At 73.7% G+C, this 57671-nt stretch carries 49 protein-coding genes (1 of these 49 running past the window's edge); 26 read left to right on the top strand and 23 right to left on the bottom strand.

Annotated elements, in window-relative coordinates:
- The 5 genes from ABT299_RS19195 to ABT299_RS19175 form a co-directional block, all read right to left on the bottom strand.
- Window positions 1–574: the start of a bifunctional FO biosynthesis protein CofGH gene (locus tag ABT299_RS19195; RefSeq protein WP_500251565.1), read on the bottom strand. The gene continues 1979 nt to the left of window position 1, outside the view; the window shows 574 of its 2553 coding nt (coding positions 1–574); its start codon is at window positions 572–574; its stop codon lies off the left edge, out of view.
- Window positions 575–964: 390 nt separating this feature from the next.
- Window positions 965–1912 (bottom strand): DNA-3-methyladenine glycosylase family protein, encoded by a 948-nt coding sequence (locus ABT299_RS19190; protein WP_433240423.1) that lies wholly within the window; start codon window positions 1910–1912, stop codon window positions 965–967.
- On the bottom strand, window positions 1905–2972 hold the full coding sequence (gene manB / locus ABT299_RS19185) for a mannose-1-phosphate guanylyltransferase (protein WP_190860176.1): 1068 nt from the start codon (window positions 2970–2972) through the stop codon (window positions 1905–1907). The genes ABT299_RS19190 and manB overlap by 8 nt, the downstream gene beginning before the upstream one ends.
- Window positions 2973–3009: 37 nt before the next feature.
- Entirely contained in the window at window positions 3010–4179 is a 1170-nt protein-coding gene (locus ABT299_RS19180; protein ID WP_190860178.1) for a glycosyltransferase, read from the bottom strand.
- 180 nt (window positions 4180–4359) lie between these two features.
- Entirely contained in the window at window positions 4360–5064 is a 705-nt protein-coding gene (locus tag ABT299_RS19175; protein ID WP_190860180.1) for a class I SAM-dependent methyltransferase, read from the bottom strand.
- A gap of 97 nt (window positions 5065–5161) precedes the next feature.
- On the opposite strand from ABT299_RS19175, the gene ABT299_RS19170 reads away from it, so the two are divergent.
- Window positions 5162–6163 (top strand): lysylphosphatidylglycerol synthase transmembrane domain-containing protein, encoded by a 1002-nt coding sequence (locus ABT299_RS19170; protein WP_347256837.1) that lies wholly within the window; start codon window positions 5162–5164, stop codon window positions 6161–6163.
- A gap of 2 nt (window positions 6164–6165) precedes the next feature.
- Window positions 6166–6489, top strand: coding sequence for a thioredoxin (gene trxA / locus ABT299_RS19165; protein ID WP_190860182.1), 324 nt, complete (start codon window positions 6166–6168; stop codon window positions 6487–6489).
- Here the strand turns inward: trxA and ABT299_RS19160 are convergent.
- The 3 genes from ABT299_RS19160 to ABT299_RS19150 form a co-directional block, all read right to left on the bottom strand.
- Window positions 6470–7561, bottom strand: coding sequence for a glycosyltransferase family 4 protein (locus ABT299_RS19160; RefSeq protein WP_500251564.1), 1092 nt, complete (start codon window positions 7559–7561; stop codon window positions 6470–6472). The genes trxA and ABT299_RS19160 overlap by 20 nt on opposite strands.
- Window positions 7561–8502 (bottom strand): glycosyltransferase family 2 protein, encoded by a 942-nt coding sequence (locus ABT299_RS19155; protein WP_500251593.1) that lies wholly within the window; start codon window positions 8500–8502, stop codon window positions 7561–7563. The genes ABT299_RS19160 and ABT299_RS19155 overlap by 1 nt, the downstream gene beginning before the upstream one ends.
- 224 nt (window positions 8503–8726) lie before the next feature.
- Window positions 8727–10775, bottom strand: a complete 2049-nt coding sequence (locus ABT299_RS19150) for a hypothetical protein (RefSeq protein WP_500251563.1) — start codon at window positions 10773–10775, stop codon at window positions 8727–8729.
- A 107-nt stretch (window positions 10776–10882) separates the two neighbouring features.
- Between ABT299_RS19150 and ABT299_RS19145 the strand changes: the two genes are divergently transcribed.
- From ABT299_RS19145 to ABT299_RS19110, 8 genes are all read left to right on the top strand, one after another.
- Window positions 10883–11743, top strand: coding sequence for a TIGR03089 family protein (locus tag ABT299_RS19145; RefSeq protein WP_190860190.1), 861 nt, complete (start codon window positions 10883–10885; stop codon window positions 11741–11743).
- A 136-nt stretch (window positions 11744–11879) separates the two neighbouring features.
- Window positions 11880–13301, top strand: a complete 1422-nt coding sequence (locus tag ABT299_RS19140; protein WP_387021418.1) for an LCP family protein — start codon at window positions 11880–11882, stop codon at window positions 13299–13301.
- 11 nt (window positions 13302–13312) lie between these two features.
- Window positions 13313–14518: an acyltransferase family protein gene (locus ABT299_RS19135; RefSeq protein WP_190860194.1), complete on the top strand. Its 1206-nt coding sequence runs from the start codon at window positions 13313–13315 to the stop codon at window positions 14516–14518.
- A 117-nt stretch (window positions 14519–14635) separates the two neighbouring features.
- Window positions 14636–15817, top strand: a complete 1182-nt coding sequence (locus ABT299_RS19130; RefSeq protein WP_500251562.1) for an acyltransferase family protein — start codon at window positions 14636–14638, stop codon at window positions 15815–15817.
- Window positions 15818–15876: 59 nt separating this feature from the next.
- Window positions 15877–18147: a bifunctional glycosyltransferase/CDP-glycerol:glycerophosphate glycerophosphotransferase gene (locus ABT299_RS19125; protein ID WP_500251561.1), complete on the top strand. Its 2271-nt coding sequence runs from the start codon at window positions 15877–15879 to the stop codon at window positions 18145–18147.
- A gap of 89 nt (window positions 18148–18236) precedes the next feature.
- The gene (locus tag ABT299_RS19120) at window positions 18237–21644 is read left to right on the top strand and encodes a bifunctional glycosyltransferase/CDP-glycerol:glycerophosphate glycerophosphotransferase (RefSeq protein WP_387021425.1); all 3408 of its coding nucleotides are present in this window, start codon (window positions 18237–18239) and stop codon (window positions 21642–21644) included.
- Between the two features lie 115 nt (window positions 21645–21759).
- Window positions 21760–22542, top strand: coding sequence for a hypothetical protein (locus tag ABT299_RS19115; RefSeq protein WP_500251560.1), 783 nt, complete (start codon window positions 21760–21762; stop codon window positions 22540–22542).
- Window positions 22539–23717, top strand: coding sequence for a glycosyltransferase family 4 protein (locus ABT299_RS19110; RefSeq protein ID WP_500251559.1), 1179 nt, complete (start codon window positions 22539–22541; stop codon window positions 23715–23717). The genes ABT299_RS19115 and ABT299_RS19110 overlap by 4 nt, the downstream gene beginning before the upstream one ends.
- Window positions 23718–23757: 40 nt before the next feature.
- On the opposite strand, the gene ABT299_RS19105 is transcribed toward ABT299_RS19110, so the two are convergent.
- Window positions 23758–25272 (bottom strand): O-antigen ligase family protein, encoded by a 1515-nt coding sequence (locus tag ABT299_RS19105; RefSeq protein WP_500251558.1) that lies wholly within the window; start codon window positions 25270–25272, stop codon window positions 23758–23760.
- A 185-nt stretch (window positions 25273–25457) separates the two neighbouring features.
- On the opposite strand from ABT299_RS19105, the gene ABT299_RS19100 reads away from it, so the two are divergent.
- Window positions 25458–26492: a CDP-alcohol phosphatidyltransferase family protein gene (locus ABT299_RS19100; protein ID WP_190860206.1), complete on the top strand. Its 1035-nt coding sequence runs from the start codon at window positions 25458–25460 to the stop codon at window positions 26490–26492.
- Between the two features lie 139 nt (window positions 26493–26631).
- On the opposite strand, the gene ABT299_RS19095 is transcribed toward ABT299_RS19100, so the two are convergent.
- The 3 genes from ABT299_RS19095 to wecB form a co-directional block, all read right to left on the bottom strand.
- Window positions 26632–28794 (bottom strand): glycosyltransferase, encoded by a 2163-nt coding sequence (locus tag ABT299_RS19095; protein ID WP_500251592.1) that lies wholly within the window; start codon window positions 28792–28794, stop codon window positions 26632–26634.
- 86 nt (window positions 28795–28880) lie between these two features.
- Window positions 28881–29615, bottom strand: a complete 735-nt coding sequence (locus tag ABT299_RS19090; RefSeq protein WP_190860211.1) for a hypothetical protein — start codon at window positions 29613–29615, stop codon at window positions 28881–28883.
- The gene (gene wecB / locus ABT299_RS19085) at window positions 29612–30727 is read right to left on the bottom strand and encodes a non-hydrolyzing UDP-N-acetylglucosamine 2-epimerase (RefSeq protein WP_500251557.1); all 1116 of its coding nucleotides are present in this window, start codon (window positions 30725–30727) and stop codon (window positions 29612–29614) included. Before wecB ends, ABT299_RS19090 begins: the two co-directional genes overlap by 4 nt.
- Before the next feature lie 24 nt (window positions 30728–30751).
- Here wecB and ABT299_RS19080 point away from each other — a divergent pair, with 24 nt between their 5' ends.
- From ABT299_RS19080 to ABT299_RS19070, 3 genes are all read left to right on the top strand, one after another.
- Window positions 30752–32230, top strand: coding sequence for a glycosyltransferase family 4 protein (locus ABT299_RS19080; RefSeq protein ID WP_500251556.1), 1479 nt, complete (start codon window positions 30752–30754; stop codon window positions 32228–32230).
- An 89-nt stretch (window positions 32231–32319) separates the two neighbouring features.
- Entirely contained in the window at window positions 32320–33582 is a 1263-nt protein-coding gene (locus ABT299_RS19075; RefSeq protein ID WP_190860220.1) for a nucleotide sugar dehydrogenase, read from the top strand.
- Window positions 33583–33722: 140 nt separating this feature from the next.
- On the top strand, window positions 33723–34922 hold the full coding sequence (locus ABT299_RS19070; RefSeq protein WP_500251555.1) for a glycosyltransferase family 4 protein: 1200 nt from the start codon (window positions 33723–33725) through the stop codon (window positions 34920–34922).
- Between the two features lie 31 nt (window positions 34923–34953).
- Here the strand turns inward: ABT299_RS19070 and ABT299_RS19065 are convergent, their stop codons facing one another.
- Complete coding sequence (locus ABT299_RS19065) at window positions 34954–36996, bottom strand: outer membrane protein assembly factor BamB family protein (protein WP_500251554.1); 2043 nt, start codon at window positions 36994–36996, stop codon at window positions 34954–34956.
- A gap of 170 nt (window positions 36997–37166) precedes the next feature.
- Between ABT299_RS19065 and ABT299_RS19060 the strand changes: the two genes are divergently transcribed.
- From ABT299_RS19060 to ABT299_RS19040, 5 genes are all read left to right on the top strand, one after another.
- Window positions 37167–37769 (top strand): HD domain-containing protein, encoded by a 603-nt coding sequence (locus ABT299_RS19060; protein ID WP_387021445.1) that lies wholly within the window; start codon window positions 37167–37169, stop codon window positions 37767–37769.
- Window positions 37770–37812: 43 nt separating this feature from the next.
- On the top strand, window positions 37813–38307 hold the full coding sequence (locus ABT299_RS19055) for an SRPBCC family protein (RefSeq protein WP_190860228.1): 495 nt from the start codon (window positions 37813–37815) through the stop codon (window positions 38305–38307).
- A 91-nt stretch (window positions 38308–38398) separates the two neighbouring features.
- Window positions 38399–39181, top strand: coding sequence for an acetoacetate decarboxylase family protein (locus tag ABT299_RS19050; RefSeq protein ID WP_500251553.1), 783 nt, complete (start codon window positions 38399–38401; stop codon window positions 39179–39181).
- Window positions 39178–39846: an SDR family NAD(P)-dependent oxidoreductase gene (locus ABT299_RS19045; protein WP_500251552.1), complete on the top strand. Its 669-nt coding sequence runs from the start codon at window positions 39178–39180 to the stop codon at window positions 39844–39846. Before ABT299_RS19050 ends, ABT299_RS19045 begins: the two co-directional genes overlap by 4 nt.
- Window positions 39847–39935: 89 nt before the next feature.
- A complete protein-coding gene (locus ABT299_RS19040; RefSeq protein ID WP_500251551.1) occupies window positions 39936–42404 on the top strand; it encodes a HelD family protein in 2469 nt (822 codons plus the stop codon).
- 55 nt (window positions 42405–42459) lie between these two features.
- Here ABT299_RS19040 and ABT299_RS19035 read toward each other — a convergent pair whose 3' ends face one another.
- Entirely contained in the window at window positions 42460–42945 is a 486-nt protein-coding gene (locus ABT299_RS19035) for a carboxymuconolactone decarboxylase family protein (RefSeq protein WP_190860234.1), read from the bottom strand.
- Window positions 42946–43167: 222 nt separating this feature from the next.
- Here ABT299_RS19035 and ABT299_RS19030 point away from each other — a divergent pair, with 222 nt between their 5' ends.
- The gene (locus ABT299_RS19030; RefSeq protein WP_500251550.1) at window positions 43168–44157 is read left to right on the top strand and encodes an RNA polymerase sigma-70 factor; all 990 of its coding nucleotides are present in this window, start codon (window positions 43168–43170) and stop codon (window positions 44155–44157) included.
- Between the two features lie 160 nt (window positions 44158–44317).
- On the top strand, window positions 44318–44950 hold the full coding sequence (locus ABT299_RS19025; RefSeq protein WP_387021460.1) for a TetR/AcrR family transcriptional regulator: 633 nt from the start codon (window positions 44318–44320) through the stop codon (window positions 44948–44950).
- On the opposite strand, the gene ABT299_RS19020 is transcribed toward ABT299_RS19025, so the two are convergent.
- The 6 genes from ABT299_RS19020 to ABT299_RS18995 all read right to left on the bottom strand — a co-directional run bounded on the left by ABT299_RS19020 (window position 44943) and on the right by ABT299_RS18995 (window position 49976).
- A complete protein-coding gene (locus tag ABT299_RS19020; RefSeq protein ID WP_500251591.1) occupies window positions 44943–45797 on the bottom strand; it encodes a glycosyltransferase family 2 protein in 855 nt (284 codons plus the stop codon). The genes ABT299_RS19025 and ABT299_RS19020 overlap by 8 nt on opposite strands.
- 23 nt (window positions 45798–45820) lie before the next feature.
- Complete coding sequence (locus tag ABT299_RS19015; protein ID WP_387021463.1) at window positions 45821–46690, bottom strand: CDP-alcohol phosphatidyltransferase family protein; 870 nt, start codon at window positions 46688–46690, stop codon at window positions 45821–45823.
- On the bottom strand, window positions 46680–47753 hold the full coding sequence (locus tag ABT299_RS19010) for an iron-containing alcohol dehydrogenase family protein (RefSeq protein ID WP_190860276.1): 1074 nt from the start codon (window positions 47751–47753) through the stop codon (window positions 46680–46682). Before ABT299_RS19010 ends, ABT299_RS19015 begins: the two co-directional genes overlap by 11 nt.
- Window positions 47754–47815: 62 nt before the next feature.
- The gene (locus ABT299_RS19005) at window positions 47816–48547 is read right to left on the bottom strand and encodes a phosphocholine cytidylyltransferase family protein (protein WP_190860242.1); all 732 of its coding nucleotides are present in this window, start codon (window positions 48545–48547) and stop codon (window positions 47816–47818) included.
- A complete protein-coding gene (locus ABT299_RS19000) occupies window positions 48544–49149 on the bottom strand; it encodes a DUF5941 domain-containing protein (protein ID WP_387021466.1) in 606 nt (201 codons plus the stop codon). The genes ABT299_RS19005 and ABT299_RS19000 overlap by 4 nt, the downstream gene beginning before the upstream one ends.
- Complete coding sequence (locus ABT299_RS18995) at window positions 49146–49976, bottom strand: hypothetical protein (protein WP_500251549.1); 831 nt, start codon at window positions 49974–49976, stop codon at window positions 49146–49148. The genes ABT299_RS19000 and ABT299_RS18995 overlap by 4 nt, the downstream gene beginning before the upstream one ends.
- Window positions 49977–50101: 125 nt before the next feature.
- On the opposite strand from ABT299_RS18995, the gene ispD reads away from it, so the two are divergent.
- Both ispD and ABT299_RS18985 read left to right on the top strand, forming a co-directional pair.
- Complete coding sequence (gene ispD, locus ABT299_RS18990) at window positions 50102–50803, top strand: 2-C-methyl-D-erythritol 4-phosphate cytidylyltransferase (RefSeq protein ID WP_500251548.1); 702 nt, start codon at window positions 50102–50104, stop codon at window positions 50801–50803.
- Window positions 50800–51552: a glycerophosphodiester phosphodiesterase gene (locus tag ABT299_RS18985; RefSeq protein ID WP_387021475.1), complete on the top strand. Its 753-nt coding sequence runs from the start codon at window positions 50800–50802 to the stop codon at window positions 51550–51552. The genes ispD and ABT299_RS18985 overlap by 4 nt, the downstream gene beginning before the upstream one ends.
- A gap of 30 nt (window positions 51553–51582) precedes the next feature.
- Here ABT299_RS18985 and ABT299_RS18980 read toward each other — a convergent pair whose 3' ends face one another.
- The 3 genes from ABT299_RS18980 to ABT299_RS18970 form a co-directional block, all read right to left on the bottom strand.
- Window positions 51583–52149, bottom strand: a complete 567-nt coding sequence (locus ABT299_RS18980) for a Uma2 family endonuclease (RefSeq protein ID WP_500251547.1) — start codon at window positions 52147–52149, stop codon at window positions 51583–51585.
- Between the two features lie 66 nt (window positions 52150–52215).
- The gene (locus ABT299_RS18975) at window positions 52216–53031 is read right to left on the bottom strand and encodes a hypothetical protein (protein ID WP_500251546.1); all 816 of its coding nucleotides are present in this window, start codon (window positions 53029–53031) and stop codon (window positions 52216–52218) included.
- Between the two features lie 100 nt (window positions 53032–53131).
- Entirely contained in the window at window positions 53132–54199 is a 1068-nt protein-coding gene (locus tag ABT299_RS18970; protein WP_190867023.1) for a glycosyltransferase family 2 protein, read from the bottom strand.
- 255 nt (window positions 54200–54454) lie between these two features.
- Here ABT299_RS18970 and ABT299_RS18965 point away from each other — a divergent pair, with 255 nt between their 5' ends.
- The 3 genes from ABT299_RS18965 to ABT299_RS18955 all read left to right on the top strand — a co-directional run bounded on the left by ABT299_RS18965 (window position 54455) and on the right by ABT299_RS18955 (window position 57541).
- Window positions 54455–56119 (top strand): LCP family protein, encoded by a 1665-nt coding sequence (locus ABT299_RS18965; protein WP_500251545.1) that lies wholly within the window; start codon window positions 54455–54457, stop codon window positions 56117–56119.
- 42 nt (window positions 56120–56161) lie between these two features.
- On the top strand, window positions 56162–56965 hold the full coding sequence (locus tag ABT299_RS18960) for a thioesterase family protein (protein WP_500251544.1): 804 nt from the start codon (window positions 56162–56164) through the stop codon (window positions 56963–56965).
- A 102-nt stretch (window positions 56966–57067) separates the two neighbouring features.
- Window positions 57068–57541, top strand: coding sequence for a hypothetical protein (locus tag ABT299_RS18955; RefSeq protein ID WP_190867029.1), 474 nt, complete (start codon window positions 57068–57070; stop codon window positions 57539–57541).
- Window positions 57542–57671: the final 130 nt, after the last annotated feature.

The following is a 57671-nucleotide window of genomic DNA, read 5'->3' as shown; positions in this document are numbered from 1 at the left end:
CGGTGGTCTCCAGCATCATCCCCATGGACGGCGCGACCGGCTTGAGCCGCTGGAAGTCGCGCCACGTCAGCACGCCGGGGTTCAGGTGCGGCAGCAGCCCGGTCTCCTCCAGCACCCGGATCGCCATCGCCCGCACGTAGGACAGCGTGTCGTCGTAGCCGTGGGCGTCGAGCCACTCGCGGGCCTGCTTCCACCGGTCCTCGGGACGGTCCCCGAGCGTGAACAGCGCCTCCTTGCAGCCCATCGCCGCGCCCTGGCGGGCGATCTCCAGCACCTCGTCCGGGCTGAGGTACGGCGCGTCCAGCTTGTGCGGGACGGTCGCGAACGTGCAGTAGCCGCAGCGGTCCCGGCACAGCCGGGTCAGCGGGATGAAGACCTTGCGGCTGTAGGTGATGATCCCGGGACGTCCCGCCGCCGCGAGGCCGGCGTCCCTGGTCCTCGCCGCGTAGGCGAGGAGATCGTCGAGCTGCGGCCCCCGGGCCTGCAGCAGCGTCGTGGCCTCGGACTGGTCGAGCGTCTTCCCGTCACGCGCACGGGCCAAGGCCCGCCTCACCGCGTTCTCAGTGGCCTCCATGCGGGCACTCTATGCCAATCGTCATATTTTGCGACGCGGCGGGGCCCCGGAAACCGGCGATCACCCCGGTACAGCCCGCCCCGCCCTCCGACTATTCCCGCGAGGACACCCCAACTCGGGATGTAGCGGAACTTAATGATTGCGTCTAGAAAGAGTCGCTGGTCCTCAATGTTGGACTGAGTCAAGCTATGGGTGCGAGAGGGTCGTCCCCCCGGGCGGAACCACCGCCGCACGGCCCTCGCCGGAGGAACAGTCCCATGCTGGTCATGCTCGCGATCATCATCGCCCTCGCCGTTCTCGCGCCGGTCTTCGGCGCCGACACCCGCGACGGCCTCAACTGGACCCCGGACAACTTCTGGCTCCGCCGCAGGTCCGGCGAGCGCCGCGGGGTCAGAAGCTCCGGTAGTCGCGGACGGGAAGGCGCGGGCCGCGCCGCGGAGGCCGCGCGCCGGACGATTCCAGCAGCCGGGTGACCCGGTGCCGATGCCCCGCGTACGGCGCCAGCAGCTCCAGCATCCCGTCGTCGTCGACCTTGCGGCCCGCCAGCGCCCAGCCGACCAGGCCGGGCAGGTTGTAGTCGCCGACGGAGACGGCGTCGGGATCGCCCGCCGCCCGCTGCCGGACCTCCGCCGCCGTCCAGACCCCGACGCCCGGCAGCGTCCGCAGCCGGGCCTCGGCCGGGTCGTCCTCCAGCCGGGCGGCGACCCGCGCCGCGCCGATGATGGTCCGGGCCCGGACCGCCTCCAGCCCGGACCGGTGCCACTCCCACGACGGGATCCGGACCCAGACCGCGGGCGGCGGCGGCACCCGCAGCCGCAGCGCGGCGGGCGCGCCCGGCGCCGGCTCGCCGAATCGGCGCAGCAGGTACCCCCAGGCCCGCCACGCCTCCTGCGCGAGGACCTTCTGCTCCATCACCGCCGGGACGAGCGCCTCGAACACCCGGTTCGTCCGGCCGATCCGCAGGCCCGGCCGCAGTAGCGCCTGCCGCCGCACGATCTCGTGGTGCGCCTCGAACCCGTCCGGTTCATCGGACGCCCCGAGCAGGTCGGGCAGGCCGTCCAGCAGCCACCCGGCGCCCGGCCCCCACGCGCGCCCCTCGACGGCCGCACCGCTGCGCCTGACCCGCAGCGTGCCAGGACCCTCCGGGGTGTAGGACGCGCGCCAGACCGTCCCGTCCCGCTCCACCCGGAACGCCGGATCGTGATGGCCGCGCCGGTGCGGCCCCAGCGTCGCCCCCACATCGACGTCGAACCCCGGCGTCCACACCCGCCGCAGGCCCTCCGCGGCACGGCCCGGCAGCGGCCCGGACGCGACGCCCGCGGCGCCGCCGTCAGGCATCGGTGGAGAAGCGGACCGCCGTGGCCGGGAGCTCGATCCCCGGCCAGACGCGCAGCCCGCAGCACAGCTCGTTGCCCGGGCCGACCACCGCGCCGTCACCGAGGATCACCCCGTCCAGCACCGCCCCGGGGCCGACGCGCGCGCCGCGGCTCAGCACCGAGTCGCGGACGGTCGCGCCCTCCGCGACGAACGAGTCGTCCAGCAGCACGCTGCCGATGACGGTGGCGCCCGCCTCGACCACCGCGCCCCGCCCGACCGTCGTGCCGCCGCGCACCACCGCGCCCGGCGACACCGTCGAACCGGCGAGGGCGAGCCGCTCGCCCGCCTCGCCCGGCATCGCCGGCGAGTCGATCCGGCCGAGGACGAGGTCGCAGGAGCCGCGCACGAACGCCTCCGGCGTGCCGACGTCCAGCCAGTAGCCCGACTCGACATGGCCCATGACCACGGCGCCGGACGCGATCAGCGACGGGAACGTCTCCCGCTCCACCGAGACGACCTCGTCCTCGGCGATCGTGTCGATCGCCGACCGGCGGAACACGTAGCAGCCCGCGTTGATCTGGTTCGTCACCGGATGGGACGTCTTCTCCAGGAACGCGGTGACGCGCCCCGCGCCGTCGGTCGGGACGCAGCCGAACCGGGTCGGGTCGTCCACCTCGGTGAGGTGCAGCGTCACCGCCGCGCCGGCGCTCTCGTGCACCTTCACCTGGGCGCGCACGTCATGGCCGGACAGGATGTCGCCGTTGAGGATCAGCACCGGATCGTCCGGGCCGCAGGTCAGCGCGCGCGCCGCGTTGCGGATCGCGCCGCCGGTGCCGAGCGGCTGCGCCTCACTGACGTACACCAGGTCCACGCCGTGCGCGCGCGGGCCGAACGCCGCCTCGAACATCTCCGCGCGGTAGGACGTCGCGAACACGATGCGCTCCACGCCGGCGGCGTGCGCGCGCGCCAGCTGGTGCGCCAGGAAGGCCACGCCGGCCGTGGGAAGCAGCGGCTTCGGGGTGGAGATCGTCAAGGGGCGCAGGCGGGTGCCCTGGCCTCCCACCAGGAGGATCGCTTCCACTCGGTTCCTTTCTCCACCGCGGTCGTGGTGACGAAGCCTAGTGGGTGGCCGATGCCGGCCCGCGACCGTGGGACGCCTCGTGCTGCCGGATCGCCCGCTCGTAGGAGGCCAGGTGCGCCTCGGCGGACGCCGTCCAGGTGAACTCCAGCGACCGGGTGTAGGCGGCCTCCGCCAGGCCGGCGCGGCGGGCCGGGTCGCCGCTCAGCGCCGTCAGCGCCGACGCGATGCCCTCCGGGTCCGGCTCGGTGTAGGCGACCGCGTCGCCGCCGACCTCCGGCAGCGGCCCGCGCCGCGTCGTCAGGACGGGCGCGCCGCACGCCATCGCCTCCAGCACCGGCAGGCCGAACCCCTCGCCGCGGCTCGGCAGCGCCACCACCAGCGCGCCGCCGAAGAACCCGGGCAGCGACGGCCACGGCAGGTACCCCGGCCGCAGCACCCGCATCCGCGGCGGCACCGTCGCCATCGCCCCGTCGACCTCGTCGTCCCAGCCGCCGCCGCCCGCCAGGACCAGCGCGGGCGGGTCCTCCAGGTCGGAGCAGGCGCGCACCCAGCCGCGGATGAGGTTCGGGACGTTCTTGCGCGGCTCCAGCGCGCCCAGATAGGCGACGTACGGGCGGCCGTGCAGGCCGAGCCGGTCGGAGACCTGCTTCACCTCCGCCTCGGACGGCCGGTGGAACACCTCGTGGTCGACGCCGTGGTAGGCCACGTCGATGTGCTCCGGGTCGGCGCCCAGCACCCGCACCAGCTCGTCCCGCGTCGCCCGCGACGGGACGATCAGCCGGGTCGCGCGGCGCGCCGCGGTGCGGGTCGCCGACTTGACGTAGGTGGTGCGGACCGGGTCGTGCACCTCCGGCTCCGCGAACAGCGTCACGTCGTGGATGGTCACCACCGTCGGCCGGACGGCGCTGACCGGCATCGTGTACGTCGGCAGATGGATCACGTCGGCCTCGACGCCGTCGGCGACGTGCGGCAGACCGGTCTGCTCCCACGCCAGCCTGGTCGCGCGGTGCGCCAGCGCCGCCGGGCCCGCGACGATCCGGGCCCCGGGCGCGAGTTCCCCGTACCGCTTCTCGTCCGCGCGCTGGCAGGCGACCGCGAGGTCCGCGCCGAGCGCGTGCAGGGCCGACAGCAGGCCGTCCACGTACCGTCCGAGCCCGCCCCTGTCGGCGGGTACCGCGGTGGCATCGAGCAGGATCCGAGGCGCCACGGTCCACTCCCCCATTCCGGCGCTTCCGCCGTAGTGGCGTAGATCACTCTTTACCGTTCGAGCCTACGCCCGCGACCGGCCGGGGCGCGCGACCTCCGCGCCGCTCGCCGCCGCGAGTCATGGAGAGGCCCTACCCGAGCCCCCGGGCCCATACCTTTCTCCCCGGGGCCCTTCCCACACCTATCTCTTGCGCGCGTGCACCAGGACGATGCTGCCCTGCCGGTTCGGCGCGTTCTTGTCGGCGAGCGCCACCAGCGGCGCCAGCGGGGCCGCCGCGTTGAAGCCGACCTTCCCGCCGTACGTCGACAGCGACAGGTACAGGCGCTCCGTCGCGGCCGTCCTGAACTGGTAGGAGTGCCGGACCAGGTCGAGGCCGCGCTCGTCCATCAGCTTGCGCAGGCTCTCGTGGGTGTAGGTGTGCTGGACGTGGTACTTCGCCTTGTGCGCGTCGCGCAGCTTCGGCCACGCGTCGGCCCGGCTCAGCACGTCGGCGGACATGAAGATCTCACCGCCGGGCTTCAGCACCCGCGCCATCTCGTCCAGGGACTTCCCGCCGTCGTCGAAGTGCTCGATCGCGCACACCGACAGGACCGCGTCGAACGAGCCGTCGCCGAACGGCAGCCGCAGCGCGTCGCACTCGATCAGCGCGGGCGCGTCGGCGAGCGTCCGGCCGTACACCATCTTGTTGCGCGCCAGGTCGATCGAGACCGCGTGGGCCCCGCGGCGGCGCGCGCGCCCCGCCCAGTAGCCGTCGCCGCCGGCGACGTCGAGGACCCGCTTGCCGCGCAGGTCCCGTCCCATCCAGGACAGCAGCGTCCCCGCCTCGCGGTACCGGCACACGTGCACCTGGTGCCCCATGAAGGCGACCACATCCGAGAGTTTCATCGTCCCCAACTGTAGGGCGCGGCGGGCCGCGGCGCGGCCGAAGCGGCCCCGCCGGAGCCGCGGCGCGGCGGGATCCCGGTTCGCCTACGCTGGGCGCGTGAACATCAAGGTCGTCGCAATGCGGGCCCTGCGCGTGCTGCTGGTACTGCTCGCGCTCGGGTTCTGCGCCTACAGCGTGATCCACCAGTGGGACGCGACGACGAAGGCGTTCCGGGAGATGTCCTGGCCCACGCTCGCCGGCGCGCTCGTCACGGGCCTGGCCGGCCTGTTCGCCTGGACGCTCGGATGGCGGACGTTCCTCGGCGGCCTCGGCTCGCCCCTGCCGCTGAAGGTCGCCTACCGGATCTCGGCGGTGTCCCAGCTCGGCAAGTACGTGCCGGGCAAGGTGTGGGCGCTCGTCACCCAGATCGAGATGGCCCGCGAGCACAAGGTGCCCGCCGAGCGCAGCTTCGGCTCGACGCTGCTGGCCGTGGCGACCTCGACGGCCTGCGGGCTGGCCGTGGCGGCGGTGACGCTGCCGCTGACGTCGGCGGCGGCGCGCCGCGAGTACTGGTGGCTGTTCCTGCTCGCCCCGTTCATGCTCGCGGCGCTGCACCCGAAGATCGTGACGTGGGCGCTCGGCGTGATGCTGAAGCTCGTCCGGCGGCCGCCGCTGGAGCATCCCGTCAGCCTCGGCGTGACGCTGCGGGCCGTCGGCTGGACGGTCCTCGGCTGGGCGCTGTTCGGCGTTCACACCTGGCTGCTGTGCCTGGCCGTCGGCGGCGACGGCCCCGGGCTGCCGTTCCTCGCGACCGGCGCCTACGGGCTGGCGTTCGTCGCCGGGTTCCTCGTGTTCATCGCGCCGGGCGGCATCGGCGCGCGGGAGGCCGCGCTGACGGTGGTGCTGACGCCGGTGCTGCCGGCGGGCGCGCCGGTCGTCGTCGCGATCGCGTCCCGCGTCGTGCTGACGGTCGCGGACCTGCTCAACGCGGGCGCCGGCCTCCTCCTCGGCCGCCCCGCCCGCCGCCACCGCGCCGAGGCCGCGTTCCTGGCGGACGAGGGTGGGAATGAAGACGGACGCGCCGCACTTGTCAGGAACACGCAGCCTACGAAGGAGTGACCGTGACGGCCCCTATCAGCGTGACTGACGCCACGTTCGCCGAGGAAGTCCTGAACAGCGACGTGCCGGTGCTCGTCGACTTCTGGGCGGACTGGTGCGGCCCGTGCCGCATGGTCGCCCCCGTCCTCGACCAGATCGCCGCCGAGCAGGACGGCAAGATCAAGATCGCCAAGCTGGACTACGACGCCAACCCGCAGACGCCGCAGAAGTACGGCGTGATGGGCCTGCCGACGCTGCTGCTCCTCAAGAACGGCGAGGTCGTCGAGCAGATCGTCGGCGCCAAGCCGAAGCGCGCCCTGCTCAAGGTCATCGAACCGCACCTGTGAGCGCGGTGAGCGCCTCCAGATAGGCGGCCCAGACCGGGCCGTGGTCGACCGGGCGGACGCCGGAGCGCAGGCGCTCCGGCGTCCCCGGCGCGTAGAACCGGGTGAGGGCCTCGGCCAGCGCGGGCACGTCGCCGGGCGGGCAGATCAGGCCGTCCACGCCGTCGCGGACCTGCTCGGCGAACCCGCCGACGTCCGTGGCGATCACCGGGAGGCCGTGCTCGTAGGCCATCCACACGTTCTGCGAGGCGGTGGCCGTCCGGTACGGCAGGACGAGCGCGTCGGCGGCGGCGAACAGGCCGGGGACGTCCGCGGCGGGCACGTAGCCGGGACGCAGGTCCACCCGGGACGCCAGGTCGAGCGACCGGATCAGCTCGCGGGTCTCGTCCAGGCCGCCCCAGAACTCGCCCGCGACGGTCAGCCCGACGTCGCCGGGGCCTTCGGCGAGCGCGCGCAGCAGGACGTCCAGGCCCTTGTAGGGGCGGACGATCCCCCAGAACAGCAGGCGCCTGCGCACCTTGCCGTCCGGAGCGGGCGCGCCGCCGGACGCGGGCAGGTGGGCGGGCATCTCCGCGACGCGGACGGGACGCGGCGTCAGCCCCCGCGCCAGCTCCGCCTGCGCCTCCGAGTGGACGAGGACGCCGTCGGCCTTGCGGAGCAGCCGCCGCATCAGCGGTTCGTCGTAGCGCTTGCGCTCGTGCGGCAGGACGTTGTGGCACAGCGCCACGACGGGCGTCCGGCGCTTGAGTCCGGCGAGGATGCCCAGGTAGGACGGCACCTGGACGGGGCTCAGCACGGCGAGCACGACCAGGTCGTACTCTCGCAGCGCCTTGCCGGTGCGGTACCAGCCGTCCGGGCGGCGCCAGTCGAGGCGGTGCCGGGTGCCGGGGAACGGCTCGCCCTCCGGCTCGGAGATCGTCTGCTGCCCCGGGTACAGGAAGCCGGGGTACTGGGCGCGCCACGACTCGATGGCGACGTCGTGCCCGGCGGCGGCCAGGCGCCGCGCCAGCTCGGTGGTGTGGTGGGCGCCGCCCCCCTTGTACGGGAAGGCGGGGCCGACGACGGCGATCCGCACTAGACGTCGCCGCGCGATCGGACGATCAGGTCGGCCAGCAGCGCCAGCGACGCGATGATCAGCCCCGTCACGAAGATCATGATGGTGTTGTTGGCGAAGTAGCCGATGTGCACCACCATGTCGAACACGCCCTTGAGCAGGCCGATCCCGATCAGCCAGAGGGCGAGCGGCATCAGCACCTTGAGCGGGTTGAAGTACATCACCATCCGCAGCACCTGCAGGATGTAGCGGTAGGCGTCCTTGGTGAAGTGGAACTTGGACTTGCCGGCCCGCTTGGCGTAGTCGATCGGCATGTAGTGCACGGGGTGCTGGTTCGACAGGAACGCGATCGTGATCGTGGTGACGCAGGAGAACCCGGGCGGCAGCAGCCGCAGGTAGGGCAGGGACACCTCGCGGCGGAACGCGCGCAGCCCGGAGTTCAGGTCGGGGATCCTGGAGTTGGTGAGCCGCTCGGCGACCTTGCGGATGAACCACTTCGCGGGGACGCGCAGGAGCTTGTGCGTGCCCTCCTCGGTGGTGCGGGCGCCGACGACCTGGTCGACGGACGGGTCGGTGTCGAGGATGTCGACGAGGTCGGGGATCCGCTCGTTCGGGTACGACATGTCGGCGTCGGTCCACACCACGATGTCGCCGCGGGCCTGCTGGGAGCCGATCCGCCGGACCGTCCCGGACCCGCTGTTGTGCTGGAACGCCATGACCCGCATGTGCGGGAAGCGGGGCGCCGCCTCCTCCAGCCGGGCGAGGGTCTCGTCGGTGGAGCAGTCGTCGACCGCCAGCAGCTCATAGCTCTTGCCGCTGTTGTCCATGGCCTTCGTGATGCGCTCGACCTCGTCGATCACGTGGTCCTGCTCGTTGTAGCAGGGCAGGACGATGGTCACGTGGACGGGCGGCGCCGTGTCGGGATCGGCGGCGGGTTCGGCGGCGGGGGCCGTGGCCGGCACCGCGGCCGGCTCGCTCGCGGGGGCGGTGTCCACGGGGGCGGCGTCGCTCACGGGGTCGCTCACGGTTTCGGCCGGCTCGGCGCCTTCGGGCGCGGGCCGCTGCGCGGGCTCGGCGGGCTGGGTACTCACGCACCGCGAGAATACTCGCAACGGCGCACCCCGGCCGACTCACCGGCGGACACGGCGCGTGAACAGCGGGTGGCGGCGCCCCGGGGAGGGGCGCGTCAGGGGGCCGTCGGCTCGGCGATCCACACGTCGATGGCGAGGCCCCAGGACCCGCCCGGCGGCTCGTCGAGCGTGCGCCCGTCCTGCCGGGAGCGCAGCCGCATGATCTGGCGGGGGCGGCCGTACGGCGCCACCTGCTCGGGCTTGGACCCCATGACCACCGGGCGCCGTCCGGCGTCGCCGATCTTCCCGATGACGCGGCGGACGTCGGGCGGCGCGGCGAACGTGGCGGCCCGCGCGGCGGGCACCCCGCACATCCCGCGCAGGACCTGGAGGAAGCGGTCGGCGGTGCCGACCTCGACGACCACGACGGAGCGTCCCGGCCCGATCCGGTCGCACATCGCGTCGACGGCGCCGACCTCCTTCTGGTCGGTCCGTCCCACCATGTACGCGGCGGACGTGATGACGATCGGCACCAGCATCAGCAGGACGCCCGTGACGGCCGTCACCCGCACGGCCTTCCGCGAGTAGCCGAGCCGCCGCAGCCGCTTGGTGATCCACGCCGCCGCGAACACCGTGAACAGGAGCAGCCCGGGGATGACCAGGCCGATCAGCCGGCGGGACGCCCACGGGTGGTCCGGGGTGATGCCGGGCCTGATCAGCACCTGGACGGTCGTCCACACGATCACCGCGTAGGGCAGCAGCCATTCCGGCGACTGGCGGCGCATGAGCCGCCGCACGAGCAGCGCGGCGCCGAACGTGGCGAGCAGCAGCGCGGGGATGCCGATGTACCAGACGACCCAGTACAGCGACAGCTCCGAGTACTGCCGGGTGCCGTCCAGCGGCAGGTGGTCGAGCTTCTGGACGGCCTCGATGAACTGGGCGTTCAGCCGGTCGTCGGTGTTGGTCGGGACGCGGCGCACGGTCTGCACCAGCGGCCGGACGGCGAACGCGACCATCACCAGCACGGTGAGGATCGCGGCGGCGCCGGGCAGCCGGCCGCGCCCGAGCGCCGCCCCGGCCGCCCGCAGCCGGCGGCCCGTCACGTTCCAGCGGAGCGCGACGGCCAGCAGCGCGGTGCCGGCCACGATCGCGCCGGAGATCATCAGCAGCGGGTTCAGCGAGGCGTGCAGGTAGTCCAGGTAGGGGCGGGACTTCAGGTAGCCCTCGACGAGCCCGGCGGCGGCGCCGAGCGCGAGGCCGCCGGCGAGGGCGTAGCCGCTCCGGCGCCGGCGCGCGACGAGGAGCCCGGCGTACACCACGGCGGGCAGGATGTCGCGGATCCCGTCGATCCGGACGAGCACGATCAGCCCGAGCGCGAGGCCGCCGAGGAACGCCTTCGCCAGGGCCGCGCGGGGCCGCTCCGTGCGGGCGTCGTGCAGCAGCGACAGCCCGCCGAGCAGCAGGATCAGCGCCGGCGGCTCGCTGAAGGTGGACCGCGACACCCACAGCATCGGCAGGGTCAGCGCCAGCAGCAGTGCCGCGGCGGGCGCCCAGCGCGGGCCGACGAGCCGCGCGGCGAGGCCGCCGAACGCCAGCACGCTGCAGGCGCCGAGCAGCGGCGCCATCAGCAGCATCCCGTGCGTGCCGCCCGCCCAGCCGCCGAGCGCGAGGATCATCGGCAGGCCCGCCATGAACTGCGGGACGACCGAGCCGCCGTGCTCGTAGAAGGCGGGGCTGTCGAAGCGCAGCGCGGGGTCGCCGCCGCCGAAGGCCCAGAGCATCCGCGGGATCGGCAGCGAGCCGTGGTCCTGGAGCCAGGTCGCGAACTGCACGTAGGAGGCGGGGTCGCGGCGGACGATGATCTGTTCGGAGGACATCAGCGCCTCGAACACCAGGAACGCGACGGCGACCGCGATCACGCCGGCCGCCGACCACCACGGGGCGGGGCCGAGCGGGCCCTCTGCGGCCTGTTCGGCGGCCGGGTCGCGGGGCCGCCGCCGGAGGCCGAGCCAGAGCGCCGCCGCGGCGACCGGCACCCACAGCAGGATCGCCGGTCCCGGCCGGAGCACCCCGCCCATCAGCAGCGGAAGGCCCACCACGAGCCATGCCGCGACGAGCAGCGCCGGCGCCACGGTGATCCGGGCGAGCAGCCGACCCGCGTTCATGAACCCGCCCCGTGCTCGTCCGATCCGTGGTCATTCATCGGTGCGGAGCGTAGCGGGAACGGCCGGTCGGCGAGTCCCGGCCGGTCACGGGGCTCTACGCTCGCCCCATGAGCCACCGCGAACCCGCCGTGCCCGGACCCGCCGAACTGCTGCGGCGTCGGCTGGCCGACGACCCGTCCCGCCCGCTCGTCACCTACTACGACGACGCGAAGGGCGAGCGCGTCGAGCTGTCCGCGCGGACGTTCGACAACTGGGTGGCCAAGACCGCGAACTTCCTGGTGGACGGGCTGGCGGCGGAGCCGGGCGGGCGTGTCGTGCTGGCGCTGCCGCCGCACTGGCAGACCGCCGTGTGGCTGATGGCCTGCTGGTCGGCGGGGCTCGTGGCCGAGCCGGTCGACCCGGCGACGGTGCTGGAGCGCGACGCGGCGGGGGCCGAACCGCTCGAGGCGTCCGGGCCGTACATCCTGGCGGCGGCCGAGGAGGTGCTGGACGTGGTGCTGGCGGACCCGCGTGTGGACGGCGAGGCGGAGGAGATCGTCGGGCTCTCGCTGCACCCGCTCGGCGGGCCGCTGGGGGACTGCCCGGTCGGCGTCACCGACTACGCGGCCGAGGTCCGGTCGTACGGCGACCGGTTCGCGCCGGGCCCCGAGGTGACCCCCGGACTGCCCGCACTGGATGTGACAAAGACCACATTGACGGGTGCGGAGCTGGTGGCGGCGGCGCGCGCGGCCGCCGCGAAATGGGAGCTGGACGCGTCCTCGCGCGTGCTGGTCGACATGCCGTTCACCACCCTCGACGGGGTTATGGCGGGCCTGGTCGCACCACTAGCCTCAGGTGCTTCCGTCATAATCCAACGAAACTTTGACAAAGCCGCCCTAGATCGACGCTTGACCTTGGAGCATGTGACGGCGGTGGCCGGACTGCCCGGATGGAACGACGCATCCGGGTCCGTCCGCCGGCTCGGCTGACCTACGCTCTCTTTGCCCGCGCTTTGTCAACCGAGCCACGGCCAGCCCCGTCACAGCAGTACCGGACAGTTCCAGCAGAGCAGACCAAGCCGACCGACCCCCTGAAAGCGGGCCGCGCCCCCCGGACACGGAGCCGATGAACAGCAACCCGATGTACATGGAGTACGTCGACGACGCCGATCCGCAGCCGGCGCCGCGTCGACGCGGCTGGCGCATCCTCGGCTGGGTGTGCGTCGGACTGTCGGCGGTCATGGTGGCCGGCTCCCTCACGGCGTACGGCCTGTACCGCAGCGCGATGGGCAACATCAACCACGAGGACGTCAACTCGGCGATCGGCCCCAACCGGCCGAAGAAGCTGAACAGCGCGATGAACATCCTGCTGCTGGGGTCCGACACCCGCGCGGGCGCCAACGCCAGCTACGGCCGGTCGATGAAGAACGACCCGCCGCGCTCGGACACGATGATCCTCCTCCACCTGTCCCCCGGCGGCAGCCAGGCGATGGGCATCAGCTTCCCGCGCGACCTGATCGTGCACATCCCGCCGTGCAAGACCCACGCCGGCGGCATGTCGCCCGACCAGCCGAAGGCGCAGATCAACTCCGCCTTCACCATCGGCGGCGCCGCCTGCGTCATGAAGACGATCGAGGGCCTGTCCGACATCCGCATCGACCACTTCATGCAGGTCGACTTCACCGGGTTCAAGGCCATCACCAGCGCGGTCGGCGGCGTCCCGGTCTGCCTGCCGAAGGACGTGAACGACCCCAAGTCCAAGCTGCACCTGACCCGCGGCAGGCACGTCATCAAGGGCTCCACCGCGCTCGCCTACGTACGCGTCCGGCACGGCCTCGGCGACGGCTCCGACCTCGACCGCATCAAGCGGCAGCAGAAGTTCATGGGCGCGCTGGCGAACAAGGCCATGAGCGCCGGGGTGCTGAGCAACCCGACCAAGCTGATCCCGCTGATGAACGCGGCGACCAAGTCGCTCACCACCGACAAGGAGCTGACCCCGCAGGTCATGCTCAAGATCGCCCAGGGCATGCAGGGCATGACCTCGGGCAAGCTGCGCTTCGTCACCGCGCCCAACGGCCCCGACCCGTCCGACCCGAACCGGGTCGTGCTCAACTCCGCCGCGCAGCCGTTCTTCGCCGCGATCCGCAACGACAAGACGGTGCCGACGGAGAGCAAGTCGGCCGCCCCCAAGATCCAGCCCGAGCAGGTGCGGGTGCGCGTCTACAACGGCAGCGGCATCGCCGGGCAGGCCAGCCGCGTCGCCTCCGACCTGGAGGCCCAGGGCTTCCAGGTGACGGTCGGCGGCAACGCCGCCAAGACGAGCGCCACCAAGGTGCTGTACGGTTCCGGGGCGGACCAGCAGGCTCAGACGCTCACCGCGCTGATCCCGAGCAACCCCGCCCCGGCGGCGCGGACCACCGGCGGCACGCCCGGCGTGGTCGACCTGGTCGTCGGCTCGAACTGGACGGCCCTCAAGAACGCCAAGGGGGGCATCCCCAAGCAGCAGGGCGAGATCCGCGCCAACGACGACATCTGCAAGGGGGCTTGAACCGGCCGGCCATGACGTACACCAGCAGGCCCTCGGAGGCCGAGACGGGACCGCACGGCGCCGCCTGGACGGCGGCCGACCAGCGAACACCGGACGATCAGCGCGCGCCGGCCGTCCCCGACCCCCGTCCCGACCCGGCGGCGCCCGCCGCCCCGGGCGGCGAGCGCCAGGCGGCCGGGCCGGTCCGGATCTCCTCGCCGCCGAAGCCGCGCAAGGAGCGGGACCCGTACTTCGACAACGCGAAGTACTTCGCGATCCTGCTGGTGGTGTCGGGCCACTCGATCGCCAACCTGCAGAACGTCCCGATGGCCAAGGGCCTGTACATCTTCATCTACATGTTCCACATGCCGCTGTTCATCGTGATCACCGGCTACTTCTCGCGGAACTGGACGTTCTCCCCGGGCAAGGCCCGCAAGCTCATCACCAACGTCGGCGTCCCGTACGTGGTGTTCGAGGTCGCGTACTCGCTGTACGACTGGCTGGCGGGCCGCCACGACCTGGAGATCAGCCTGCTGAGCCCGTACTACCTGACGTGGTTCCTGTGCGCGCTGTTCCTGTGGCGGCTGTCCACCCCGGTGTGGCAGCAGATCCGGTGGCCGCTGGCCGTCGCGATGGGGTTCGCCCTGCTGTCGTACATGAGCGACCTCGGCAGCACCTTCGACATCCACCGGGTGTTCGGGCTGCTGCCGTTCTACGTCCTCGGCCTGAAGCTCAGGCCCGAGCACTTCGAACTGCTGAAGAAGCCGATCGCGCGCCCCATCGGGGCGGTCGTGCTCGTCATCGGGCTGGCGTGCTCCTACCTGGTGATGAAGCACATGTCGGTCAGCTGGATCTTCTGGAAGGACCCGCACTTCAAGCTGGGCGTCGGCGACTTCAAGGGCACCCTGATGCGGCTGGCGATGTTCGCGTCCGCCACCGTGCTGGTCGCCGCGTTCCTGACGCTCATCCCGCGCAAGCGGTACTGGTTCACCGCGCTGGGCTCGACGACGCTGTACTGCTACCTGCTGCACGGCTTCGTCACCCGGCTGCTGAACTTCACCGGCTGGTGGGGCGCGGACTGGATGCACACGCCGGGCGGGGTCGTCGCGGTGATCTGCGGCGCCGTCGTCGTCGGGACGTTCCTGTGCTCTCCCCCGGTCCGCCGGACCATGAGCTGGGCGCTGGAGCCCAAGATGACCTGGGTGTTCACGCCGCTGCGCCGGCCGAGCCGGGGCTAGCCGGCGGCACGGAACCGGAACAATCTCCCATCCGGCCCCAGGGCCGCCGATCGCGGACTAGAGTCGCCCTGCCCGCACGTGAACGGTTGTCACGGACGAAATGAATCCTTCGGAGACATGACGGAAACCCTCCCCCAGCCGCGCCCCCCGGAGCCGGGCCGCCCCGCCGACCCCGGCCGCTCCCTGGAGCCGGGCCGCCCGCCGGAGCCCGGCCGGCCCCTCGACGGCGGGCCGGTGCCCGCTCCGCGGACGGCACCGGCGCCCCCCGCTCCGCGCCGCGAGCGCGACCCCTACTTCGACAACGTCAAGTTCTTCCTCATCCTCCTGGTCGTCGTCGGGCACGTCTGGGAGGTCCTCCGGAACGGCAGCCACGCGGTGGAGGCCGCCTACACCCTGGTGTACGGCTTCCACATGCCGGTGTTCGTGTTCGTCTCCGGTTACTTCGCCCGCGGGTTCATGCGGTCGACCGACAAATTCCGGGTTGTTTTCCCCACCTTGGTCGTTCCGTACGTGATCTTCGACGTGCTTTACCGGTTGCAGCTCGTCGCCATCCGGGGAAATGAATTCCGGCTGCACGAACTTTTCCGTCCGCAGTTCCTGATGTGGTTCCTCGTCGCGCTGGTGCTGTGGCGGCTGAGCGCCCCGCTGTGGGGGCACCTGCGCCACCCGGTGGCGGTGTCGGTGGCGCTGGCGCTGGTGGCGGGGAGCTGGAGCTTCAACAGCGACTCGACGCTGTGCCGGGCGGCGGCACTGCTGCCGTTCTTCGTCCTCGGCCTGACCATCAGGCCCGAGCTGGCGCAGGCCCCGCGCAGCCGCGGGTGGACGCGCTGGGCCGGGTTCGCCGTGCTGGCCGCCGCCCTGCCGGTCGCCTACGTGTGGGAGCGCGGGACCGTGCTGCCCAGGGTCGAGCGGGGCGTCCTGCTGTGGAACGAGGGCTACGAGCACATGCACTTCGGTGCGCTCGAGGGCATGGGGTACCGGCTGCTGGCCATGGCGATCGCCGCCGTCCTCGGCGTCGCGTTCCTCGCGGCCGTCCCGCGCGGGCGGGCCTGGTACACCGCGCTCGGGACCCGGACGATGTACGTCTACCTGCTGCACGGCCTCATCGTGAAGACGCTGGACTACGGCGGCGTCTTCGACGCGCACTTCTTCGACACCCCGGCCGGGGCGGTCGCGGCGACGCTGGGGGCGCTCGCCGTCGGCGTGCTGCTCGGCACCGCGCCGGTGCAGCGGCTCACCCATTGGGCGATCGAGCCGAAGGGCCGATGGCTACTCAAGCCCTCTCATGGCAGGACATAAGATTTACCTGCCGGATGCGGGTATGATCCAGATTCATCGAGTAGTTGATTGGCGTTCGTGTGAGCAGTGAATACGACATCTCCCTGAGCATCATCGTGCCCGTGCACAAAGTGCAGGGGTACCTGCGGCAGTGCCTGGATTCGCTGCTCGTCCCGGACGTGCCGAATCTGGAGATCATCGGGATCGACGACGCCTCGCCGGACGCCTGCGGGGAGATCCTCGACGAGTACGCCGAGCGCGACTCGCGGCTGAAGGTGCGCCATCTGACCGAGAACGTCGGGCTCGGCGAGGCCCGCAACGTCGGGCTGGACATGGCGACCGGCGACTACGTCTGGTTCTTCGACAGCGACGACTACGCCACCGAGGGCGCCGTCAAGGCGATCTGCGAGCGGCTCGCCGAGACCCGGCCCGACGTGCTGATGTTCGACTACGCCCGGTCCTACTGGAACGGGCGGGTCAAGCGGAGCATCATCAACCACCTGTTCCGCGAGCCGCCCGCGCCGGAGGTGTTCACGCTCGCGGACCGGCCGAGCCTGCTGGAGATGTTCACCTCGATCTGGAACCGGGCGATCCGCCGCGAGTTCATGATCGAGCACGGGCTGCGCTTCAACAGCGGCTACTACGAGGACGTCAGCATCACCTACCCCGTCCTCATGGCCGCCGAGCGGGTCAGCTTCCTCGACCGGGTCTGCTACATCTACCGGCAGCGCCGCAGCGGCGCGATCACCAAGACGGCCAGCGACAAGCACTTCGACGCCTTCGACCAGTACGACCGCATCTTCGCGTTCATGGACCACCTGGGCCCGAGGATGGACCGGTTCCGCCCGCTGATGTTCGACCGGACGATCTGGCACCTGCTGGTCATCCTGGAGCGCGCCGACCGCGTGTACCCCTCGGAGAAGCCGCGGTTCTTCGCCGAGATGACCAAGACCTACAACCGCTACAAGCCGCCGGGGCACGTCCCGCCGGACGACGAGCCGAACCTGGCCGAGAAGCACCGGGCGATCGAGCGCGGCGACTTCCGGGCCTGGGAGCGCCTCAACACCCCCGGGCTCACGACGAAGGCGAAGAAGAGCGGCCGCAAGGTCCGCAAGCTGCAGAAGCGCGGCGTCGTCCGCTCCAAGGAGCTCGCCAAGGAGCGGTACTACGCGATGCGGCGGCACCTGCCGATCGAGGAGAACCTCGCGGTGTTCGCCGCCTACTGGTACCGCGGGTACTCCTGCAACCCGGCCGCGATCTACGAGAAGGTCCGGGAGCTGGCGCCGCACATCCGCTGCGTGTGGATCGTGAAGCCGGGCGCGCGCAAGACCATGCCGGAGGGCGTGGAGTACGTGGTGGCCGGGTCGGCGGAGTACTACCGGACGATCGCCGCCGCGAAGTACTTCGTCAACAACGTCAACTTCCCCGACAACCTCGTCAAGCGGCCGGGGCAGGTGCACCTGGAGACCCAGCACGGCACGCCCCTGAAGAAGATGGGCCTCGACCAGATGGAGTACCCGGTCGGCGCCGCCGACATGGACTTCAAGGCGCTCATCGAGCGGTCCGACCGCTGGGACTTCCTGCTGTCCGCCAACCCGCTGATGAGCGAGGCGTGGGAGCGGGGCTTCCCCTGCAAGTACGAGCTGCTGGAGATCGGGTACCCGCGCAACGACCGGCTGGTGCGCGCGACGCCGGAGGAGCAGGCCCGGCTGCGCGACGAGCTCGGCGTCCCCGAGGGCAAGACGGCGATCCTGTACGCGCCGACGCACCGCGACTACCAGCGCCGCTACGCCCCGATGTTCGACATCGGCCGCGTGATGGAGCAGCTCGGCGACGACCACGTCCTGCTGCTGCGCGCGCACTACTACTACAAGCTCAAGAACATGGCGGCGGACCTCGGCTGGAACGAGGAGCAGGTCATCGACGTCTCCAAGCACCCCTCCGTCGAGGACCTGATGATCGCCTCGGACGCGCTGCTCACCGACTACTCGTCGGTCATGTTCGACTACGCCAACCTCGGCAAGCCGATCGTCATCTACGCCAACGACTGGGAGACCTACAAGCTCACCCGGGGCGTGAACTTCGACCTGACCGAGTTCCCGCCGGGCGTGGTCGCCTACGCGGAGTCCGAGCTCGTCGAGGCGTTCGCGTCCCGGGCGGCGTGGGGCGACGCGGCGGCGAAGAACCTGGAGGCGTTCCGGGCGCGGTTCTGCCCCTGGGACGACGGGCACGCGGCCGAGCGGGCGGTGCGCCGGGTGTTCCTCGGCGAGCAGCTCCCGCCGATGCCGTCCGCGGCGCCCTCCCCCGACGCCTCCGCCGAGGCCTCCTCGGGGGCGTCCGGCCCGGCGTAGCGGCGGCGCGCCGGGGCGCCGCACCCTTTTCCTGACCGTCCGCGACCGGACCGCCGGCTCCGGCTCGCACAGCCCTCGAAGGAGTGGGCATGACCGCCCCCAGGATCAGTGTCATCGTGCTCTCGCACGGCGCGGGAGAGGACCTCGGCGACGCCCTGGACTCGCTCGCGGCCCAGACGTTCCGGGACCTGGAGGTCCTGGTCGTGGACGACGGCACGGGCACGGCCGCGCGGGCGGAGCTGCCCGACGACCGGTTCCGGATCGTCCGCAGCGGCGCGCCGAGCCGGGGCGCGGCCCGCAATCTGGGGGTGGCCGAGAGCCGCGGCGAGTTCCTGCTCTTCGCCGACCGCGGCGACCCGATGCCGCCGGAGGCGGTCGCCTCGCTGCTGACGGCGCTGGAGGCGTCCGGGGCGGAGTTCGCGACCGGGCCCGACGCGGCCCGCCGGTGGACGGGCCAGGTGTCGCAGTGGAAGGCGAGCGGCGACGCGCCGGCGCCCGCGAAGGCCACCGACCTGCACCGCAGCCCGGACCTGCTGAACCGCCGCCGGATCGTCGGGTCGCTGTTCCGCCGCTCGTTCTGGGACGCGGCGGGCCTGGAGTTCCCCGACCTCGGCCGCTACGACGACCTGCCGGTCGTGGTGCGGGCGGTGCACCTGGCGAAGTCCGTCGACATCGTGCCGGGCCCCGTCCTGCACCGCCGTGGACCGCGCCATCAGCCGACCACCGAGCCGCAGGACATCGCGGACGGCTTCGGCGCGGCGAACCTCGCGACGTCCTGGGTCGCCGAGCGCGGCGACGTCAAGGAGCTGCGGCGGCTGCAGCTCGCCCTCGTCACCACCGAGCTGAAGATGTTCCTGGACGCCCTGCCGGACCTGTCCGGCGAGGAGCGGGAGCAGGTCGTCGCGCAGGCGGCGGCGTACGCCAAGGGCGTGTCGCCGAAGGTGTTCGCCGAGGCGCCCGCGCTGACCCGGCTGAAGTGGCACCTCGCGTCCGAGGGCCACACAATGGAGCTGGTGAAGGTCGTCCGGTACGAGCGGGGGAAGTCCTCGCCGTCGATCGTCCGCGACCCGCTGCGCCGCTACGTCGTGTACCCGTACTGGAAGGACGCGAAGCTCGACGTCCCCCGCGACGTGTACCGGGCGCGGGACGAGGTCAAGATGCGGGGCCGGGTGCACGCGGTGCGCTGGGAGGGCGACCGGCTGGTCGTCACCGGCGAGGCGTACATCAACTCGGTCAGCTCCCGCCGCCGCTGGACGTCGATCAAGGCGGTGACGCTGCGCAACGGCCGCCGCAAGATCCTCATGAAGGCGCGGCAGACCCCGAAGCCCGGCAAGGCGTCCGGCGGCTGGACCGGCTTCGAGTTCGCGCTGGACGCGGCGAAGCTGAAGGAGCGCGGCGGCTGGGCGGAGGGCACCTGGGAGGTGCACGCCTCGGTGCTGAACGCCGGCGTGTTCCGGCAGGGGCCGGTGCGCGGCGGCGGCTCGGGGACGGGCGCGCACCCGCCCTACCGGTACGTCGCCGACGACGTGCGCGTCGTCCCGAAGGTCGTGGACGGGTACCTCGTCGTGCAGGTGGAGCGGGTCCGGGAGCGCGCGACGGCGCTGCGCTGGGACGGCCCCGCGCTGCTCATCGAGGTCGAGGCGGACGGCGGCCCGCCCGCGGAGCTGGTGCTGACGCTCGGCGACGCGCGCGTGCCGGTGCCGGTGACGCAGCGGCCCGGCGGGTGGACGGCGCGCGTCGACCCGGACGCGCTGGACGTCGACATCGACCCCGACGCGATCGACGACACCCGCGACTGGACGCTGTCGGCGGACGGCCGGCCGCTCGTCCTCGCCGAGGGCGTGGAGGAGGCGCGGCGCACGTCCGGCGCGCTGGAGGTCAGCGCGGGCCACGGCCCCGGCGGGTACGTGCGGGTGCGGCGGGCGACGACGCGGCTGTCGGTGAGCGACTGCGTGTGGCGCCCCGACGGGACCCTGTCGCTGGCGGCGACGCACACGGCGCACACGGCCGGGCAGATCGTGGTGCGCGGCCGCGGGCGCCGCAAGGAGCACGCGTTCGACCTGGTCCCGGACGACTCGGGCACGCTGCGGGCCGAGGTGCCGGCGGCGGCGGTGCCGAGCGTCGCGGGGATCCTGCCGCTGCGGCCGGGCCGCTGGGACGTGCTGTTCCGGCCGCCGGGCGGGCGGGCCCTGACGGTCCGGCTGACGGACGCCGCGCAGCGCGCCCTGCCGGGGCCGCTGGAGGTGGCGCGCCGCGGCTACGCGCTGGAGACCAAGGACGGCCGGCTGGTCATCGCGGTCACCGGCGACGTGTCCGGCGAGGAGAAGAGCGCGGGCCCGAAGTACCGGGAGGAGGCGCGCCGCAGGGTGGCCCGGGAGGGGCTGCGCGACGCGGTGCTGTTCTCCTGCTTCAACGGGCGGCAGTTCTCCGACAGCCCGAAGGCGATCCACCAGGAGCTGCTGCGGCGCGGCACCGACCTGGAGCAGCTGTGGGTGGTGAACGACGCGCAGGCCGAGCTTCCGGACACGCTGAAGGCCGTCCGGCTGAACGGCAAGGAGTGGCAGGAGGCGGTGACGACGTCCCGCTACATCGTCACCAACCACCGGCTCGGCGACTGGTTCCAGCGGCACCCCGACCAGGTGGTGCTGCAGACCTGGCACGGCACCCCGCTGAAGAAGATCGGCCGGGACGTCAAGGAGGTCCATTTCGCGTACGCGCCGGGGATGAAGTCGGCGCTGCAGAGCAAGGAGAAGAAGCCCGAGGGCCCGGCCGTCCCGGAGTGGAGCCACCTGCTGTCGCCGAACCCGTTCAGCACGGAGATCTTCCGCCGCGCGTTCGCGTTCAAGGGCGAGATGCTGGAGGTCGGGTACCCGCGGAACGACCTGCTGTACAGCCCGGAGGCGGACGCGGTCGCGAGGTCGGTCCGGGCGCGGCTCGGCATCCCGGAGGGCAAGCGGGTCGTGCTGTACGCGCCGACGTGGCGCGACGACCAGTACTACAGCCGCGGCCGGTACAAGCACGACATGCGCCTCGACCTGGACCGCGCGCGCGCAGCGCTGGGCGACGACCACGTCCTGCTGGTCCGGCTGCACTCCAACGTGGTGGACGGCATCACCGAGGACGAGCACGGCTTCGTCCGGGACGTGTCGCTGTACCCGGACATCACCGAGCTGTACCTGATCTCCGACATGATGATCAGCGACTACTCGTCGGTGATGTTCGACTACGCCAACACCGGCCGGCCGATGCTGTTCTTCACCTACGACCTGGCCGACTACCGGGACCGGCTGCGCGGCTTCTACTTCGACTTCGAGGCGGAGGCGCCGGGGCCGCTGGTGGAGACCTCCGACGACCTGATCGACGCGATCCGCGACGTCGAGGCGGCGACGGCGGGGCACCAGGACCGGTACAAGGAGTTCCAGGCGCGGTTCTGCCCGCTGGACGACGGGAAGGCCGCGGCGCGCACCGTGGACCGGGTGTTCCCGCCCCAAGGGTGATCAACTGTCGCCATCCGTGACCGTCCGGCATCGATGCGTTGATAGGCTACCCGCCTGGCACAAGCGACATCGGGGAAGGCTGCGGACATTGGACGCGGTGGCCAACCATTGCCGCGTGGGCTCCGACGACCGCCTGCGCATCCGGTGGCACGACCCCCTGCCGGAGGGGCGGCGGGTCGTGCTGCGGCACCGGGCGTCGGGCGAGACGCGCCCGGTGCCCGTCGCGGCGGACCGGCGGTCGCTGGAGCTGCACGTCGGCGATCTGGCGACCGGCACCTGGGAGCCCCTCATCGAGGCGGACGCCGCGGCGGACGGGCCGGGCAGGGGCACGGGCGACGGCTCCGCCCGCCCGATCCTGACCGACGACCCGGGCTTCTCGCTGGACGGGCTGCGCGCCTACGCGGACCGTCCGCGCGACCGGGCCGTCCGGGCGGTGCGGACGCGGAACGGGCACGCCCGGCTCCGCGTCCGGACGGTCTCCCCGCACGCCGAGGTGGCGGCGGTGCATCCGCGCGACGGCGAGATCCGGATCGACGGGTGGCTCGCGTACACGGGCCCGCGCACCGGCGAGACGGCGCGGCTCGTGGCCGCGCCGCGCGACGGCGGCGCCGCGGTGACCGGGGAGGCCGCCCTCGACGGCACCGGCTTCCGCGGCCGCCTGGCGGTCGACGCGCTGGCCGCGGCGGAGCCCGCCCTGTGGGACCTGTGGCTCGACGTCGGCGACGTGCACGCCCGCCTCGGCACCTGGCTCGACGACGCGCCCGGCAAGCGCGGCAAGCTGTCCTACCCCCGGCAGGTCGCCGCGCCGGGCGGGCGGGAGATGGCCGTCCGGCCGTACTACACCGAGCGGGACCAGCTGGCGGTCTCCTGCCGCCCGGTGGGGGATGACGGCGCGTGAAGATCACGTTCCTGCTGCTGGAGGCCTTCTCCATCGACGGCACCGTCCGCTGCACCTTCACGCTCGCCGACGAGCTGTCGCGGCGGCACGAGGTCGAGGTCGTGAGCGTGCTGCGGGACCGGGACCGGCCCGTCCTGCCGCTGTCGGACCGGGTCCGGCTGCGGTCCCTGGTCGACGTGCGGCCCGGCGCGACCGTCCCGTGGCCGAACACCGCGCGCGCCGAGCGGCTGATGCCGGAGCCGTCCGCGATGGTCCACCCGGAGGAGCGCAGCTTCAACAAGTACAGCGCCTGGACCGACGACCGGCTCACCCGCTTCCTGCGGCACCTGCACACGGACGTGCTGGTCACGACGCGCGCCGGGCTCAACCTGGCGGCGGCGCGGCTGGCGCCCCGCCGGGTGGTCGTCGTCGGGCAGGAGCACCTCCAGCTCGGCATCAACGAGCCGGGGATCCTCGCGGAGATCAAGGAGTGGTACCCGCGGCTCGACGCGCTCACCTGCCTGACGGCCGCCGACCGGGCCGCCTACGAGGAGCTGCTGCCGCCGGGGTCGTGCCCGGTCCACGCGATCCCCAACGGCCTGCCGCCCCGGGTGCATCCGCGGTCCCGGCAGGAGAACCGGATCGTCGTCGCGGCCGGCCGGGTCGTATGGATCAAGGGCTACGACCTGCTGATCGACGCGTTCGCGAAGGTCGTGGAGAAGCATCCGGAGTGGAGCCTGCGGATCTACGGGGACGGGCCGCGGCGCGACGAGCTGCGCCGCAGGGCGACCCGCCTCGGCCTGTACAACAACGTCCTGATGATGGACCCCACCGACGACATGGAGGGCGAGCTCGCCAAGGCGTCGGTGCTCGCGGTGTCCTCGCGCGCCGAGTCGTTCGGGATGACGATCATCGAGGGGTTCGCGTGCGGGCTGCCGGTGGTCGGCTTCGACTGCCCGTGCGGGCCCCGCGAGATCATCACCGACGGCCGGGACGGGCTGCTCGTCCCGCCCGAGGACCCGGACGCGTTCGCCGGGGCGCTGCTGCGCGTGATCGAGGACGAGGAGCTGCGCCTGACGATGGCCGCGAACGCCGTCGCGGCGGCGACCCGGTTCGACATCGCGGTCGTGGCCGCCGCCTGGGAGCGGATGCTGGCGGACCTGCGCGCCCGCCCCCGCCGGACGAAGCGACGCTAGCGGGGGCGGCGCCAGCAGGGCGGCGCCGGCGGGGGCGGGGCTAGGCGCTGAGCGACTCCTCGGCGGCGGGCTCGTCGTCGTCCTGCCCGGGGCCGGGCTCGCCCACCGGGTCCTCGCGGACGCGGCGCGGCGACGGCAGCAGCGCGAGGCCCAGCGCCACGCACGCGAACGGCACGGCGGGCAGCACGTAGCGGTAGTCGAAGTCGGCGGTCGCCGCCGGGATGACCAGCAGCGCGAGGCTCGTCCCCCACGGCATCAGCGCGCCGGTCCCCCAGTGCCGGACGGGCCCGAGCAGCCGCCGCCGGGTGCGGCGCCGCCCGACGTGCGGCAGCGCGAACACCAGCCCGCCGAGCAGGACGAGCCCGAGGACGGTGCCGGGCATCGACATGCGGTCCTGGTAGGCCAGCATCTTCCCGGCCCACGGCTGGACGACCTTCGTCTCCCCGCCGGACGGGTCGTACTTCTCCGCGACGAGGGCCTGCTCGTCGTCCCACGACTCGCCCTTGGGGAACACGTACTCCAGCCACGTCCACGGCGTCGGGTACGGCTCGCGCTTCCAGTCGAAGGACCGCCAGGTGTCGCGGACCACGACGCGCGCGTAGTCGCCGGGCTGCTTCTCGATGGCCTGCTTCGTGAAGTCGCTCGCCATCCGGTTGGCCTGGTCGCCGGTGATCCAGCCGGGGATCCGGTGGAACGGGGAGTCGGCGGTCCACAGCACCACGAACGCCGGCGCGATCTGCGGGTCCTCGTCCGGCGGCGGGCACATGATCCGCAGCTCCGGGCTCGGCTTGATCTTGGCGCAGTCGGCGAACGCGGCGGTGCGGCCGTACAGCCAGATGGAACTCGCCTTGGACACGGTGAACTGGCCGTAGGTATCCTTGAACCAGTACATGTAGCCGCCGAGCGGCAGCACGAACGCGATCAGCGCGGCGACGAGCGGCCGCCAGCCCGCGCGGCGCAGCAGCATGCCGAGCAGGATCACGGCGATCAGCGGCAGGCCCGCCGAGCGGGTCACCGCGGCGAAGGCGGCGAACATCCCGGCGAGCGCGCCGAGCCACCAGGTCGCCCGGCGCCGCCACAGCGCCGCCGTCACCGCCGCGAGCAGCAGGAACGTGAAGAGCGAGTCGGACATGAGCATGTGCTCGAGGGCGATCTGGTAGCTGTCCAGCAGCACCGGCACCGTCAGCGCCGCGCCGAGCAGCCCGGGCACGAGGTACCGCCAGCCGAGCCGCCCCGCGCTCCCGTCCGGCCCGTTGGGCCAGGCCGCCCGGCCCGCCCGCCACACCAGCAGGTACACCAGGACGCCGCCGAGCAGCCCGATGGCGTGCTGCACCGACACCATCACGGTGAAGGAGTGGAACGGCTTCAGCGCCCACAGCAGGATCGGGTAGCCGCTCGGGCGCGTCTCACCGGGCCGGAGCTTGAGGGCGGCTTCGAGGTAGCTGGGCGAGTCGCCCGTCCAGTGCGGCGCGGGGTAGCCGCGGACCGCGATGATCCGGATCCAGGTGGCCGCCACGAGCACGCAGGCGAAGGGCAATTGGGCAAGAACTGCCATAGGTCTGACGCGCACCGCCAAAGCCTACCCAGCCACGCCCATCAAAACGATCTGGACAGGCGGTGCCGGCGCCCTGCTCGTCCCATGCGTCCCACTAACGGAGTCACGACTCGGTGACAATGCCGGAGACCGCATCCGGACAGCCGATACCATCGAGCGGTCCCGGGACGAAAGGAAACCCCTCCATGGCGAACTTCACGCTCGACGACGTTCGGCAACGGACGTACAAGGCGCGTGACGCGTGGTGGACGGTCCTGCTGGTCGACCCGCTCGCCGCCCGCCTGGTGAAGTTCACCGCGAACCGGACCAGGATCACGCCCAACCAGCTCACCGTGGGCGCGCTGATCCTCGGTCTCGGCGCGGGCGCCTGCTTCGCGGTGGCGTCGTGGCCGTGGCTGCTGGCCGGCGCGGTGCTGTACCACCTGTCGTTCACGCTCGACTGCATGGACGGCAAGATCGCGCGGCTGAAGGGCACCGGGTCGGTGTTCGGCGCGTGGCTGGACTACATCTTCGACCGGGTCCGGGTGCTGGCCTGCGCGATCGCGCTGATGGCCGGGCAGTACGCGGCGACGGGGAACGTCGCCTACGTGTGGACGGCGCTCGGCGTCGTCTTCCTGGACATGCTCCGCTACATGGACGCGCTGGAGATCTACAAGGTGCGCTCGCAGATGCGCACCACGCTGCTGGAGGCGCGCCGGGAGGCGGAGACGCTGGAGGCGGCGGTCCGGCGGGCCGACGGCGGCCAGGGCGGGCTGCCCGACGCGGGCGAGGTCGGCGCGGACCTGCGCTCCGCCGAGGGCGCGCTCGGCACCGACCCCGAGATGGAGGAGCAGGTCGTCGGCGACACCGAGCGCGCCAACGCCGACCTCCAGGCGGGCTTCTACAAGCGGTTCCCCTGGTACATCCGGATCCGCAACGTGCTGCTGCGGGGCCGGATCCGCCCGCACCTGATCAGCGGCATCGAGTTCCAGATGGGCGTGTTCATCGTCGCCCCGGTGATCGCCGCGGCCGTGCCGGGCGCGATCATCCCGGTCGTGTGCGTGAGCGCCGCCGGCATGCTGGCCTTCGAGCTGTTCATCATCTACAAGTTCTGGCTGTCCAGCCGGGACTACAGCCGCAGCCTCGCCAAACTGAACGGCACGATCGAGGGCTACCGGGCGCAGCTGCCCGCCGAGGAGCCGGCGCACTCCGGCGCCGCCGTGGTCGGCAGCTCCGGCTGACCCCGCCGCCGGCCTCCACGACTCGCGACGGCCCGGCGGGAGGCGCGCACCATGCGCGCTTCCCGCCGGGCCGTCCGGTGTTGGAGGTCACGGTCCTCGCCCGCGCCCGCCTACCGCCCCTGGCCGGCGGCGGTCCCGGTCACGGGGCGGCGGCGAGGAGGTCGGTCCACTGGCGGCAGACCTCGTCCAGCCCGTAGGCGGCGCGGACCTGGTCGCGCGCCAGCGCCGCGTCCGCCTCCCACCGGTCCAGCGCGACCGTGCCGGAGATCGAGGCGGCCATCGCGGACGGGTCCGCGTGGATCCACCGGGTGTCGTAGATCGTCTCCGCGCCGGGCCAGCCGAGCAGCGCCGGGACGGCCCCGGACGCCATGCCCTCGGCGGGCGCGAGGTGGAAGCTCTCGTCGTCGCTGGTGGACAGCACGAACCCGATCCGGCGCAGCCAGGACGCCACGTCGCGGCCGTAGGAGTCGAACACGACGCCGCCGGACAGGACCGGGGACCGGCGGATGCGGCGGAACACCTTCTCGTAGTGGGCGCGCTCCTCGTCCTTCTGCCAGATCCACCAGTACTCCCACGGCAGCTTGGACTTGACGAAGAGGGTGAAGCGCGGGTCGTCGCGGCGCAGCTCCTCCAGCGCGTCCAGGGCGAGGTCGAGGCGCTTGCGGGACGGCGCGATGCCGATCATGCCGAGGTGGTGCTCGGCGCCGGCGAGCTTCGGCCGGTCGAGCTGCCGGTCGTCCACCCAGTTCGGCACCGTGGTGATCTTGGACATCGGCCAGCCGAGGATCTCGTGGGTCAGCCGCGCGTAGTGCGGGCTGACGCAGATGACCTGGTCGACGGCGTCGATGTCGAGGTGCCGGGGCCAGCGCGCGTACAGCTCGAAGCGGTGCAGCCGGACGACGAGCCGCTGCCCGGGCCGCTTGCGCTGGGCGAACCAGATCGCGTTCGGCCCGCACCACTCGCAGACGATCACGTCGGCCCAGTCGACGAGCTCCTGGCTGCGCTCCTCGTCGTGGACGCGCAGCGCCGCCCACGGGTCGACGCGGACCTCCATGTCGGGCCGCGACCTGAGGTAGTCGAGCAGGCGGGTGAAGAACTTCAGGTCGTGGCCGGCGACGCCGACGCGCAGGCGCCGCCGCCCCTCCGCGGGCTCCGGCGGGGCAGGGACGTCCGAGGCGGCGGAGCTCCGCGCGTGCTCCTCGGCGGCGGCGAGGACGGCGGCGGACGGCTCCGGGAACGTCTGCGCGAGGCAGTCGCGCAGGCGCCCGGCCGCGGCGTCCAGCGTGAACCCGGCGGCGGCGGTCCGGCAGCGCTCGGCGGCGAGGGTGTAGGCGTCGGGGTTCTTGCCGATGATCGTCAGCGCGTCGAGGACGTCGTCCTCGGTGGCGGAGAACAGCGGGTAGTCGACCCCGAACAGCCGCTCGTGCATCGGCGTGCGGTTCAGCACGACGGGGACGCCGAGCGTCCCGCACTCCAGCACCTTCGTGGACAGCTCCAGGCTCGCGTCCATCTCCGGGTGCCGCCAGGACAGCCCGACGTCGGACGCGGCCGTCAGCCGCATCGCCTCCGCGCGCGGGTGGCCGCCGTGCCAGACCACGCCCTCCCCGGACTCCAGCGCGGTCCGCATGCGGGTCGCGAACCCGGGCTCCTTCGGGTCGTCGTGGATCTTGTCGCCGACCATGTGCAGCTCGGCGTCCACGCCCCGCATCGCGAGCAGGCGCGGCAGCGACGTCATCTCGTAGGTGTTCCAGCGCGGCGCGAACTTGCCGGTGTAGACGAGCTTGAGCGCGCGCCCGTCCGGGGTGCCGTCGGGGCGCGGTTCCAGGCCGTCGGGCAGCACCACGACGGGCGGGAACAGCACGCTCTTGCCGGCCGTCGCGGGGACGGCGCTCTCCAGGAAGCCCCGCAGCTCCTCGGTCTGGCAGAGCAGCACGCGCGACGCGTCCGCGATGCGGCGCAGCTCGCCCTTGGCGGAGCCGGTGAACTCGGCGGCGGACTGCGGGACGTCGGTCAGGTACGTCCACAGGCGCCCGGCGAGCGGGCCGCCGGACAGCTTGCCCGCGAGGCGGCGGCCCCGCACGACGACGAGGTCGAACGGTTCCGGCTCGTCGACCCGGGCGAGGATCGCGGCGGCCTGCTTGGCCGGCATGCCCGCCTCCCCCGCGACCAGGCCCTCCGCGTGCGGGCTGCGGACGGTCACGCCGGGCAGGGCGCGCAGCGGGTCGACCAGCCGGCCGGTCCGGACCGGGGCCTTGAGCACCAGGGTCACCGCGCAGCCGGCACGGGCCAGCGCCTGGACCATGCCCTGGGCCCAGATCGCCGATCCGTCGATCAGGTTCAGGTCGACGTCGCCGTAGACGAGGGCGCGAGGTGGCACAGCAGTTCCTTTCAACGAGGCAGCGTCATTTCCGGGGGCGGACCCCCGGACCCCCCGGGCCGCGCCCGATGAGAGGGTTCGAGCAGGTCGTGCAGCCGGTCCGGCGTGGTGGCGGCGGCGTCCCAGTCCAGGAGCGCGAGCGTGGCGGGCGGCGCCTCCCCCCACAGGACGAGCGGCAGCGAGCGGGCCGCGGCGATCTGGCGGACGTCGTGGAGCGCGCGGTCCCGGTCGTACATGCCGGGGACGCCCAGGTAGGCCCAGGGGCCGCCGGGCTCGCCGGCCGCCGCGTCGACGACGACCAGGTCCACGTCCGCGGTGTCGAGGACGATCGTGGCGTCGTGCGGGTAGAGCGGGATCACCTTGGCGTGCTCGCGGAGCGCCGCGGCCGTCGCCGGCGCGAAGATCCCCGCGATGACGATGCCCTCGTACGGCGCGGCGGCGAGCAGCCGGTCCTCGGGCCGGTCGATCCGGTCGAGCTGGAGCCGCTCGCTCCCGGACGGCGGCGGCCCCTGCTCGGGGCCGTTCCGCTTGCGCCAGAGCCGGTACAGCTCCTTCGGCAGCCGCGTGCCGCGGCGGCGCGGGTTGCGCGCCGCGCCGGCGACGAGCCGGCCGAACTGCAGGGCGACCGAGGTCTCCAGGGCGCCGAGGCGCCGCTCCAGCTCCTGGACGCGCGCCTCGCGCTCCCGCAGGGCGGCGCGCAGCCGCGCCGCCTGCCGGTTCGCCTTCGCGCCGTCGGCTCCGCTCATCCGAGGGCTCCGTTCTCGCCGAGGAACGCCATGACCACTTCCGCGATGCGCGGGCCGGCGTGGCCGTCCCACAGCGGCGGCTTGCGGTCGCCGGCCTGCGCGCCGGACTCCAGGACCTTGCGGACGCCCGGCACCAGCTCCTCGATGGTGACGAGCCGGTTGGTCCCGTGGGTGATGGTGATGGGCCGCTCGGTGTTCGGCCGGACGGTCAGGCACGGCACGCCGAGGATCGTCGTCTCCTCCTGCAGGCCGCCGGAGTCGGTGACGACCGCCGCCGCGCCGCGCACGGCCGCGATGAAGTCGATGTAGCCGAGCGGTTCGAGGACGTGCACGCGGTCGTGGTCGCCGAGCCCGGCGGCCAGCAGGTTCGCGCGGCCGCGCGGGTGCACCGGGATGACGAGGTCGGCCAGGTCGGCGACGCCGTGCAGGTGCCGGACGAGCGCGGCGGCCGTCCCCGGCGCGTCGACGTTCGCGGGCCGGTGCATGGTCGCGAGGACGTACCGGTCCGGCAGCCCGTGCGCGTCCCGGACGCGTCCGGTGTCGAAGGAGTCGAGGTTGGCCAGCAGCGTGTCGATCATCGGGTTGCCGACCAGGTGCGCCCGCTCCACCGGGACGCCCTCGTTCGCCAGGTGCCCGATCCCCTCGGGGCTCGTCACCAGGCAGATGTCGGAGAGCTGGTCGGTGAGCCGGCGGTTCACCTCCTCCGGCATGGTCATGTCGAAGCTGCGCAGCCCGGCCTCCACATGGGCGACCGGGATGTGCAGCTTGGCCGCGACCAGCGCGGCGGCGATCGTCGAGTTCACGTCGCCGTACACGATGACGAGCACCGGTGAACGGCTCGTGAACTCCCGTTCAAGGCCGACCATGAGGGCGGCGGTCTGCTCGGCGTGCCCGCCGGAGCCGACGCCGAGGTTCACGTCGGGCTCGGGCAGTCCCAGCTCGTCAAAGAAGATCTCCGACATCCGGGCGTCGTAGTGCTGCCCGGTGTGGATCACCGCCTGGTCGGCGCCGGCGGCCCGCAGGGCGCCGATGACGGGCGCCGCCTTGACGAAGTTGGGGCGCGCCCCGAGGACGTGCACGATGGGTGACACCACAATTTCCCTTCTGTTCATCAGGGTTGCCTACGCTCCGTCGCCGTGCGGAACCTTGCCCTGAAAAAGCCGGTTTACCTGCTGGGACTCACCTGGCGTCAGATCCGCGACGATCCCGGGCGGGCGCCCCGGCTGGCGGTGCGGCTGCTGGCCCGGGCGGCGCCCGGGCCGCTCGGCGGGCGCCGGCTGCGCCGGTCCCGGCTGGCGGTGCCGCGGCCGCGCGGCGCCCGCCGGGAGAACGCGGAGCTGCGCGCGCTGCTGGCGCGCACCCCGCCGGTCTCCGGCGGCGCCGCCCGTCCCCGGAACGGTTCCGGGACGGGCGTGCTGCAGTTCGTGACGAACGCGCTGCCGGCCACGAACGCCGGCTACACCGTCCGGACGCACCGGATCGCGCTCGCGCAGCGGGAGGCCGGGTTCGACACCCATGTCGCGACGCGGCTCGGGTACCCGCTCAGCCAGGGGCTCGGCGACGCGCGGGCCCGCGTGGACGTCGACGGCGTCCCGTACCACCGGCTGCTGCCGTGGCTGCCGCCCGCCGGTCCGGTGCGGGCCGTCGAGAAGGGCGCCGACCTGGCCGGGCGGCTCGTCGAGGAGCTGCGCCCGGACGTCCTGCACGCGGTCAGCAACCACCTGAACGCGGCGGTCGCGCTGGAGTTGGGGCGCCGGTACGGGCTGCCCGTCGTGTACGAGGTGCGCGGGTTCCTGGAGGACTCGTGGCTGTCGCGCGACCCGGCGCACAGCGCGTCCGACGAGTTCTACCGGCTGACCCGCGAGCTGGAGACGCGCCGGATGGCCGAGGCCGACGCGGTCGTGACGCTCGGCGAGGCGATGCGAGCGGAGATCGCGTCCCGCGGCGTCCCCGAGGAGAAGATCTTCGTGGTGCCGAACGGGGTGGACGAGGCGTTCCTCGAACCGCTGCCGGACGCCTCCGGCCTGCGCGCGGAGCTCGGCATCGCGGCGGACGCCACCGTCGTGGGCCTGACGTCGTCGTTCTACGGCTACGAGGGCATCGACACGCTGATCGACGCGGCGGCGCTGCTGCGCGACCGCGGCGCGCCGGTCACGCTGCTGCTGGTCGGGGACGGACCCGAGCGCGGCGCCCTGGAGCGGCGGGCGGCCGGGCACGGCGTTCACGCCGTGTTCACCGGGCGGGTGCCGATGGGTTCCGTTCGCCGCTACCACGCGCTCCTCGATGTCTTCGCGGTCCCGCGCCGGGCGGACCGGGTCTGCCAATTGGTGACGCCCCTCAAGCCGCTGGAGGCGATGGCCGGGGGAATCCCCGTCATAGCCAGTGATGTCAGGGCACTTCGCGAAATCGTGGAACCCGGCGTGACCGGCGCGTTAACAGTTCCGGAAAACGCGGAAGCATGGGCGAATTGTCTGGAAGAGCTGGCTTACAGTCCCGAAAGAAGGCGAAAAACAGGACAGCGGGCCCGGGAATGGGTTCGGGCGGAACGCACCTGGCGGGCCGTCGCGACGGGATACCGGGCCGCCTACGGCCAGCGGCCCCCGATGGGGCCGTAGCGACCGACATCGCCTCGATCGAACGAATCGCCATACCTGACATCCGGGAGCGCGCCGGGCGCGCGCACCGATCTCGAAGGGAGCCGGGCATGGATCTGGTGGTCATCGGACTCGGCTATGTGGGACTTCCGCTCGTGCGGGAGGCGTGCCGGGCCGGGCTGCAGGTCGGCGGTCTGGACCGTGACGCGCGGGTGGTGGCCGGGCTGAAGGCCGGGCTGTCGCACATCGACGACGTGACGCCGGCCGAGGTGGCCGACATGCTGGCGGCCGGGTTCGCGCCGAGCCTGGACGAGGACGTCCTCGACGGCGCCCGGACCGTGGTGATCTGCGTGCCCACGCCGCTGTCGCCGGACGGCGGTCCCGACCTGACCGCGGTGCGCGGCGCCGCCGAGACCGTCGCGCGGCATCTCCAGCCCGGCGCCCTGGTGGTGCTGGAGTCCACCACCTACCCGGGCACCACCGAGGAGGTCGTGCGTCCCATCCTGGAGACCTCCGGGCTGGTCGCGGGCGAGGAGTTCCACCTGGCGTTCTCCCCGGAGCGGATCGACCCGGGCAACGCCGTCTACGGGGTCCGCAACACCCCGAAGATCGTCGGCGGGCTCACCGCGGCCTGCGCGACGGCCGCCGCCGCGTTCTACGGCAAGTTCGTCGAGCGCGTCGTGCAGGCGAAGGGGACCCGCGAGGCCGAGATGGCCAAGCTGCTGGAGAACACCTACCGGCACGTCAACATCGCGCTGGTCAACGAGATGGCGGTGTTCTGCAACGAGCTCGGCATCGACCTGTGGGACGCCATCGACTGCGCCGCCACCAAGCCGTTCGGGTTCCAGGCGTTCCGGCCCGGCCCCGGCGTCGGCGGGCACTGCATCCCCATCGACCCGAACTACCTGTCCTACAAGGTCCGCTCCCTGGGCTACCCGTTCCGGTTCGTCGAGCTGGCCCAGGAGATCAACGACCGGATGCCCCGGTACGTCGCCGAACGCGCCCAGCAGCTCCTCAACCGCGAGGGCCGCGCGCTGAAGGGCGCCAAGGTGCTGCTCCTGGGCGTCACCTACAAGGCCGACATCGCCGACCAGCGCGAGTCGCCCGCCCGGCCCGTGGCCCGGCGGCTGGCGCGGCTGGGCGCGGACCTGTCCTTCCACGACCCGTTCGTCACGGAGTGGCAGGTGGACGGCGCTGCGGTGCCGCCCGCCGAGGGCGACCTGCCCACCGCGCTGGCGGACGCGGACCTGGTGATCGTGCTGGCCGACCACGCGGCCTACGACGCCGAGACCCTGACCCGGCACGCCCGGCTGCTGTTCGACACCCGCGGACGCACCAGGGACGTGCAACTCGAAACCGTCGAACTGCTCTAGCGGGACGGCGCTCTGGCGGACCGGCACGAGTCGCCCGCGGCCGTCCATATCGCGGACAAGGGGAATTCATCAGTGATTTCCATGGGCGACGAAGACTCGAGCAGCAGGCGATTTTACCGGCACCTTGCGGAGTGAGTGAAATGCGGATCTGTGTTTGCACGGTGGTGCACCATCCGGAGGATGCGCGCATTCTGCACCGGCAGATACGCGCGCTCCTCGACGCCGGCCATGAGGTCACCTACATCGCGCCCTTCCGGGCGTGCAACGTGACCCCCTGGCGCGAGGTCAGCCCCGTGGACGTCCCGCGGGCCACCGGGAGGCGCCGCCTCCGGGCCCTGCGGGCCGCCCGCCGGGCCATCGCCGAGCACGCCGGCTACGCCGACGTGATCCTCCTGCACGACCCCGAGCTGCTGGTCGCGCTGCCCAGCGAGGCGCACCGCCGGACCGTCGTGTGGGACGTCCACGAGGACACGGCGGCGGCGCTCACCGCGAAGGGCTGGGTGCCCGGGCCGGTCCGCCCGCTGCTGCGGCCGGCCGTCAAGCGGCTGGAGCGGCGCGGCGAGCGGCGGCTGAAGCTGCTGCTCGCCGAGGAGGGGTACCGGGCCCGGTTCCGCGGCGACCACCCGGTCGTGCCCAACACCACCTACGTCTCCGACCTGCCGCCCGGCCCGCCGGACGACCGCCGCGCCGTCTACGTCGGCAACCTGTCGGTGGCGCGCGGCGCGCTCGACATGATCGAGATGGCGCGGCTGCTGGCCCCCGAGGGCATCACCGTCGAGCTGATCGGCTCCGCCGACCCCGACGTGCGGCCCGCGCTGCGCGAGGCGCAGCGCACCGGGGTCCTGCGCTGGTACGGGTTCGTCCCGAACGACCGGGCGCTGCGGATCGCCGAGGGCGCGATGGCGGGGCTCGCGCTGCTGCACGACGAGCCCAACTACCGGCACTCGATGCCCACGAAGGTCGTGGAGTACATGGCCCGGGGCGTCCCGGTGATCACCACGCCGAACCCGCCCGCGGTGGACATCGTCGACCCGGCCGGCTGCGGGCTGGTCGTCCCGTTCGGCGACCCGGCCGCCGCCGCCGAGGCGGTCCGGCGGCTGCGCGACGATCCGAAGCTGCGGGTCGGCATGGGCCAGCGCGGCTACGCGGCCGCGCGCGCCCGCTTCCACTGGCCGGTCCACGCCGAGCGCTTCGTGGCGCAGCTGGAGGCGTGGGCGGGCCGCAGCACCTCCGTCGTCACCGACCCCGTCATCGCCCCGCACCCCATGGCGGGACCGCTGCCGGAGCCGATGTCCGAGCAGCTGTCCGAGCCTCTTCCCGAAGCCGTACCGGACTACTGACAGGTCCGCCGGGGCCCGCGGCGCGGCCCGGTCAGGTGCCCGCCGACCAGGTCTGGAGGCGGCCGGCGACGGACCGGGCGAGGCGGGCCGCGGCACCGGGCGGGCGGTCCACGTCCACGACCACCACGGCCCGGCCGACCCGCAGCGCGATCATCCCGGCGGTCGGCCCGAGCTCGTAGGCCCGCCCGGCGGGGATGTCGGGGCGCTCCCGCGCCTGCGACTGGACCGCCTCCAGCGCTTCGAGCATCCGCTCGGCCGCCTCGGGCGTCTCCGCCACCCAGCGCACGCTGACCGTCAGCCCGCGGACCGCCGTCTCGGGCACCGCGTCGTGCCCGGCCTTCGCACCGCCGGAGGCGTGCGGGGTCGGCGACGTCCCGGCCTTGCCGGCCGCCTTCCCGGTCGCCTTGCCGGTGGCGCTCCCCTTGGGGGACGGCGTCGCCGACGGCTTCGGACCGCCGGACGGCCGCCCCTCACCCGGCCTCTTCCCGGCCGACTCGTTCCAGGTCGTCTCGTACGTGCAGGACACCGGGCGAGGCAGCGTCACGCCGCCGACGCTCGTCCGGGTGGGCCGGGCACCGCGGTCGTCGGCGTGCACGGCGGCCAGGTCGGCCTTCTTCAGCAGCGAGCAGGCGTCCGGCCAGTCGTCCACCGGCACGCCGCCCAGCTCGGCGGGGCCCGTGCCGTCCGGGCCGCCGCGCAGCGCGACCAGCCGCGCCGCGCCCGCCGGGCGCGGCGCCGCCTCCGCGACCGCCGCGTACAGCAGCCCGCCCGCCGCCGCCAGCCACGGCCGCGCGCCGGGCAGGTCCGGGTCCGTCGCGAACGGCGCCGGGGTCGTGGACGCCCGGCCGTCCGCCGGGTCCACGACGTCGACGCCCGCCGGGAGGAGCTGGTCCGCCAGGCGCGGCCGCAGCGCGTAGACCATGCCGCCCGCCTCCGCCAGCGCCGCGTATCCGGGGACGTCGCGCGACCACGCCACCGTTCCGGACGGGACGTCGACCGCCTCCATCCGGTCGGTGCCGGCGCCCTTCCCGTCCTGGTGGCGGACGACCACGAGCCGCCCGCCCGCGAGGACGGCCGGGCACATCCGGTCGCCGCACACCCCGTCGCCGTCCCACTCGGCGATCCGGTCGCCGGCGGCGGTGAACGCGCGCAGCGCCGCCCCGTCCGCGACGAGGACCGCGCCGTCCAGCACCCGCACCTCGGGGGACTCCCCCGCCGCGAGCGTCCGGCTCCACAGGACCCGCCCGTGCCCCGGGTCGACGGCCAGCAGCCGCCCGGACTGCCGCGGGCAGCCGACCGCGAGCGCCGCGAGGGCGTCGCCCCGCCGCCCGGGCGCGGCCCCGCCGTCCGCCGGATCGCCGGCCGGGTCCAGGGCGTCCGAGGGCTGCGCCGCGCCCTCGAACAGCCGGCAGCCCTTCGGCAGCGGCGTCCGCCACAGCCGCTTCCCGCTCAGCGCGGACACGCCGTACAGGGTGCGGCGGCCGTCGTCGGTGGTCAGCACCACCCCGGCGCCGGCGGGCCAGCGCAGCGTCGCGCGCGACACCGCCGCGGGCCGCTCGCCGTCGCGCCGCCACAGCTGCGCGCCCGACAGCTCGTCGAACCCGACGAGCAGCCGCTCGCCGCGCCGCCCGTCCCGCTCGAAGTAGGCGACGAGGCGGGACCGCGTGGACGTCCAGCCGAGCAGCGTCCACCCGGTGCGGCGGTAGCTCCAGCGCGCGGCGCCGTTCCGCGCGTCCCGGACCACCAGGCCGCCGCCGGACGCCGCGACGACCTGCCCGTGCGCCACGTCGTAGGCGACGCCGTCGTACCCGGCGGCCGATCCCCGGTGGATGCGCGTGGTGTCCTCCCAGCTCACCGCGAGCGGTCCGGGCGGCGGGCCGACGTCGGTCTGCGGCGCGACCGGCTGCGAGGTGACGGTGTGGCGGACCTGCCACCACTCGGCGTGCAGGACGAACCGCTCGACGAGGACCGCGCACAGCGCGACGGCGAGGGCGCCCGCGACGAGGCCGAGCGCCACGCGGACGCCGCCACCCGGCCCCGGCCGGCCGTCAGGCCGCCGCCGGCTCCCGCCCACGCCCGTGCCGCCTCCCTGTTCCGCCGACCGCATGTCCGTCCACTGGCCGCATAGTGTGGACCCCCACCTTGCCGTGTCGCGCCCGCCCGCGCGACACGGCCCGGACAGATTCGCCCGGGGACGCCCCGCCCTCCCGGGCCGGGCACCACCGGAACCAGCAGGGAGGGCACGTGGAGGTCTTCACCCGGTGGCGCACCTGGGACGCCGCCCGCGCGGACCTGGAGTCGTCCGGCGACGGCGCCCGCGTCGACCTCGGCGCGCTGGCCGCTGCGGCGGACGCGGCGCGGCGCTGGCACGGCGACCAGCGGCGCCCGACCGGCGACCCGTACGTCGAGCACCTGCTGGAGGCCCTGGAGGTGCTGGTCCGCGGCGCGGGCGTCACCGATCCGGCGATGCTGTCCGCCGTGCTGCTGCACGACGTGGTGGAGGACACCCCGGCCACGCTCGCCGACGTCGAGGACGCGTTCGGGCCCGAGGTGACCGAGCTGGTCGACTGGGTCACCAAGCCGCCGGCGGGCGGCGCCGGGCGGCAGGCGAAGCGCGCCGCGAAGTCCGCGTACCTGCGCCGGCTGCGGGACGCTCCGCCGGAGGCGGTCCTGGTGAAGCTCGCCGACCGGGTCAGCAACGTCCAGCGGCTGGACCGGATGCCGCCGGACTTCCAGCGCCGCTACTACGCCGAGACGGTCACCTACATCGTCCCGCTGGCCGAGCCGCACCCGTGGTTCGCGGCCTGGTACGCCGAGTGGCGCGAGGCGTTCTCGCACCTGCGCTAGCCCGGCCGATGACCGGTCGGTCACAAAGTGGGATGATCGGCGCATGGAACGCGAGTGGGTGGTCGAGGAGAGCGTCGCGATCGAGGCCGGCACGCGGGCGGTCTACGCCGCGGTCGCCGACCTGCGGCGGATGCGCGAGTGGAGCCCCGAGGTCTTCGCGACGTGGATCCGCGGGCGGGCCGTCCGGCCCGGCACGAAGTTCGTCGGGTTCAACCGGCTCGGCTGGCGGGTCTGGTTCACCACCTGCGAGGTGACGGTGGCCGTCCCCGGCGAGGCGTTCGCCTTCCGCGTGTCGAGCTTCGGCCTCCCGGTGGCGCTGTGGGGCTACCGCATCGAGGACGTCGGCGGCGCGGACGGCGCCCGGACGCGGCTCACCGAGTACTGGGAGGACCTGCGGCGCGGCACCCGCGGCGCGGGGCTGGTCTCGCTGCTCGGGAAGGTGTTCACGGGCGTCCCGGCCGAGGAGCGCGCCGCGCTCAACCGCGCGGGCATGCGGGCCACCCTCGGCCGGATCAAGGCGGGCGTCGAGCGCGGCTGAGCCGGGCGTCGAGCGCGACCGGGCCGGGTCGCGCCACCGGGAGGGCGGGCCGCCCTTGGCAGCAAAACGAGAACCTGTTCTACTTACCGGTGTGACAAGTGCCGCGCAAGTCCATCCGATCCAGGGGCACGAGGTCGCGCTTCCGGTACAGATCCGGGACGCCGCCGTCGCCTCGGCCATGTTCGCCGTCCCGGCCGCCGCCGCGCAGGCCGTCATCGCCTACTCCGGCCTGGAGATCGCCGAGGTGTGGCCGGGCCGAGGAGGCAGGTCGGGGTCGGTCGGCCGGGGAGGAAGAGCGATCTGCTCGCTGGCGTTCGTCCGCTACGCCGACGGCGACCTCGGGCCGTACCACGAGTTCGCCGTCGCGTTCCTCGTGCGCCCGCCCGGGACGCCGCCGCCGTCCGGCAGGCTCGGGCGGCTGCGCGGCATGCGGGACGTGGGCGCGTTCATCCACTGGCTCCCCGTGAACCAGGAGTTCACCCTGGAGTGCGGGCGCAGCATCTGGGGCTTCCCCAAGGAGCTCGCCGACATCCCGATGGACCTGGCCGGACGCGTCAAGCGGTGCGCCGTGCGGTTCGGCGGCCGCACCGCCATCGAGGTCGCCGTGCGGCCCGGCGCGCCGATGCCGGGCGGCGCCGGAGCGCCCAAGGTGGACGCGTACTCGTGCCTGGACGGCGTCACCCGCCGGACGCCGTGGACGCTCACGCCGTCCGACGTCCGGATGCGCCCGGGCGGCGCCAAGGTCGTCTTGGGCGACCATCCGGTGGCCGAGGAACTGCGGTCTCTGGGCCTGGACCGGGCGCGCGCGCTGAGCAGCACCACGGTCGGGCACCTGTCGATGACCTTCGACCCGGCCGAGGAGGTGCGCCCATGAGGCGGACGGCCCTGGTCGCCGGCGCGGCCCGCGGCGTCGGGGCGCTCGCGGCGCGGCGGCTCGCCGCGGCGGCATGGGACGTCGTCGCCGTGGACACCGACGAGGTCGGGCTCGCGGCCACCGCGCTGCGCTCGCCGAACACCCACGTCCGCACCTGCGACGTCACCGACCCCGAGGACGTGGCGGACATCCTGGGCGTGACCGGGGCCGTGCACCGGCTCGTCATCGCCCCGCCGCCCGCCTACGCACCGCCGCCCGCCAACGCACCGCCCGGCGCGCTGGAAGCGCCGCTGGACGAGGTCATGCGGCGCGCGTTCCTCGGTCCCGCCGCCCTCGTGAGCGCGGCGCTGCCCGGGATGCTGGAGCGCGGCGCGGGCGAGGTGATCGTCATCGTGCCGTCCGGCGCGTCCCCCGCGACGGCCGCCGCGTCCGCCGCCGCCCGCGCCTACGTCGAGACCCTCGCGGCCGAGCACCACGGGCGCGGCGTCGCGTTCCGCTTCGCGAGCCCGCCCGCAGGCGTCCCCGACCGGCTCGTCCTCGACGAGATCGACCGGTCCCTGGCGCGGCCCGGCGACGTCCACGTGGCGCCCGGCGGGAGGACCGGGCCGCTGCGCCTCGCGCTGCGCCGCCCGCGCCCGCCCCGGGCGTCGGCGCCGCCGCGCTGAACGTCGGGGGGACCGCATAGGCTTGTCTCTTTCGCCCCTTAGGGCGCCGGGGGCCGTCCCCGGCGAGCCGAGCGCGAGGAGCAGCCTGCATGTCGTCCCAGGTCACCGGGCGGCCGACCGAGCCCGGCGGCACGGTCAAGGACCGTGAGATCGCCGCCGAGCAGCGGTACGTCGACATCGCCTACGCGCGGCTGGAGGAGATGCGCGCGGACGCCCAGGCGATGATCCGCGAGGGCTACCGGCAGTCGCTCGCCGGCACGAAGGGCTCCCTGGTGGACCGCGACGCGATGGTCCACCAGGCGGCGCTGCGCGCCCAGGCCCTCGACATCGCCGACGACGGGCTGGTGTTCGGCCGGCTCGACCTCGCCCCCGGCGAGAAGCCGTCCGGCGAGGTCCGCTACGTCGGCCGGATCGGCGTGCGCACCAGCGAGCACGACTCCCTGGTCATCGACTGGCGCGCCCCCGCCGCCGAGGACTTCTACCGCGCCACCCCCGAGGACCCGCGCGGCGTCGTCCGGCGCCGCGTCCTGCACTCGCGCGGCCACACCGTCGTCGACCTGGAGGACGACCTCCTCGACCCCGACGCCGCCGACGGCATGACGATCGTCGGCGACGGCGCGTTCCTCGCCTCCCTCGCCCGCGCCCGCGAGGGCGCGATGCGCGACATCGTCGCGACCATCCAGCGCGAGCAGGACGAGGTGATCCGCGCGCCCGCCGACGGGACCGTCCTGGTCCGCGGCGCCCCCGGCACCGGCAAGACGGCGGTCGCCCTGCACCGCGTCGCCTACCTGCTGTTCCGGCACCGCCGCCGGTTCGGCTCGCGCGGCGTGCTGGTGGTCGGCCCGAACCGCCGCTTCACCGCCTACATCGAGCGGGTGCTGCCGTCCCTCGGCGAGGGCTCGGCGACGCTCCGCTCCCTCGGCGACCTCGTCGACGGCGTCACCGCGACCGTCCACGACACGCCCCCGCTCGCCGCGCTGAAGGGGTCGGAGGCGATGGCGGCCGTGCTGCGGCGCGCCGTCGCCGACCACGCCCCGGGCGCGCCCGACGAGCTGCGCGTGGTGTTCAAGGGCGTCGTCGTCTCCCTCGACCGGCGGGTCCTCGACCGCGTCCGCAACGACGTGCACCGGCGCAGCCGGGGCAGCGTGAACGCGGCCCGCCGCCAGGTCGCCGAGATGCTGCTGGACGCCCTCTGGCGGCGGTTCAACGACCTCGGCGGGCCGGAGGCCGCGCGGGAGGCGGAGGGCGCCGAGGCCGGCCTGTGGAACGCGATCCTCGCCGCCGACGGCCTCGCCTCCCTGGACGACGAGACCGGCCGCCCGGCGGGCGACGGCACGCCCCGCGAGCAGTTCGACGCGCGCGTCCGCGAGCAGCGCGAGTTCGCCGACTTCCTCGTGGCGTTCTGGCCGATCCGCCGCCCCGCCGACGTGCTCCGCTCGCTCGGCGACCCGGACCGGCTGCGCCGCGCCGCCGGGCGCGAGCTGCACCGCGACGACGTCGCCCGGCTCGCGGCGTCCTGGGCCGCCCCCGCTGGCGGCGACGCCCCGTTCAGCTACCAGGACGTCGCCCTGATCGACGAGCTCGACGCGCTGCTCGGCGCGCCGCCGCGCCCGTCCCGCCGCCGCGCGTCCGCCGCCGCCGACGACCCGTTCGTGGTCGACGGCGTCAACATCCTCACCGGCGAGGAGGTCGCGGAGGACGACTGGGAGCCGGAGATGCAGGAGCTCACCACGTCGATGGAGCGGCTGGAGCGGTCCCGCCGCGTCGACGACGGCGTGGTGGAGGAGCGCCCCGAGTACGCGCACATCGTCGTGGACGAGGCGCAGGACCTGTCGCCGATGCAGTGGCGGATGCTCGGCCGCCGGGGCCGCCAGGCCAGCTGGACGGTCGTGGAGGACCCGGCGCAGAGCGCCTGGGAGGACCTCGCCGCCGCCCGCACGGCCATGGAGGCGGCGCTCAGCGGGGAGCGCCCGTCGTCCCGGAACCGCCGCCGCCGCAAGACCGCGCCGCGCCGCACCCGGCACGAGTACGAGCTGACGACGAACTACCGCAACTCCACCGAGATCGCCGCCGTGTCCGCGCGGGTGCTGGCGCGCGCGCTGCCCGAGGCGCGGCCGGCCCGCGCCGTCCGCTCCTCGGGGATCGCGCCGGCCGTCCGCGTCCTCCCCGAGGCCGGGCTCCCCGCCGCCGCGCGGGAGGCCGCCGAGGAGCTGCTCGGGCAGGTCGAGGGGACGATCGGGGTGATCGTCCCGTTCCATCCGGCCGAGACGCACGACGAGGGCACGATCCCGCTGCCGCACGAGATCGCGTCCGCGCGGTGGGACGCCGCCGCCCGCGCGCGCCTCGCCGCCGGGCTGCCCGACCGCGTCCAGGTCCTCGACGTGCTGGAGGCCAAGGGCCTGGAGTTCGACGCCGCGGTGATCGCCGCCCCCGAGACGGTCGCCGCGCAGTCGCCCAACGGGCTCCGCGTCCTGTACGTGGCGGTCTCCCGCGCCACCCAGCACCTGGTCGTCCTGACGTCCGCGCCGGAGTGGGAGGGCATCCTGCTGTCCGGCTGACGCGCGCGGCGCGGGCCGGGCCCGGATCCGCGGATCCGGGCCGGGTGCCCGCCGGTCAGTTCTCCAGCCCGGCGAACGCGCCGGGCTCGTAAGAACCGCCCTTGCTGCGGCAGATCACGCCGAGCCGGTTGGCGGCGTTGATCATCGCGACGAGGTAGACGAGCGCGGCGATCTGGTCGTCGTCGTAGTGCTCGCGCACCAGCGCCCACGTCTCGTCGGACACGCCGTGGTGGGCGTCGGCGAGCCGGGTGCCCTCCTCGGCGAGCGCGAGCGCGGCCCGCTCCGCCTCGGTGAACACGGTCGACTCGCGCCAGGCGGCGACCAGGCCCAGCCGGACGGCGGTCTCCCCCGCCGCCGCGGCGTCCTTGCTGTGCACGTCCACGCACCAGCCGCAGCCGTTGATCTGGCTGGCGCGCAGCATCGCCAGATTCTGGACGCTCTCGGGCAGCGACGACTGCTGGATCGCCAGGCTGACGTTGAAGAACCGCTTGCCGATCTTGGCGCCGAGCGCGTTGGCCATCAGGTCGAACCGGGATTCCATGGCTTCTCCTCTGTAGCGGGCTCCGAAGTGGGCTCCATGGCGGGGCCGTGCGCCGCGCGGCCCGTCCGCGCGGCGTCCTGATGCCATGGAGATGCCGGCGCCCCGGCCCCTGTGACGGCGCCGCGCTGTGACCTACGCCACCGGCCGCACCTGTCACAGGGCGGCGGCGGGTGGCATCTCATGCGCGTGGCAGCCTTGACGACGAGCAGACAGGAGCCGGCGATGAACGACCCCGAGGAGCGAGCCGGCACTCCGCCGGAGCCGACGAGCCCCCCGCCGGAGCCGGCGAGCGCCCCGCCGGAGCCGGCGAGCACCCCGCCGGAGCGGCCCGGCCGCGCCGACGCCGCCACGGAGGCGTTCGTCGCCCACCGCAACCTGCTGTTCACCGTCGCCTACGAGATGCTCGGCTCCGCCGCCGACGCCGAGGACGTCCTCCAGGAGACCTGGCTGCGCTGGATCGGCGTCGACCTCGACGGCGTGCGGGACCGGCGCGCCTACCTCGTGCGGATCACCACCCGCCAGGCGCTCGGCCGGCTCCGCACGCTCCGCCGCCGCAAGGAGTCCTACATCGGCCCCTGGCTGCCCGAGCCGCTGCTGACCGCGCCGGACGTGGCCGACGACATCGAGCTGGCCGACAGCCTCTCGATGGCGATGCTGCTGGTGCTGGAGACGCTCGCGCCGACCGAGCGGGCCGTGTTCGTGCTGCGCGAGGTGTTCGACCTGCCCTACGACGAGATCGCCGAGGCGGTCGGCAAGTCGCCCGCCGCCGTCCGCCAGATCACCAGCCGCGCCCGGGCGCACGTCGCGGCGCGCCGGCCGCGCGGCCCCGTCTCCCCGGACGAGACCGCCGGCGCGCTGGAGGCGTTCCGGCGGGCGATCGAGACCGGCGACCTGCAGCGGCTGCTCGACGTCCTCGCGCCGGACGTCGTGTTCCTCGGCGACGGCGGCGGGGTCGCGCAGGCCGCGCTGGAGCCCATCACCGGAGCCGACCTGGTGGCGCCGCTGGCCGCGGGCCTGAACCGGTTCGGCGCCGCCGCGTCGCTGCGTCCCGCGCACGTCAACGGCTACCCGGCGCTGGTGTTCCGGCTCGACGGCGAGATCGACACCGTCATCGCGGTGCGCATCGACGACGGCCTCATCACCGGCCTCTACGCCGTCCGCAACCCCGAGAAGCTGTCGCGCATGACCGAGGAGACCCCCGTCCTGCGCTGAACCGCGGGCGGGCGGCGGCGGGGGACGGACGACGGCGGGGGGCGGACGACGGCGGGGGGCGGACGACGGCGGGGGGCGGACGACGGCGACGGGGCGCGCGGCGGGCCGGGCGCGGTTAGGCTGGCGCTGCCTCCTTACGACACCGCCAGAACGGAGATCGATGAGCGGCCGGAACCCCGCCCCCCGCCGCAGTTACGGCGGCCGCTCCGCCGAGGAGCGCCGCGCCGACCGGCGGGAGCGGCTGCTCGGCGCCGGCCTCGAACTGTTCGGGACCCGCGGCTACGCGGCGACCTCCATCGAGCGGCTCTGCGCCACCGCCAGCGTGTCCACCCGCAACTTCTACGAGGAGTTCTCCGGGCGCGAGGAACTGCTCACCGCCCTGCACCGGAGCATCAACGAGCGCGCCCGCGCGGCCCTCGACACCGCCTACGCCGGGGCCGCCGCCGACCCGCTGCCCGCCCGCGTCGAGCGCGCGGTCCGCGCCTTCGTCACCGTCACCGCCAGCGACCCGCGCTGGGCGCGCATCGCGTTCGTCGAGGTCATCGGGGTCAGCGCCGGCCTCGAACGGCACCGGCTGCAGTGGCGCGCGCACTGGGAGGAGACGATGCTCGCGATGATCCGGGAGGCCGTCGGGCGCGGCGAGGCCGCCGACCGCGACTACCGCCTCACCGTCATCGCGATCATCGGGGCCGTGAACAACCTCGTCCACCACTGGTCCGCCCGCGACCAGACGATCCCGCTGGACGACATCACGGCGGAGCTGACCCATCTGATCCTGTCGGCGATCAGATGATCGGCGGGCGGCCCGTCCGCGTCATGCGCCACGCGGTGCGGTAGGAGATGGGGCGGCGGGGGCCCGCCGGCTTGCGCCAGCCCTCCAGGAAGCCCTTGAACCACGGCTTCAGGGCGCTCGGCTTGCGCTCGCGCAGCAGGGTCATGCCGATCCACACCGCGAGGTAGGTGAACGCCAGCGGCCACGGCAGGTTGCGGCGGGCGAGCCAGACGCGGTTGCGGGCGTTGTACCGGTAGAACATGTCGTGCCGGGTCGGCAGGACGGCCGGGTGGAACATCACCGCGGACGCGTCGTACACGATGTGGTAGCCGGCGTTGAGGATCTGCCACGCGAGGTCGGTCTCCTCGTGGGCGTAGAAGAAGTCCTCCGGCAGGCCGCCGCCCGCGTCGAACGCGGCGCGGCGGATCGCGCACGCGCCGCCGAGGAACGTCGTGGCCTCCGACGAGCGCTCCGGGTCCCCGGCGCGCAGCCGGGGGACGTGCCGGCGCTCGCCCCGCCCGCCCTCCGGGTCGCGGACCCGGAACGACACGACGCCGAGCGCCGGGTCGGCGGCGAACCGGTCCCGCAGGTAGGTGCCGAGGCGGGTGGAGCGGTACCAGCCGTCGTCGTCGAGGAACAGCACCACGTCGCCGCTGGACGCCTCGACGCCGCGGTTGCGGCCGGCGGGGATGCCGACGTTCGTCGGCAGGCTGATCGTCTTGACGCGCTCGTCGTCGAACGGCGGGACCCCGGCGCGGTCGCCCACGGGGTCGACGCCGTTGCCGAGGAGGACGACCTCGACGTCCGCGTGCTCCTGCTCCAGCGCGCTGCGCACGGCGCGGGCCAGCTCGTCCGGGCGGTTGCCCATGGTCAGGACGACGACGCTGAGTTTCACTTCAGTCTCCGGGAGGCCAGGATGCTGACCAGGTGCAGCAGGGTCTGGACGACCGCGACGAACGCGACGGCGACCATCAGCACGCGGATCGCGACGGGGGTGTCCGCACCGGTCAGGGTGTCGATCAGGGCGGCGGCCAGGATCAGCAGCGACAGCTCGACGGCGCCGATGATGCGGTGGAAGCGCAGCATCGACGCGGCCTGGCGGGCCAGCGCGATCCCGGTGGAGCGGGGCCGCAGCGCCCGGTCGCCGCCGGACGGGTCGGCGGGCAGCCCGGACTTGGCGCGGGCCACCACGACGTTGTCGGTCTCCGCCTTGATCAGCGCGGCGCCGAGCGCGGCGACGAGGCCGAGCTCGGCCCAGCCGCCGTTCTTCCAGCCGCCCTGCGCGGCGAAGCCGAGCCCGATGAGCAGCGAGATCTCCGACAGGTAGTGGCCGATGCGGTCGAGGAAGACCCCCGCCACCGACGTCCGCCGCAGGTACCGGGCGACCTCGCCGTCCACGCAGTCGAGCAGCAGGTAGACCTGGATGAGCAGGGCGCCGCCGAGGGCCGTCCACAGCGCGCCCGTGCCGGACGCGGGCAGCGACACCACGACGCCGGCGACGATGCCGCTCAGCATCATCAGGTAGGTGAGCTGGTTCGGGCTGAACCCGAGGCGCAGCGCGATCCACCCGAAGTACGGGGACAGGTCGCGCATGTAGAGGCGGCCCGCCCAGTGCTCCTCGTTCCGCCGGTCCTTCAGGCCGGGCGGCTGCCCGTACCGGCGGATGTCGGCGACCTTCGCCGCCTTGCGCGGCGGACGCTGGTCGCCCGCGTCCGGCGGACCGGGGTCCGGCGCGGGCTGTCCGGGGAGCTCAGCCTCCATGGGCCTGGACATACTCTTCCACCGCCTTGAGCGTCTCGCCCTTGTCGAGGCCGAGGTGTTCCAAGATCGTATAGCGGCCGGGACGGGTGCGCGGGGCGTACAGCACGGCCTCCGCGAACTGCTCCTCGGTCAGGCCGACGTCGGCCGGGAACCTGGGCAGCCCGTGCCTGCCGAGGCAGGTGAGGATCTCCGCGAGCCGCTCCGCGGCGGTGTCGCCGGCGTCCGCGCCGCCGAGCCGGCTGGCGCGCAGGTGGTAGCAGAACGCCGCGCCGATCCCCGCCAGCTCCCCGTGGTTGGCCGTCCCCGGGTAGAGCTGGTCGATGGCGTGCAGGATCTCGTGGTCGCCGCCGCTCGCCGGACGCGAGTCGCCCGCGAACGACATCGCCATCCCCGACAGCACGAGGCCCTCGGCGAGGACGGTGAGGAACCGGTCGGACTCGATGGAGCCCGGCTGGTGCAGCAGCGCCTCCGCGGCGGTGCGGGCGACGGTCAGCGCCATCCGGTCGACGCGCTCGCCGCACTGCTCGGCGGCGAGGAGCCAGTCGTCCACCGCGGAGAAGTTGCTGACCACGTCGCCGATCCCGGCGCGGACGAGCCGGTCGGGCGCGGTGTGCACGTAGTCGAGGTCGACGACCATCGCCAGCGGCATCACGACGCCGAACGAGCCCTTGCCCTTGTCGTGCTCCAGGGACGCGACCGGGGAGCAGATCCCGTCGTGCGACAGGTTCGTGGCGACCGACACCATCGGAATGCCCGACAGCGTCGCCGCGTACTTGGTCGCGTCGATCGTCCGGCCGCCGCCGATGCCGACGACGGCCTCGAACGTCCCGCCGCGCAGCTTGCCGGCGAGGCCGACGGCGGCGTCGACGGTGCCGCCCTCGACCTGGAACACCTCGCAGGCGGACAGGGACGGGCGGACGTGCTCGGCGATGTGGTCGCCCTGGCCTTGGCCGACGGCGATGGCCACCCGTCCCTCGGTGGCGATGCGCTTGTCGGCGAGCAGCTCGCCCAGGGCGGCGACGGCGCCGCGCCGCACGTCGATGGAGAGCGGCGCGTTCAGCATCCGCGTCAGCAGGGGCATGGGCCTCCTCGCTCGGGGTCGTCCCGCGTGTGGCGCCGGCGGCGTCAGTAGGTCTTGGCGATCCGGCGGGCCTTCTCCAGGTCGTCGTGGTTGTCCACCTCGACCCACTCGACCGCGCCGATCGGCGCGACCGCGATGCGGCCGCCCCGGTTCACCAGCTCCTGGTAGCCGTCCTCGTAGTACTGGTCGGGGTTCGCCTCCCACGTCGCCTTGAGGGCGTCCGCGAGGGGCTCCGCGGCGGCGGGCTCGATCAGGGTGGCGCCGATGTACTCGCCGTAGGCGGTCGACGGGTCCATCAGCTTGGTGATCGTCTTCAGGTGCTCGCCCTCGTCGAGGATGACCTTCATCTCCTCGTCGGCGAGAGTTTTCACGTTGTCCACGGCGAGGAGGATGTCCGGTCCGCGGTTCGCCAGTAGCGTCTTCTCGACGCTCACCGGATGGACCGTGTCGCCGTTGACCATGAGGACGCCCTTGGAGAAGTGCTCCCGAGCCAGCCACATGGAGTAGGCGTTGTTCCACTCCTCGGCCTTGTCGTTGTGAACCAGCGTGATGGACACGCCGTACTTCTCCTCGAGGGCGGCCTTGCGCTCCTCGACCGCGCCGGCGCAGTAGCCGACGACGATGACCACGTCGGTCAGGCCGACCTCGGCGAGGTTGCCGAGCGCGATGTCCAGGATGGTGGTCTCGCCGTCCACGGGGACCAGGGCCTTGGGGAGGGTATCGGTGTACGGCCGCAGCCTCCGGCCCGCGCCCGCCGCCAGCACCATGCCGATCATGCTTTCTCTTCCTCCCAGTCGACCATCACACCGCCGCCGCGACCGGACCGCGCCCACGTGGCGACGCCCTCGCTGCCGAACAGCACACCAAGGTAGGCGGCCAGCGCAGCGTACGCGAGCGGAAGCAGTCCGCAGAGGCCCGCGAAGGCCACACAGAGCATCCGGCCCTCCCAGCCGAGCCCGGCGCGGAGGGCGAGCCCCCGCGCCCGGAGTCCCTGGCGGGAGCGGTACGCGACGTCGCAGTGGTGGAGCGCGAGGACGGCCGCCAGCACGTAGACGAGCGGTGCCGACACTCCCTGCGCAAACCCCAGTACGGCGAGGTAACCATACTCGATCGCGCGGATTATGGGCGGTACGAGCCAGTCCAGCCGTCCGGTGTGCGGATGGCCTGCGGAAGGACCCGCCAGAAGGATCACCACGATCGGGGCGAGCAGCGCGGGGGCCGGCGGGCCGGGCGCACCCGCGGCGAGCAGCAGCGCGGTGACGCCCGCGGCGGCGACCGCGGCGGGCAGCGGCGGGAGCCGGCCGCGCGCCGTCCGGCCCAGCACCAGGCACACCGGCCCGTCGTCGCGGTGGTCCCCGACCTGGACGGCGGCGTTCACCGGTCCGCCGATCCCGGCAGGGGCGCCGCGTGCGCGAACGAGCCGTGCGCGTGCCCGGCGAGGACGAACGCGGCCGCGGCCGAGCCCCACACCAGCAGGACCGTGAAGGTGACCCGGGCGCCCGCGAGCGCGGCGGTGACGGCGATCAGCGCGAACCGCTCGCCGGCCAGGAGCGCGAGCGCCCGCACCGCGCGGCGCGCGACCTCGTTGCGGACGCGGTCCCGCCGCAGGCGCCGGCCGTACCGGGACGCCGCGTAGGACACGTCCATCGTGTGGCGGACCGACAGGAGCGTCAGCGCGGCCACCGCCGCCGCCCACGCGTTCCCGGCGAGGCCGGGCCCGCCCGGCGGCTCCGCGCCCGCGCCGGCCGCGAGGCCCGCGTACACGGCGGCCTCCTTGGCCCGGCCGAGCACGCCCGCAGGCCACGCGGCCCCGGGCGCGCCCTCCGCGCGCGCCAGCCCGCCGTCCACGCAGTCCAGCACGAACGAGGCGTAGAGCAGGCCCGCGCCCGCGATCATCCCGGCGCGGGAACCGGCGGAGAACCAGACCGCCGCCAGCGCCCCGAAGCAGAACGAGATGCCCGCGACGGTCTCGGGCGCGAGGCCGCGCGACGCCGCCCAGCGCACGAGGTACGGGGCGTACCCGCCGACCGCGTACGCCGCGACGAGGCCGTCGCCGCGGTGCGACGGGCCGCGCCGGCGCTCCGCGCGCCCGGACGCCCCGCGTGCGGCGGCCCGCTCCGGGCGGGCGCGGTTCTCCTCCACGGCGTCGGCCGCCTCCGGTACGTTGAGCGTGGCGAGCCGGCGCCAGGGGCGCACCCTGGCCATCGGCGCCTCCAGGCGAGATCGAAGCGTGCGGGTGACAGCTCAGCGTAGCGACTCGGTGACCGGGTGTCGCAGGAACGGGCGCGCACGCCCCCGCGGGCGGGGCCGAGCGGCGGTGAAAGGGAGAGATGGCGGCGCGGACGGTGGCGGTGGTGCTCGCCGGCGGGGTCGGCGAGCGCATGGGCGCGGGGCGCCCCAAGCAGCTCATCGAGGTGGGCGGGCGGCCGATCCTGGCGCACGCGATCGCCGCGTTCGACGCGCATCCCGGCGTCGGCGAGGTGCTGGTGGTGATGGCCGCCGGGCACCTGCGCGAGGCGGGCGTGATCGCGGCGCCGTTCCGCAGCGTCACGAGCGTGGTGGAGGGCGGCGCGACCCGCACCGCCTCGACCGTCGCGGCGCTGCGCGTGCTGGAGGACCGCCCCGACGACACGCGCGTGCTGTTCCACGACGCGGCCCGCCCGTTCGTGGACGCCCCGGTCATCGACCGGGTGCTGGACGCGCTGGACGGCCACGACGCCGTCGCGGTGGGCGTGCCGTCGCCGGACACGATCGTCGTCGTCGAGGACGGGGTGGTCGCGTCCATGCCGCCGCGCGAGACGATGAGCCGGTTCCAGACCCCGCAGGGGTTCCGGCTCGGCACCATCCGCAAGGCCTACGAGCTGGCCCTCGCCGATCCGGCGCTGCGCGCCACCGACGACTGCGGGATCGTGCACCGCTACCTGCCGGACGTGCCGATCCGGGTGGTCGCGGGCAGCGAGCGCAACCTCAAGGTCACCCAGCCGCTCGACGCGGTGGTCGCCGAGCACCTCGCCCAGGAGGACCTGCCTTGATCTTCGAGAAGTCCCCGGCCGTCATCGGGCACCGCGGCTACGGCGCGGGCCGGCTCACCCCGCCCGGCGCGTCGTCGCCGGTCGCGGAGAACACCCTGGAGTCCCTGCTCGCCGCCGCCGAGGCGGGGCTGTCCTGGGTGGAGATCGACGTGACCCGCACCGCCGACGACCACCTCGTCCTGCGGCACGACCCGACCGTCGAGGGCGGCGACCACATCGTGGACATGCCCGCCGACGCCAGCGGCCTGCCGCTGCTCGCCGACATCTTCGAGGCGCTGCCCGCGGACGTGGCGGTCGACGTCGACGTCAAGACCGTGCTGGAGGACGCGGTGGACGCCCCGTCCCGCCGGACGGGGGCTCTGCTGCTGCCGGTGCTGAAGCGGGAGGCGCGGCGGCGCCGGCTGCTGGTCACCTCGTTCGACCCGGCGCTGCTGGTGTTCCTGCGCGGCGAGCTGCCGGACGTCCCGCTGGGCCTGCTGACCTGGCTGCGGTTCCCGATGTGGCACGCGGTCCCGGCCGCGGCCGGGCTGGACCTGCAGGCCATCGCGGTGCACACCGGCTCGTGCGGGTTCGAGCACCCCGACAGCCGGCTGCGGCCGCTGGAGCACTGCGTCGACGTCGCGCACGAGGCGGGCCTGGACGTGATCGCCTGGTGCCCGGCCGCCGACCGCGCCCCGGACTACGCGTCCGCCGGCGTGGACGCGATGGTCGTCAACGACATCCCCGGGGTCCTGTCGGCACTGGCGTAGTGGAGAGGCCGGCGAAGCGCAGGGGCGCCCTCAGACCGCCCCGAGGTCGGCCTCCACAGAGAACGGAGCCGACACCCTGACCTTGCCGGTGAACACCTCTCCGTCCCGGTAGGCCCCGCTCGCCGGGTCCAGAACATAGGTGTACAGCAACGGAACACCGGTGGCTGCTTGCTCCACCCTCCAGTAGAAGGCGATGCCCGCCTTGGCGTACTGATCCACCTTCACGACCCGGTCGGTGGTCTCCGAGCCCGGCGAGACCACCTCGGCCACCAGAAGCACGTGCTCGGGGCGGGTCGGCACGATGTCGATCGTGTCCGCCCGGTACACGACGACGTCGGGACGGCGATTGGTGAGCGGAACGTCCTGCAGTCGGACGTCGATGTCCGTGTCGGCGTTCCAGTCCGGGGCTCCCGCCTCGTCCAAGGCGTTCGCCAGGATCCGAGCGAGGCGGTTGTGGCGCTTGGAAGCGCTGGGACTCACGACGACCATCCCGTCCACGACTTCGATGCCCGCGCACTGCTCCTCGGACCAGGAGTCGTACTGCTCCGCTGTGATCTGCTCGTGCATCCACGCGGGAGCGACCATCTCGGCGGTCATGGCGCACCTCCCCGAGCCCGCCCTGCGGACCGGCCCTGACCAGCTCAGCGTACCGTCCCGGCCACGCTAGCGGTCGCGGCGCAGGTCGTCGCCGCCGTACATCTGGGTCCACTCGCCGACGCCGTCGCCGGAGCCGCCCTGGGAGGACGGCTTGCCGCCGTCGTCGTCGAACGGCACCGCGCCGGGCGCCGGACGCGACCCGCCCTGCGGCGCGGACGGCGACGGCGACGGGGAACCCGGCTGCGCCGAGCGCCCGTACTGGGGCTGCCCAGAAGGCTGTGCGGCGGGCGGCGCGTACTGGGGAGGCCGCCCCCACGGCGAGTCCTGTGCGGGCGCCTGAGGCCCGCCCAGCGGCGCCGGAGCTCCAGGGGCGCCCGGCGCTCCGGGCGGCGGGCCCATCGGCGCGGGCGGCGGCCCGGCGTAGCGCGGCGCGGCGGCCCCGGCCGCCCGGGCCCGCCACCGCGACGGCGGCACCGACGCGACGAGCAGCCCGACGCCGAGCAGCAGGAACACGCCGAACGTGGCGAGGTTCAGGTACGCCATGGTGAGGTCGTCGGGGAAGGACTTCTTGGCCGTGTTCTGCATCGCCCACTGGGCGTCGGCGATCCACAGCAGGCCGACGGCCGTGTAGATGACGCCGGGGATCAGCGAGGCGATCGGCGACACCCGCGATCCCACGACGAGCCCGAGCACGACCGCCGCGACCACGAGGAGCCCGGCGCCGACCCACAGTTCGCTGCCGTGGTAGTTGCGGAAGGTCGCGGCGTAGTAGCGCTGCGTCATGGACATCTTGTAGGTGCCCATGGTCAGGCAGTACGTGAGTACCGCGGTCGCGACGAGCCCGACCGCCGCGCCGATTCCGTGGCGTGCGCCGTTGGACATGGCAACCTCCTCGCGTCCGGCGGGCGTGATCCCGTCGAACCTAACCCTGAGACGTGCGGGAACGCACGAGGGTTCAGGGCAGTTCTGCCGGATTTCGCCGTTACACCACCGGTTCGCCGGGTTTGGCGGGCGCCGGCTGGCCGAGCCGCGGCGGGCTGGTCAGGAACCCGACCCCCCAGGTCACGTGCATGGTCGCGAAGACCAGCGGGAGCCGGACCCAGGCGGACGGCGACAGCCCGCGCCCCTCGACGGCGGCGCCCACGATCATCGCGGCCGCGTACCCGCCGGGCAGGAGCCAGCCGGGCCAGAACCCGAACGCCCCGGCGACCACGCCCGCCGTCATCGCGACCACGGCGATCGGCGGCGCGAGGTAGCGCAGGTTGAGGGTGCCCTGGTGCTCGCGGCCGACGACGCGGCGCCACCGCCCGGTGTGGAAGTACTGCTTGGCGAGGGCGCGCAGGTTGGGCCGGGGGCGGTAGGTGACGCGCATCCGCGGGGTGAAGAAGATCCGCCCGCCGGTCTGCCGGATGCGGTGGTTCATCTCCCAGTCCTGGGCGCGGGTGAAGGTCTCGTCGTAGCCGCCGACCCGGTCGAGCGCGCTGCGCCGGAACGTGCCGAGGTAGACGGTCTCGACCTCGCCGGCCTCGCCGCCGGTGTGGAAGCGGGCGTTGCCGACGCCGATCCGGGACGTCATGGCGCGGGCGACGGCCTGCTCGAAGGGGGTGACGCCCTCGGCGGCCATGATGCCGCCGACGTTGTCGGCGCCGGTCTCCTCCATCGTCTCGACCGCGGCGCGGACGTAGTCGGGCGGCAGCAGCGAGTGCCCGTCCACCCGGACGATGATCGAGTACTGCGACGCCCTGATCGCGATGTTGAGGCCCTGCGGGGTGCGCCCGGTGGGGTTGGCGACCACGACGATGCGGGAGTCCTCGCCGGCGAGCCGGCGGGCGATCTCCTCGGTGCGGTCGCGGGACGGCCCGACGGCGAGCACGAGCTCCATCTCGCCGGGGTAGTCCTGGGTCATGATCCGCCGGACGGCGTCCGTCAGGTGGCGCTGCTCGTTGAGGACCGGCATGACCACCGACACCGCGGGCCAGGTGCGTTCGCCGCCGGTGCGCCGCTGCGTTCCGTGCCGTGTCGTGCGCTGGGCGTGGGGAGATGGATTCATGTGGGCTCGCGGGCGCACCTCGACCGTGGCGACGGGGTGCCGCGGCCGGAGGGGTGCCCCCCTTCCTCTCTCTCGCTTGCTTGTCTGACGCAGCCCACGCCACCCAGGTTTGCGTGCGGGCCGCCGGGGTGTGGTCAAGACGGCGCCACGTTACTGCAAGGACACGAGGTCCAGGTAGCGAACGGACGGGTGTTCCCCACTTTAGAGTGGTGTGGACCCACGCGAGAACGAGGTCTTCGGGAGGCGGGCGTCGGCATGGTGGACGGGCACGACTCGGGACGCGGCGACGCCGACCCGCTGGAGCGCTACTTCCGGCCCAGACCCGCAGGTGGGGCGGCCGAGGGCCCCGCCGACGACGGCGACATCGAGGGCGTCACCATCGACGGGATGCCGGCGCCGCGGGTGAAGGTGGACGGGCGCGGGCCGAGGCGCCCGGGCCGCCGGATCAGCCCGCGGGCGGCGATGAGCGCCCGTCGGCAGAAGCGTTTCCTGACGCTGACCGGGACGATGTCGGCGTTCGTGCTGCTGACGTCGGGCGGCGCGTGGGCGTTCCAGAACTACGTGACGGGCGCGATCGACAAGGTGCACGTCGGCGGGCTCGGCAAGGGCAAGGACGGCCCGAAGGGCGCGATGACGATCCTGGTGGCCGGGGTCGACCGCCGCGAGGGGCTGACGAAGGCGCAGCAGAAGGCGGCGAAGCTGGGCCACGATCCGGGCGAGCGCTCCGACACGATGGAGCTGGTGCACGTGTCCCGGAACCACGACCGGGTGTCGATCGTGAGCCTGCCGCGCGACTCGTACGTGACGATCCCGGCACACCGGTCGAACGGCTCGGAGGGGGCGAAGGGCCAGCAGATCGGGGCCCGTCCCGGCAAGCTGACCTGGGCGTACCAGTTCGGCGGACCCGACCTCACGGTGGCGACGATCAAGCAGGCGACCGGCGTGTCGATCGACCACTACATCGAGGTGAACTTCTACGGGTTCGTCAACATGGTGGACGCGCTCGGCGGCGTGGACGTGTGCACCGAGCAGGCGGTCGACGACCCGAAGAGCGGGCTGAAGCTGCCGCAGGGCAAGTCGCACGTGGACGGGCTGAAGGCGCTGGCGTTCGCGCGGGCCCGGTACACGCTGACCGGCGGCACCGACCTCGGCCGGATCGACCGGCAGCAGCAGTTCATGGCGTCGATGATGAAGCAGGCGCTGTCGTCGAAGACGCTGAGCGACCCGGTGAAGTCGACGAAGTTCCTGAACGCGGCGCTGAAGTCGCTGCGGGTGGACCCGGAGCTCGCCAAGAGCCTGCCGAAGCTCGCCGACCAGATGAAGGACCTGTCGACCGACAGCCTGACGTTCGCGAACGTGCCGCTGGCGAACCCGGGGTACAACGCGCAGCTGTGGAACTCGCCGACGCCGCAGTCGACCGTCCAGTGGGACGAGGCGAAGTCGAACGACCTGTTCGGCCGGATCCGGCACGACGAGCCGCTGACCGGGACGAAGGCGCCGAAGCCGAGCGCGTCGCCGTCGAAGAAGCCGTCGGACGGCCCGACCGTGCCGCCGGACGACATCAGCGTCCGCGTCCTGAACGCGATCGGGACGCCGGGGCTGGCGACGCGCGCGGGCTCCCAGCTGACGAAGGACGGCTTCCACGTCACGGTGGTGCCGGGGGTCGCGCGGCGCGGCCTGCAGCACACGCAGATCCAGTACGGCCCGGGCCGCGAGGACTCGGCGAAGACCCTGGCGGCGGCGATCCCGAACGCGAAGCTGAAGGAGGTCTCGTCGCTGGGGTCGCGGGTGCAGGTGATGGTGGGCGCCGACTGGGACGGCGTGAAGAAGGTGAAGGTGGCCTCGCCGTCGCCGGCGGCGTCGCCCGCGTCCGGTTCCTCGCTCGACTCCGGCACCGCCACGGAGAAGCTCTGCCACTGACGATCTAGAATATCGTTCTAGACAGTGGAGAGGAGCAGAGCGGTGGACGGTGACCTCCCCGAGGCGTTCTACGAGCCGCTCGGCGGCGGCCGGTTTCGCAGCACCCCGGCCACGGCAGGCCCGTGGTCGCCGTCGCTGCAGCACGCCGGCCCGGTCGCCGGCCTGATGGGACGGGTGTTCGAGCGCACCGACCCGGTGCCCGGCACCCGGGTCGCGCGGGTGACGGTCGAGATCCTCTCCCCCGTCCCGGTCGCCGAGCTGGAGGTGACCGCGCGGGTCGTCCGCCCGGGGCGGCGGATCGCCCTGCTGGAGGGCGAGATGACCCACGAGGGGCGGCCGGTCGTCCGGGCCACCGCCTGGCGGATCCTGGCGGCGCCCGCCGGGGTGCCCGAGACCGTCCACGCGCCCGCCGCGCCGCCGCTGCCGGACGCCTCCCGGGCGTTCACGGCCGCGCCGGAGCTGCACACGCACGGCTACCTGTCGGCGATGGAGTGGCGGCTCGTCGAGGGCTCGTTCTTCGTGCCGGGCCCCGGGACGACCTGGGCCCGCGCCCGCGTCCCGCTGGTCGCCGGGGAGACCGACTCGCCGCTGGTGCGCGCGCTCACCCTGGCCGACAGCGCGTCCGGGATCGGCAGCCAGCTCGACCTGTCCAAGTGGATGATCATCAACACCGACCTCACCGTCGCGCTGCACCGCGACCCGGACGGGGAGTGGCTGTGCATGGGCGCGTCGCTGAGCGTCAGCCCGTACGGCAGCGCGCTGTGCGAGGCGACCCTCGCCGACGGTCACGGAGAGTTCGGCCGGGTGCTCCAGACCTTGATCGTGGACGAGCAGCCAGCCTCCTGACCTGGGTCGATGGCCGCCCGGATGATCGGCGTCCGATTCTTGATCGACTACTCTGGGTAGTGAAAGGCGTGCACAGAGAAGTCACCGTCAGGAGTCCAGAGAATGTCGACAAGGTTTCTCGGCCTGATCAGCTCGACCGCCGTCGCCGCGCTCGCGGTGACCGGCTGCGCGGCGCGGACCGACGCGCGGCTCACCGCCGCGGAGGCGCCCGTCCCGTCGCCGAGCGCGTCCGCCGGGGCGGCCGGCGCGGCCGCGCCCGCCGCGGCCCCGAAGGGCAAGAAGAGCGAGGCGAAGGACGGCACCGACCTCAACGCCTGCCTCGACGCCGACTGCGAGGTGGAGGTGAAGAGCGGGCAGCGGATCCCGCTCGACCCGAAGTACGGCGTGGACGGCATCGACGTCCGCACCGACGGCCCGCGGGTCGTCTTCACCGCGAACGGACGCGACAGCAAGATGGTCACCTCGATGGACGCCACGTGGGCGGGCACCGGCTCGTCCTCGACCGTCAACGGCCTGACCTTCCGCCCGCGCATGACCAGGGACGGGAAGATCATCGTCCAGGTCAGCCACGACTGACCGGCCGGCCCGGCGGGCGGCCACCGGACGTCCCGGTTCGCGGACGGCCGCGTCTATGCGGGCACGAGCCGGTACCGGGGGATGACGGTGTTCCGGCCGGCGCTGTTGAACTGGCGGACCACGAGCGCGG

Origin of the sequence: Spirillospora sp. NPDC000708, assembly GCF_040299565.1 — a bacterium.
Taxonomy (GTDB): Bacteria; Actinomycetota; Actinomycetes; order Streptosporangiales; family Streptosporangiaceae; genus Spirillospora.
Note: the sequence above shows the minus strand (reverse complement) of the source record. Positions and strands in the feature narration are given on the sequence as shown.

Bases quoted from the DNA above. Each gene is read 5' to 3' on its own strand.
- ABT299_RS19120 (WP_387021425.1), top strand. From the start codon at position 18,237: ATGACCGCCCCCAGGATCAGTGTCATCGTGCTCTCGCACGGCGCGGGA.
- ABT299_RS19095 (WP_500251592.1), bottom strand. From the start codon at position 28,794: ATGGTCCAGGCGCTGGCCCGTGCCGGCTGCGCGGTGACCCTGGTGCTC.
- ABT299_RS19130 (WP_500251562.1), top strand. From the start codon at position 14,636: ATGACGGAAACCCTCCCCCAGCCGCGCCCCCCGGAGCCGGGCCGCCCC.
- ABT299_RS19025 (WP_387021460.1), top strand. From the start codon at position 44,318: ATGAGCGGCCGGAACCCCGCCCCCCGCCGCAGTTACGGCGGCCGCTCC.
- ABT299_RS18970 (WP_190867023.1), bottom strand. From the start codon at position 54,199: ATGAATCCATCTCCCCACGCCCAGCGCACGACACGGCACGGAACGCAG.
- ABT299_RS19190 (WP_433240423.1), bottom strand. From the start codon at position 1,912: ATGCCTGACGGCGGCGCCGCGGGCGTCGCGTCCGGGCCGCTGCCGGGC.
- ABT299_RS18980 (WP_500251547.1), bottom strand. From the start codon at position 52,149: ATGACCGCCGAGATGGTCGCTCCCGCGTGGATGCACGAGCAGATCACA.
- ABT299_RS18995 (WP_500251549.1), bottom strand. From the start codon at position 49,976: ATGGCCAGGGTGCGCCCCTGGCGCCGGCTCGCCACGCTCAACGTACCG.
- ABT299_RS19150 (WP_500251563.1), bottom strand. From the start codon at position 10,775: ATGAACGCGGGTCGGCTGCTCGCCCGGATCACCGTGGCGCCGGCGCTG.
- ABT299_RS19105 (WP_500251558.1), bottom strand. From the start codon at position 25,272: ATGGCAGTTCTTGCCCAATTGCCCTTCGCCTGCGTGCTCGTGGCGGCC.
- ABT299_RS19035 (WP_190860234.1), bottom strand. From the start codon at position 42,945: ATGGAATCCCGGTTCGACCTGATGGCCAACGCGCTCGGCGCCAAGATC.
- ABT299_RS18965 (WP_500251545.1), top strand. From the start codon at position 54,455: ATGGTGGACGGGCACGACTCGGGACGCGGCGACGCCGACCCGCTGGAG.
- wecB (WP_500251557.1), bottom strand. From the start codon at position 30,727: ATGAACAGAAGGGAAATTGTGGTGTCACCCATCGTGCACGTCCTCGGG.
- ABT299_RS19145 (WP_190860190.1), top strand. From the start codon at position 10,883: ATGAGCCACCGCGAACCCGCCGTGCCCGGACCCGCCGAACTGCTGCGG.
- ABT299_RS19010 (WP_190860276.1), bottom strand. From the start codon at position 47,753: ATGCTGAACGCGCCGCTCTCCATCGACGTGCGGCGCGGCGCCGTCGCC.
- ABT299_RS19005 (WP_190860242.1), bottom strand. From the start codon at position 48,547: ATGATCGGCATGGTGCTGGCGGCGGGCGCGGGCCGGAGGCTGCGGCCG.
- ABT299_RS19100 (WP_190860206.1), top strand. From the start codon at position 25,458: ATGGCGAACTTCACGCTCGACGACGTTCGGCAACGGACGTACAAGGCG.
- ABT299_RS19175 (WP_190860180.1), bottom strand. From the start codon at position 5,064: ATGAAACTCTCGGATGTGGTCGCCTTCATGGGGCACCAGGTGCACGTG.
- ABT299_RS19055 (WP_190860228.1), top strand. From the start codon at position 37,813: ATGGAACGCGAGTGGGTGGTCGAGGAGAGCGTCGCGATCGAGGCCGGC.
- ABT299_RS18955 (WP_190867029.1), top strand. From the start codon at position 57,068: ATGTCGACAAGGTTTCTCGGCCTGATCAGCTCGACCGCCGTCGCCGCG.
- ABT299_RS19135 (WP_190860194.1), top strand. From the start codon at position 13,313: ATGACGTACACCAGCAGGCCCTCGGAGGCCGAGACGGGACCGCACGGC.
- ABT299_RS19090 (WP_190860211.1), bottom strand. From the start codon at position 29,615: ATGAGCGGAGCCGACGGCGCGAAGGCGAACCGGCAGGCGGCGCGGCTG.
- ABT299_RS18975 (WP_500251546.1), bottom strand. From the start codon at position 53,031: ATGTCCAACGGCGCACGCCACGGAATCGGCGCGGCGGTCGGGCTCGTC.
- ispD (WP_500251548.1), top strand. From the start codon at position 50,102: ATGGCGGCGCGGACGGTGGCGGTGGTGCTCGCCGGCGGGGTCGGCGAG.
- ABT299_RS19140 (WP_387021418.1), top strand. From the start codon at position 11,880: ATGAACAGCAACCCGATGTACATGGAGTACGTCGACGACGCCGATCCG.
- ABT299_RS19045 (WP_500251552.1), top strand. From the start codon at position 39,178: ATGAGGCGGACGGCCCTGGTCGCCGGCGCGGCCCGCGGCGTCGGGGCG.
- ABT299_RS19030 (WP_500251550.1), top strand. From the start codon at position 43,168: ATGAACGACCCCGAGGAGCGAGCCGGCACTCCGCCGGAGCCGACGAGC.
- ABT299_RS19075 (WP_190860220.1), top strand. From the start codon at position 32,320: ATGGATCTGGTGGTCATCGGACTCGGCTATGTGGGACTTCCGCTCGTG.
- ABT299_RS19070 (WP_500251555.1), top strand. From the start codon at position 33,723: ATGCGGATCTGTGTTTGCACGGTGGTGCACCATCCGGAGGATGCGCGC.
- ABT299_RS19040 (WP_500251551.1), top strand. From the start codon at position 39,936: ATGTCGTCCCAGGTCACCGGGCGGCCGACCGAGCCCGGCGGCACGGTC.
- ABT299_RS19020 (WP_500251591.1), bottom strand. From the start codon at position 45,797: ATGGGCAACCGCCCGGACGAGCTGGCCCGCGCCGTGCGCAGCGCGCTG.
- ABT299_RS19015 (WP_387021463.1), bottom strand. From the start codon at position 46,690: ATGGAGGCTGAGCTCCCCGGACAGCCCGCGCCGGACCCCGGTCCGCCG.